Here is a 56628-nt window from a genome sequence, read left to right on the forward strand (position 1 = left end):
AGCCCCGCCCCCTCCTGGTTGGCCGGGCGGGTCTCCAGCCGCACCACATGCGGATGGTCGGGGCGCAGTTCGGCCGAGTCCTCGGCCAGCACGATCCGCTCGGCGGGTCCCACCAGCCCCAGCAGAGCGCTGAGCAGGGTGGTCTTGCCGGTGCCGGTGCCCCCGGACACGAGGAAGGACAAGCGCGCATCGATCATGTCGCGGAGCAGCCGGTGCCCTCCGGGCGGCAGTGTCCCCGCCGCCACCAGTTCCTCCAGGGTGAAGGCCTTCGGCCGTACCACCCGCAGCGACAGGCAGGCCGATCCGACGGCCACCGGTGGGAGCACCGCGTGCAGCCGGGTGCCGTCCGGCATGCGTGCGTCCACCCAGGGCCGGGCGTCGTCCAGCCGCCGCCCGGCCACGGCGGCCAGCCGCTGGGCGAGCCGGCGCACGTCGTCGGGGCCGTCGAAGGCCACCGCGGTCAGCTCCAGGCCGCCGCCCCGGTCCACCCACACCCGGTCGGGGGCGGCCACCAGGACGTCGGTGACGTCCGGGTCGGCGAGCAGCGCCTCCAGTGGCCCGGCGCCGACCAGCTGGGACCTCAGTTCGGCGGCGACGCCGAGCACTTCGGTGTCGCCCAGCAGCCGGCCCTGGGCCCGCAGGGCGGCGGCCACCCGGGCGGGTGTCGGGTCCGCCCCGCTCTCGGCCAGCTGCTGGCGCACCGCATCCAGGAGCAGGGTGCTCATGCCGGCACCCCCTGGGGGGACCCGAGCGCGCGCTGCCAGAAGCCGTCGCAGAACCGGGCCAGGGCGCTGCGCGCCTGCGACCCCGGCGGCTCCCCCTCGGCCACCCGCCCCGGCAGCCCGACCTCGACCGGCACTTCCCCGGCCAGCGGAGCACCCAGCAGGCCCGCGACGGCCTCGGGGTCGAGCCCGCCGGGGCCGCGGCCCCGGACGACCACGCGCACGTCCCGGGCCACCATCCGCACCCCGGCCGCCACCCGGCCCGCGGCGGCCACCGAGCGCAGCTCGCCCGGCACCACCATCAGCACCAGGTCCAGCTGGGCCAGCACCTCGGCCACGGCTTCGTCGACCCGCCGGGGCAGGTCCACCACCACGACCCCGCCGCGGCGGCGGGCGGCGGCCACCACCGAGCGCATCGCGGCGGGCGGCACCACGACCCGGTCCCCGCGGTCCCAGCTGAGCACCCTGAGCTGATGGAGTGCGGGCAGGGACTCCTCCAGCGCCCCGGCGCCGACCCGCCCCCGGGAGGCCGCGAAGTCGGGCCAGCGCAGTCCCTCCGCGGCCTCGCCGCCGAGCAGGACGTCCATTCCTCCGCCGAGCGGGTCGCCGTCGATGAGGATGGTCCGCTCCCCGCTGCGGGCTGCGCGCAGGGCGAGGGCGCAGGCGAGGGTGGAGGCGCCCGCCCCGCCGCTCCCGCCGATCACTCCGACGGTGAGGGCGGGGCGTCCGGCGCCTTCGACGACATCGGCGATGCGGTCGACGAGCCGGTTCTCGGCGTCGGGCAGCCGGAGCACCTCCTGGGCGCCGATCTCCACGGCCTGCTGCCAGACCCGGGGATCGTCCAGGTCGCGTCCGACGAGGAACACCCCGTCCCGGCGGGGCGCGCCGCGCACCCGCCGGGCGGCGTCGTCCCCGACGAGGACGAGCGGAGCGCTCTCCCAGCCGGGCCCGGCGCCGTCGGCCGCGCCCGGTCCGGCGGGGCCGTCGGGCCCTGCCGGATCGGGCACGGCGTGCTGCACGTGCGGTTCGGCGCCCGCGGCGGCGCACAGCCGCAGCAGGTCGTCGAGGAGCAGGGGGTCCTCGGTGATGATCAGCGGCCGTCCACCGCCCGGCGCCGCCCCGGCCGACGGCCTCGTCCCGACCGCACCTGCGGACTCCGGCACTCCGTACGCTTTCGATCGCGCCACGATCTCCGCCTCCTCGCACTGCAAATCCAGCGCCGCGGACTTCGCGGCTGGAATCACCCTGCAGCGATCGCGAAAAACAAGTGGATCTTGATCGAAAACTGTGGACATCCCGCCGGTTGTGGATATCTCCGCCACTCCTCCAGGTGAGTTCCGGAGCGCGGCGGAACCACTACGCAGCGTCACGCGTCTGGGTGGATGAGCAGATCCCGCGCGGCGGGACGGAACGGGGAGGAGGGCCGGAGGAGTGAGCACTCAGGGCCGAGGCAGGGACGCGAACCGCGTCCGGACATGCGACGACCCCCGCCGGGGGGGAGAGCGGGGGTCGTCCCCACGGTCCGACTCGGGGGGGGAGGAGCCAGACCGGGTTAGCACGGTCGCGAACGATCCGTGACTTCCATGGTGTACCCGAGAGGCCTCTCAGGCAAACCCACGCGCCACACCTTACGCCGAATGGTGGGCGCATATGCTCGGGGCGTGGAAAATCAGCCCTTGCCGCACTCCTTGCCTCGTACCGCAGCCTTCTTCGACCTGGACAAGACGGTCATTGCGAAGTCGAGCACTCTGACGTTCAGCAAGTCCTTCTACCAAGGCGGGCTCATCAACCGGCGCGCCGTGCTCCGCACCGCGTACACGCAGTTCATCTTCCTGGCCGGCGGCGCCGACCACGACCAGATGGAACGGATGCGCGAGTACCTGTCCGCCCTCTGCAAGGGGTGGAACGTGCAGCAGGTGCGGGAGATCGTCGCGGAGGCCCTGCACGACCTCATCGACCCGATCATCTACGACGAGGCGGCCTCGCTCATCGAGGACCACCACACGGCGGGCCGGGACGTGGTGATCGTCTCGACCTCCGGAGCCGAAGTCGTCGAGCCCATCGGGGAGATGCTCGGAGCCGACCGGGTCGTCGCCACCCGGATGGTCGTGGGCGAGGACGGCTGCTTCACCGGCGAGATCGAGTACTACGCGTACGGACCCACGAAGGCGGAAGCCGTCCGCGAGCTCGCGCAGTCCGAGGGGTACGACCTGGCGAGGTGCTACGCGTACAGCGACTCGGCCACGGACATCCCGATGCTGGAGGCGGTCGGGCACCCGCACGCCGTCAACCCGGACCGCGCCCTGCGCCGGGAGGCGCTTGCGCGGGAGTGGCCGGTCCTCGTCTTCAACCGTCCGGTGCGGCTCAAGCAGCGGCTGCCCGGCCTGTCGATGCCCGCACGGCCCGCCCTGATCGCCGCGGCCGCGGTGGGCGCAGCGGCCGCCACCGCGGGGCTGGTCTGGTACGCGAGCCGGCGCCGGGCAGGGGCCCCGGCCGCCTCCGCCTGACCGCCCGGTTTGCCCCGAATCGCCGGGCGAAAGTAAAGAAGTGGAGCCAGGGGTTTCGCATATCCCCGGAGCGGAGTAGAAAGAAGTTAACGGCCCGCGAGACCAAAGAACATCCGAGAGGATCATCTTTAATACGCAGTAAGGCCCACGGACCGAAGCACGAACGCCGAGCACCCACGCGACGTCGACCCGTCGATTACGGGCCAGCCGCACCAGGTGACGGGCAAAGTTCCCGACCTGATGGGCAACCTTCGAGGACGCTTGGTAACTGGGCGCGAGTGCCAGCGGCGACACCAGGCAAGACGGTGTCGCCGCAACCCTGCGCCCGTCCGGTTCAGGCCGCGCCGCGCTGCAGGGCCTCGCAGACCGCCGTCGATTCGCGGACGCCCAGCTCGATCGCCCGTCCGCAGTGGGCGATCCACGCGGCCATCCCCTCACCGGTGCCGGAGACGTAGCCCGCGAAGGCCTCCAGGTACGCGGCGCTGCCCTGTTCGGCGTGGCCCACTTCCGCCGGGCAGATCGCCTTGGGGTCCAGGCCGCTGTTGATGAGGACGATCCGCTCGGCCGCCCGCGCCACCAGGCCGTTGAAGGTGCCGAAGGGGCGCAGGGCGAGCAGTTCCCCGTGCACCACCGCCGCCGTGACCAGCGCGGGGGCGGAGCCGCCGGCGATGATCAGGGCGGACAGGCCGTCCAGTCGGCCGGCGACTTCCTGGGCATCCGGCAGCGGCAGGTCCACCAGCGGCTCGTCCACCGGTTCACCCGCCAGGCGCGGGCGGCCCACCACGTCGCCCCCGGCCGTCGAACCCGAGGCCACCAGGTGGAGCCGGGCCAGGACGCGCAGCGGCGACTGGCGCCAGATGCTCAGCAGTTGCCCGGCTTCGGCGGTCAGCCGCAGCGCCGCACCGACCGTCCTCGCCTGCGCCTCGGAGCCGAAGTCGGTCCGGCGGCGCACCTCCTCCAGCGCCCAGTCCGCCCCGGACAGCGCCGCGCTCCCGCGGGCGCCGCGCAGTGCGGCCTCCGAGGTGATCTCCCCGCTGCGGCGGCGCATGACCCGGTGCCCGTAGACCCGGTCCACCGCCATGCGTACGGAATCCACGGACTCGGCGACACCCGGCAGGCCGGACAGTGCGGCCAGCGGGTCAGAAGCGCTACTCATAAGTAGGGAGCCTACGCACTGCGGGCCCATGGCACCGACCCCTCCTTGGAGTGGTCTTCTTCACTCACCCAGGCCACGCATCGCGACGGAGCCACTACGCTTGGTGAACATGAAGATCGCTTTCGTGGGAAAGGGCGGCAGCGGGAAGACCACGCTGTCCTCGCTCTTCATCCGCCACCTCGCCGCCAATGAAGCCCCCGTCATCGCGGTGGACGCCGACATCAACCAGCACCTGGGCGCCGCACTCGGCCTCGGCGAGGAGGAGGCCGCCGGCCTGCCCGCCCTCGGCGCACACCTCCCCCTCATCAAGGAGTACCTGCGGGGGTCCAACCCGCGCATCGCCTCCCCGGACACGATGATCAAGACCACTCCGCCCGGCGCGGGCTCGCGGCTGCTGACGGTCACCGAGGACAACCCGGTGTACGAGGCCTGCGCCCGCACCCTGCTCCTCGACGGGGACCCGGTGCGGCTGATGGCCACCGGCCCCTTCACCGAGGCCGATCTGGGGGTGGCCTGCTACCACTCCAAGGTCGGTGCGGTGGAGCTGTGCCTCAACCACCTGGTCGACGGCCCGGAGGAGTACGTCGTCGTCGACATGACGGCCGGTTCGGACTCCTTCGCCTCCGGCCTGTTCACCCGCTTCGACGTGACCTTCCTGGTCGCGGAGCCGACGCGCAAGGGCGTCTCCGTCTACCGCCAGTACAAGGAGTACGCGCGGGACTTCGGGATCACCCTCAAGGTGGTCGGCAACAAGGTGCAGGGCACGGAGGACATCGAGTTCCTCCAGGACGAGGTGGGCGAGGACCTGCTGGTCACCGTCGGGCACTCGGACTGGGTCCGGGCCATGGAAAAGGGGCGCCCCGCCGCGTTCGAACTGCTGGAGGCCACCAACCGGCTGGCCCTGCAGACCCTCCAGGACGCGGCCGACGACTCCTACGCGCACCGTGACTGGGGCCGGTACACCGAGCAGATGGTGCGCTTCCACCTCAAGAACGCGGAGAGCTGGGGCAACGCGAAGACCGGAGCCGACCTGGCGGACCAGGTCGACCCCGGTTTCGTCCTGCACGAGGAACTGGTGCAGCGGGTGGAGCCGGGCGGGCAGGTCAGTCCTCGTCCGCTCCTTCGGCAGCCGGCTCCTCAGCCTGCTTGACCTCGGACACCGCGGGGGCCGCGGGCTTCGCCGGCGGCCCGGCGGTCAGGAACCTGTCCCAGCCCTGCTTCGGCGCCTCGCCGACGTCGAGGGTGCGCATCCACTCCAGGACCTTGGGGTCCTGGGCGTCCAGCCAGTCGGCCAGCTCGCGGAAGGGGACGCAGCGGACCTCGGGTTTGGTGCACATGCTCTCGATGGACTCCTCGACGGCCCGCATGTACGTGCCGCCGTTCCAGGACTCGAAGTGGTTGCCGATGATCAGCGGCGCGCGGTTGCCCTGGTAGGCCCGGTCGAAGGCCTGGCGCAGGCCGTCGCGCATCTGGTCGCCCCAGAACTCGTGCTGCGCGGGGTCGCCCTGCGAGGTCGTCCCGGACTGGTTGACCATGTAGTTGTAGTCCATGCTCAGCGTGTCGAAGGCGCGCCCCGGCATGGGCACCAGCTGGAGCGGCAGGTCCCAGAGCCCGTCGGTCTTCTTGGGCCAGATCTGCTTGCTGATGCCGCTGGAGTCGTAGCGGAAGCCGAGGTCCTTCGCGGCCAGCATGAAGTTCTTCTGGCCTTCCAGGCAGGGGGTGCGGGCTCCGATGAGCTCCTTGTCGTAGTCGAAGGGCAGCGGCGCCATGTCCTTCAGGCCCGCATTGCTCTTCCAGTTCTTGACGAAGGACTTCGCCTGGCTGATCTCGCTCTTCCACTCCGCCACGGACCAGGTGCCGACGCCCCCGTCGGGGCCGCAGAAGTGCCCGTTGAAGTGGGTGCCGATCTCGTTGCCCTCCAGCCAGGCCGCGCGGACCTGGGTGGCGGTGTCCTTGATCCCCTGGAGGTCGCCGAAGCCGATGTCGGAGCGGCCGGCGGAGTGCTGCGGCGCGGTGTAGAGGGAGCTCTTCTCCTCCGGCAGCATGTAGACGCCGCTGAGGAAGTAGGTCATCCGCGCGTTGTTCTTCCTGCCCACCTCGCGGAAGTGGGAGAACAGCTTCTGGCTGTCCTCGCCGGCCCCGTCCCAGGAGAACACCACGAACTGCGGGGGCTTCTCGCCGGGCTTGAGCTTCCGGGGCTTCTGCACGTTCGGCTGCGGGCCCGTGTAGGCGGTCGAGCCGTCGCCGATGGGCCGGTTCACACTGCCGGGGAGCTCCGGCGCGGCGACGCCCTTCCTGGCACCCCCGGAACCGGGGGACCTGCCGGAGTCCGAGCCGCTGCACCCGGCGGCGCCCAGCACCAGCGCGGTGGCGGCCAGCCCACCGGCGATCTTCTTCGTGGCGGCGATCATCCGCCCCACCTCTCCCTCGCAGTTCCGTCGCAGGACTTCCGCGCCGCAACGTCCCATGCGGTGTGGTGAGACGAAGATGTGACAAGCCGTAAAAAATGCCTATTCACTCCGCAGTGCTAATTCATCGGCCATTTGCCCCCATTCCCCACCACTGATCTTTACTCTCCATTACCATCCGTTTACTGAGTGTTGAGACTCCCGCCGCTTCATCCCTCCCCAGAGGAGACGGGACCTTATGACTGCCACCGCACCTCCCGCCCCTTCCCGGGGAGCCCGGCCCGGGCTCCCCGCCGATCTGCCCGCCGACCTCTCCGCATCCATCGCCGTCTTCCTGATCGCCCTGCCGTTCTCCCTCGGCATCGCCCTGGCCACCGGGGCCCCGCTCCAGGCGGGCCTGGTGGCCGCGGCGGTCGGCGGGATCGTCGCAGGGCGGCTCGGCGGAGCCCCGCTGCAGGTCAGCGGGGCCGCCGCCGGACTCACCGTCGTCACCGCCGAGTTGGTGCAGCGTTACGGCTGGCGCACCACCTGTGCCATCACGGTCCTGGCCGGCTGCTGCCAACTGGGCCTCGCCGCCCTGCACACCGCCCGTTTCGCGCTGGTGGTGAGCCCCGCCATCGTGCACGGCATGCTGGCGGGCATCGGGGTGACGATCGCCCTGGCGCAGCTGCACATCGTGCTGGGCGGCAGCCCGCAGAGCTCCGCACTCGCCAACGTCCGCGGCCTGCCCGCCCAGTTGGCTGACCTGCATCCGACCGCCCTCGGCATCAGCGTGCTGACCCTGGCCGTCCTGTTCACCTGGCCGCATCTGCCGGGGCGGCCGGGGCGCATCGCGCGCAAGGTGCCGGCGGCCCTGGCGGCCGTCGCCGTGGCCACCGCCTTCGCCGCTATGGCCGGGCTGAGCCTGCCCCGGGTGGACCTGCCGTCGTGGCGCAGCCACGTCCTGCCCTCACTCCCCGAGGGTTCGGTGCCGGGACTCGTCGCCGCGGTCCTGACCGTCACCCTGGTCGGCAGCGTGGAGACGCTGCTGTCCGCGGTCGCCACGGACAAGCTCATCGCCTCCGAACGCCCGGCGGACCGGCGTCCGCCGCGCGCTGACCTCAACCGCGAGCTGCGCGGCCAGGGCGCCGCGAACATCGTCTCCGGGGCGCTGGGCGGCCTGCCCGTCGCCGGCGGCGCCGCCCGGAGCGTGGCCAACGTCAAGTCCGGTGCGGTCAGCCGGTGGTCGGTCATCCTGCACGGCGTCTGGATCATGCTGGCGGCAGGCCTGCTCGTCCCGGTCCTCGACCTGATCCCGCTCGCCGCGCTGGCCGCCCTGGTGATGGCGGTCGGGGTGCGGATGGTGAGCGCGACGCACCTGCGGACGGTCACCCGGCACCAGGAGTCCCTGGTCTACGCCGCCACCATCATCGGCGTGGTGCTCGGCGGGGTCCTGGAAGGCGTCGCCGTCGGCATCGCGGTCGCCGTGGCGATGGCCCTGCACCGGCTGGCCCGGACCAGGATCACGATGGAGGAGCGCGAGGGGGTCCACCACATCAGGGTGCGCGGCCAGTTGACCTTCCTGGCGGTCCCGCGGCTGAGCCGGGTGCTGAACCAGATCCCGCACGACGCGCACGCGGTGGTCGAGCTGGACGGATCCTTCATGGACCACGCGGCGTACGAGGCGCTGCAGGACTGGCAGGAGTCGCATCAGGCGCACGGGGGTTCACTGGAGCTCACCGGCCGTTCCGCGGCCCGCGCCCCGGAGCCCGAGCGGGACCGGCGGCCGGGCCAGCGCGGCGCCCACCAGTGCTGCCGCCCCTGGACCCCGTGGCAGAACCACTGCGACCACCGGCCCGCGTGGGACGACGGCGCCGAGGAGGCGGTCGGCGAGGCCGCCGGCGAGGCCGCGGCGGCGCCGGCGGGGACGGCAGCGGGCATCGGGGACGCGCAGGAGGCACCGGCCGCTTCCTCGGCGCCGTCGTCACGCCGGCGCGGAGCCGGCCAGCTGGCGAGCGGCATCAGCGCCTTCCAGCGGGACACCGCCCCGCACGTGCGGGACGAGCTGGCCCGGCTGGCCCGCGAGGGCCAGCGGCCCTCGCAGCTCTTCCTCACCTGTGCGGACTCCCGCCTGGTGACCAGCATGATCACGGCCAGCGGCCCGGGCGACCTGTTCACCGTGCGCAACGTCGGGAACCTGGTCCCGCTGCCAGGGGCCGAGTCCACGGACGACTCCGTCGCCGCGGCCATCGAGTACGCCGTGGACGTGCTCCAGGTCAGCAGCATCACGGTCTGCGGTCACTCGGGCTGCGGGGCGATGCAGGCCTTGCTCACCTCCTCGCCCGCCATGCCCATGACCCCGCTGCGCCGCTGGCTGCGGCACGGGCTGCCCAGCCTGGAGCGGATGGCCAGCCCCCACCACGCCTGGGCGCGGATTGCGGGCCGGCTCCCTGCCGACGCCGTGGAGCAGCTCTGCCTGACCAATGTGGTGCAGCAGCTGGAGCACCTGCGGGCCCACGAAGCGGTGGCCCGCCGGCTCGCCGAGGGCACCCTGGAACTGCACGGGATGTACTTCCACGTGGGCGAGGCACAGGCGTACCTGTTGTCCGAGGGCGAGGACTTCTTCGACTGCCGGGTCTTCGACAGCGTCGGCCAGCACGCATGATCATGGCGCCGGTGAACCGGTAGCCTCCCGTATCCGTGCAACGGTTCGGCCCCTCCCCGCCGCGGTGGCGGGAAGGGGCCGTTCGCGCGCCGTTCGCGTGGCCCGCCCCCGCCCAGACGTGCTATAGGTCTAAACCAATTCTCGGCTACCCCTTGTCACCTGGGCCGCTGACTGATGAGCTATGCCCGGGGACACAACGGACACCCTGGGAAAGGGAGATGTCGTGAGCAATGAGAGCCTGGCCAATCTGCTCAAGGAGGAGCGGCGGTTCGCACCGCCTGCCGATCTGGCCGCCGCTGCCAACGTCACAGAGGCGGCGTACACACGGGCCGACGCGGACCGGCTGGGCTTCTGGGCCGAGCAGGCCCGGCGGCTGACCTGGGAGACCGAGCCCACCGAAACGCTCGACTGGACGAACCCGCCCTTCGCGAAGTGGTTCGCGGACGGCACGCTGAACGTCGCGTACAACTGCGTGGACCGGCACGTCGAGGCCGGCAACGGCGACCGCGTCGCCCTCCACTTCGAGGGCGAGCCCGGCGACAGCCGCTCGATCACCTACGCCGAGCTCAAGGACGAGGTCTCCAGGGCCGCGAACGCCCTGACCGAGCTGGGCGTACAGGCCGGCGACCGCGTCGCCGTCTACCTGCCGATGATCCCCGAGGCGGTCGTCGCGATGCTGGCGTGCGCCCGCGTCGGCGCCGCGCACTCCGTGGTCTTCGGCGGCTTCTCCGCCGACGCCGTCGCCTCCCGCATCCAGGACGCCGACGCCAAGCTGGTCATCACCGCCGACGGCGGCTACCGCCGCGGCAAGCCGAGCGCGCTCAAGCCCGCCATCGACGAGGCCGTCGGCAAGTGCCCGCAGGTCGAGCACGTGCTCGTGGTCCGCCGCACCGGCCAGGACACCGCGTTCACCGAGGGCCGCGACGTCTGGTGGCACGAGATCGTCGGGCGCCAGTCCGCCGAGCACACCCCGCAGGCCTTCGACGCCGAGCACCCGCTGTTCATCCTCTACACCTCGGGGACCACGGGTAAGCCCAAGGGCATCCTGCACACCTCGGGCGGCTACCTGACGCAGGCCGCGTACACCCACCACGCGGTCTTCGACCTGAAGCCGGAGACCGATGTCTACTGGTGCACCGCCGACATCGGCTGGGTGACCGGGCACTCCTACATCGTCTACGGGCCGCTCGCCAACGGCGCCACCCAGGTCATGTACGAGGGCACCCCCGACACCCCGCACCAGGGCCGGTTCTGGGAGGTCGTGCAGAAGTACGGCGTCACCATCCTCTACACGGCACCCACCGCGATCCGCACGTTCATGAAGTGGGGCGACGACATCCCCGCGAAGTTCGACCTCACCAGCCTGCGCGTGCTGGGATCGGTCGGCGAGCCGATCAACCCCGAGGCCTGGATCTGGTACCGCAAGCACATCGGCGGCGACCGCTGCCCGATCGTGGACACCTGGTGGCAGACCGAGACCGGCGCCATGATGATCTCCCCGCTGCCCGGCGTCACCGCCACCAAGCCCGGCTCCGCCCAGCGCGCCCTGCCCGGGATCTGCGCCACCGTCGTGGACGACGAGGCGAACGAGGTCCCCCACGGCGGAGGCGGCTACCTCGTCCTCACCGAGCCGTGGCCCTCCATGCTGCGCACCATCTGGGGCGACGACCAGCGGTTCATCGACACCTACTGGTCGCGCTTCGAGGGCCGGTACTTCGCGGGCGACGGCGCCAAGAAGGACGAGGACGGCGACATCTGGCTCCTCGGCCGCGTCGACGACGTCATGCTCGTCTCCGGCCACAACATCTCCACCACCGAAGTCGAGTCGGCGCTCGTCTCGCACCCCTCGGTCGCCGAGGCGGCCGTGGTCGGCGCCGCCGACGAGACCACCGGCCAGGCCATCGTCGCCTTCGTCATCCTGCGCGGCAGCGCCTCCGAGACCGACACCCTCGTCGCGGAACTCCGCAACCACGTCGGTGCCACGCTCGGCCCGATCGCCAAGCCGAAGCGGATCCTGCCGGTGCAGGAGCTGCCGAAGACCCGCTCGGGCAAGATCATGCGCCGTCTGCTGCGCGACGTGGCCGAGAACCGCGCGGTCGGCGACGTCACCACGCTCGCCGACTCCTCGGTCATGGACCTGATCCAGAGCCGGCTCCCCGCGGCGGGCAGCGAGGACTGATCCCGTCGTCCGTGCACCGGTCCGCCGCACGGACGAGGGCACAGGGGCATCCGGCGCGACGCGCCGGATGCCCTTTTCGCACTTAAAGTGATGATCGCCGGATACGCCCTCGCCCCTCGCGACAGCTGTAAAATACGAAAAACGTCAAGAACGTCCACAGGGTGCGCCGGGAAGTCTGGTCGGCAACTGCATGTGTCATGCCGTCGACCAACCGGAGGTCCCCCGTGGTCCCGCCCACCCCCACCGAACCCCAGCGCCGCACGCTGCTCGGCCGGCTCACCTGGCCGGAACGCCGTTTCGTCGCCGACGCGCTGCGCACCGAGACCGTCGGCGGCGTACTCCTGCTGGCGGCCGCGGTCGCCGCCCTGCTGTGGGCGAACATCCCCGGGATCTCCGGCAGCTACGACAGCGTCCGTTCCTTCCACCTGGGCCCCTCCTCCCTCGGCCTGGACCTCTCGCTCCAGCACTGGGCGGCCGACGGCCTGCTCGCCGTCTTCTTCTTCGTCGCGGGCGTCGAGCTCAAGCGCGAACTCGTCGCGGGCGACCTGCGCGACCCCAAGGCAGCCGCCCTGCCGGTGATCGCCGCCCTCTGCGGCATGGCCGTACCCGCACTGGTCTACGTACTCGTCAACACCGCCGGCGGCGGTTCGATGGACGGCTGGGCGGTGCCGACCGCCACCGACATCGCCTTCGCCCTCGCCGTCCTCGCCGTCATCGGCACCTCGCTGCCCTCCGCGCTGCGCGCCTTCCTGCTGACCCTCGCCGTCGTCGACGACCTCTTCGCGATCATGATCATCGCGGTGTTCTTCACCAGCGACATCAACGTCGCGGCTCTCGGCGGCGCCTTCGCCGGGCTGGTCCTCTTCTGGTTCCTGCTCCGCCGCAACGTCCGCGGCTGGTACGTGTACCTGCCGCTGGCCCTGGTCATCTGGGGCCTGATGTACAACAGCGGGGTCCACGCCACCATCGCCGGCGTGGCCATGGGCCTGATGCTGCGCTGCACCCGCAGGGAGGGCGAGGCGCAGTCCCCCGGGGAGCACATCGAGCACCTGGTGCGGCCCGTGTCCGCGGGTCTGGCCGTGCCCCTCTTCGCCCTCTTCGCCGCGGGGGTCTCCCTCTCCGACGAGGCCATCGCGCAGGTCTTCACCCGGCCCGAGACCCTCGGCGTGGTCCTAGGCCTGGTCGTGGGCAAGACCGTGGGCATCTTCGGCGGCACCTGGCTCGCCGCCCGCTTCACCCGGGCGGAGCTGGGCGAGGACCTCGCCTGGCCCGACGTCTTCGCCGTGGCCACCCTCGCGGGCATCGGCTTCACCGTCTCCCTCCTGATCGGCGAACTGGCCTTCGCCGGCGATCCGGCCCTCACCGACGAGGTGAAGGCCGCCGTCCTGATCGGCTCCCTCATCGCCGCCCTGCTCGCGGCCGTCCTCCTCAAGCTGCGCAACCGCAGGTACAGGGCGCTCACCGATGCGGAGGACCGGGACGAGGACGACGACGGCATCCCGGACATCTACGAGGAGCACGACCCGGAGTACCACCTCCGGATGGCCCGGATCCACGAGGCCCGGGCCGCGGAGCACCGCCGCAGGGCCTCCGCGGCGGCGGACGCCGCGGCCGAAGCGTCGGCCGGGTCCAGCGGCGGCGCCGGTCGTCCGGCATGATCTGACTGACGGCGCAGCCGCCGCCGACGGCGGACGACCGCAGTCGGCAGCCGACGACAGAGGGAGAGAGCGATGAGCGCAGTGGACCAAGGGGCGCAGGGAGCCGAGCGCACACTGGGCCAGCTGGTCGCCTCGGCCACCGCCGAGATGTCCGCCCTGGTGCACGACGAGATCGCCCTCGCCAAGGCGGAGATCCGCCAGGACGTCAAGCGGGCGGGCATCGGCGGCGCCGCGGTCAGCGTCGCAGGAGTGTTCGCCCTCTTCTCGCTGCCGGTGCTGAGCTTCGCCGCGGCGTACGGGATCCACAACCTCGGGCTCGGCCTCGCCTGGTCCTTCCTGATCGTAGGCGTGGCGTTCCTGCTGCTCGCGGGCCTGCTGGCGCTGATCGCGGTGTCCAAGTTCAAGAAGGTGAAGCCGCCGGAGAAGTCCATCGCCTCGGTCAAGCAGACCGCGGCCCTCGTCGGGACCGTCAAGCCGCATCCGCGGCCGGTGAGTGACAAGGCCCTGGGTGTGGCACGCTCGTCCTCATGACAGCGCCCACGCCGGATCCCAGCACTCCCCCCACTGCGGCCTCGGCGGTACGGCTCGACCTCCCCGGCGGCCGCGCGGTCACCCACCGGGACGTGGCGGCCAACGGCGCGCGCTTCCACGTCGCCGAGGTAGGCGACGGGCCGCTGGTCCTCCTCCTGCACGGGTTCCCGCAGTTCTGGTGGACGTGGCGGCACCAGCTGACCGCCCTCGCCGACGCGGGCTACCGGGCCGTCGCGATGGACCTGCGCGGGGTGGGCGGCAGCGACCGCACCCCGCGCGGCTACGACCCGGCCAACCTGGCCCTGGACATCACCGGCGTCGTACGGTCCCTCGGCGAGCCGGACGCCGCCCTGGTCGGGCACGACCTGGGCGGGTACCTGGCGTGGACGGCGGCCGTGATGCGGCCCAAGCTGGTGCGCCGGCTCGTCGTCTCCTCGATGCCGCACCCGCGCCGGTGGCGCTCGGCGATGCTCTCGGACTTCGGCCAGACGCGGGCGAGTTCGCACATCTGGGGCTTCCAGCGGCCGTTCGTCCCCGAGCGGCAGCTCGTCGCCGACGGCGGGGCGATGGTCGGGCAGCTGATCAGGGACTGGTCGGGGCCGCGACTGCCCGAGGACGAGGACCTGGGCGTGTACCAGCGGGCGATGTGCATCCCGTCGACCGCGCACTGCTCGGTGGAGCCGTACCGCTGGATGATGCGCTCCATGGCCCGGCCCGACGGGCTCCAGTTCAACCGGCGGATGAAGCGGCCGGTGCGCGTCCCGACGCTGCACCTGCACGGCTCCCTCGATCCCGTGATGCGTACGCGCAGTGCCGCGGGCTCCGGCGAGTACGTCGAAGCCCCGTACCGCTGGCGGCTGTTCGACGGGCTCGGGCATTTTCCGCACGAGGAGGACCCGGCTGCCTTCTCCACCGAGCTGGTGAACTGGCTGAAGGACCCCGAGCCGGACCGGTGATCAGCCGGCGCCGTCCGCGCACGGGGCAGCGCCTGACGGACCACCAGGTCGCCGCATACGTCCCTATGACAAACATTCAATTGCCCGGCGCATAGGCCAATTGGCCGCCCTGTACGGGGTTACCGACCTTGGGGCCCGGGCACAGCTCGGAGTATGAGCTGGACGCACGACTACGGTGACACCGCACACGAACACCGCCCGGCGGCTTCCGCGGGCACCCACGAGAGGACGGGCCGGCGGCCCGCCCACGACCCCCGACTCGGGATCTCCCGCATCCTGCGGCGCCGGGCCCGCTGGGTCTCGGCGCGCCTGCGCCATCCTCGGACGTAGGCCGCCCCTTCCCCGGACGTACGGGCTCCGCGGCCCGTACGTCACCGGGACCGCGCGGCGCACCCGTCAGGACGGCGCACCGGCCCGGACGCACGGATCAGGACGCACGGATCAGGACGCACGGATCAGAGGGCGCAGCCCTGGCTGTCGACCCGGCGGTCGGCGGTCTTCCCGATCCGGATGTCGTCGCGGATCTCGTCCACGGTGAGGGCGTAGCCGGTGTTCGGGTCGTCCAGGGACTTCGCGAACACGACCCCGTAGACCTTGCCGTCGGGCGTCAGCAGCGGACCGCCCGAGTTGCCCTGGCGGACCGTCGCGTACAGCGAGTAGACGTCCCGGCGCACGGTGCTCCGGTGGTAGATGTCCGGCCCGTTGGCATTGATCCGTCCGCGCACCCGGGCCGCGCGGACGTCGTACGCGCCGTTCTCCGGGAAGCCCGCGACGATCGCGTCGCTGCCGCTCGACGCGTCCTTGTCGGCGAACTGCAGGGGCTCCGCCTTCAGCTTGGGCACGTCCAGGACGGCGATGTCGCGCTCCCAGTCGTAGAGCACGACCTTGCCGTCGTACAGCTTGCCCTCGCCGCCGACCTGCACGGTCGGCTCGCCGACCCCGCCGACCACATGCGCGTTGGTCATCACCTTGCCGGGCGCGAAGACGAAGCCGGTGCCCTCCAGCACCTTGCTGCAACTCGGCGCCGTACCGACGACCTTCACGATCGAGCGTTTGGCCTGGTCGCTGACCGGGCTGGCGGCGAGCGCCGGATCGGGCGCCTTCACCTCGGTGATGGGCTCGTTGGCGAACGGGTTGAACACCGGCGGGAAGCCGCTGCGGGCGAGGGTGGAGCTGAAGTCGGAGAACCAGGTGTTCGACTGGGCGGGCAGCACCCGCGACACGCCGAGCAGCACCTTGGAGTTGCGCACCTCCTTGCCCAGCGTGGGCAGTGAGGTCCAGGCGAGCATCGACCCGATCAGCCAGGCCACCAGGAGCATGGCGATCACATTGACCAGGGCGCCGCCGGTGGCGTCGAGGGCGCGGGCCGGCGACCAGGTGATGTGGCGGCGGAGCCTGCCGCCCAGGTGGGTGGTGAGGGCCTGGCCGATCGATGCGCAGATGATGATCACTACGACGGCGATGACGACGACCGTGGAGGACGCCTGCTCCCCGTTGTCCGTCACCCGGTCCCAGATCAGCGGGATCACGGACACGGCGACGAGGCCGCCGCCGAGGAAGCCGATCACCGACAGGATGCCGACGACGAAGCCCTGGCGGTAGCCGACGATCGCGAACCATACGGCGGCGAGCAGCAACAAGATGTCCAGCACGTTCACGTGGGCCACCGTCTCACGAGCGCCAGTCGAGCGGGACCTGCCGGGAGCGGTCCCATGGCTGCTCCCAGCCCGCGAAGTGCAGCAGCCGGTCGATCACTCCGGCGGTGAATCCCCAGACCAGGGCCGATGCGACCGTGAAGGCAGGGCCGTGGTGGCCACTCGGGTGGATCGCCGTGACCCGGTGCGCGGGGTCCGTGAGATCGGCCACGGGCACCGTGAAGACGCGGGCCGTCTCGGCCGGGTCCATGGCGCCGACCGGGCTCGGGGTCCGCCACCAGCCGAGCACCGGGGTCACCACGAACTCGCTGACCGGGATGTAGAGGCGGGGCAGCACCCCGAAGAGCTGGACGCCCGCGGGGTCCAGCCCGGTCTCCTCCTCGGCCTCGCGCAGCGCGGCGCGCAGCGGGCCGGTGGTCTGCGGGTCGCCGTCCTCGGGGTCGAGGGCGCCGCCGGGGAAGGAGGGCTGGCCGGCGTGCGAGCGGAGGCTGCCGGCCCGCTCCATCAGCAGCAGCTCCGGGCCGCGGGGGCCCTCGCCGAAGAGGATGAGCACGGCGGACTGGCGCCCCCGGCCGTCCTCCGGCGGCAGGAAGCGGCTGAGCTGGGTCGGGCGGACGGTGCGGACCGCCTCCACGACCGGGCCGAGCCACTCGGGCAGGCCCTGCGTGCTGACGGCGGTGCTGCCGCGTGCACCCGCCCGCGGGGCTCCGGGGGCCTGCGCACGGGGCTGCGGGTGCCCGCCGGCCTGCTGCGGGTGCCCGCCGGCCTGCTGCGGATGCCCGCCGGCCTGCTGCGGGTGCCCGCCGGCTCGTTGCGGGTGCCTGCCGGCCTGCTGCTGGCGGGCGCCGACCGGCTGCGGGCGGGCGCCGACCGGTTGCGAGCCGGCGCCGGCCTGCTGCGGGCGGGCGCCGGGCGGGACCGCTTCCTGCCCGTCCGGGTCCCGTCCGTCCGCATGCTGCCGGCCCGCGTCATGCGCGTCCGCGTCGGCCACCGGGCTGTTCTGCGTCGCCCCAGTCATGGGCACCCCTGTCCGTGTTCCCCCGCACCACCAACGCGGCCCGGGTACCGATTCGTTCCTACGGCCGTGCCTGCGGTCCGCCCAGCGGCGCCGCCGGAAGACCCGGGTAGTCGGCCGGCGGGCTCAGCCGCTGGCCGGGCTGACCGCCCTTCTCGTACTTCAGCAGCTTGCGCGCCTTCTCCGGGTCGGTCTCGCCCTCCCCGTACGCCGGGCAGAGCGGGGCGATCGGGCAGGCGCCGCAGGCCGGCTTGCGGGCATGGCAGATGCGGCGGCCGTGGAAGACGACGCGGTGCGAGAGCATCGTCCACTCGCTGCTCGGGAAGATCGCGCAGATCTCCGCCTCGACCTTCTCCGGGTCCTCCTGCGCGGTCCACTTCCAGCGGCGGACCAGCCGGCCGAAGTGGGTGTCCACGGTGATGCCCGGGACCCCGAAGGCGTTGCCGAGGACGACATTGGCCGTCTTGCGGCCGACGCCGGGCAGGCTGACCAGGTCTTCGAGGCGGCCCGGCACCTCCCCGTCGAACCGGTCCCGCAGCGCCTGCGAGAGGCCCAGCAGGGACTTGGACTTCGCCCGGAAGAACCCGGTCGGCCGGATGATCTCCTCCAGGTCCTCGGGGGCCGCCGCGGCCATGTCCTCGGGCGTCGGATAGGCGGCGAACAGGGCCGGGGTGGTCTGGTTCACGCGCAGGTCGGTGGTCTGCGCGGACAGCACGGTCGCCACCAGCAGCTCGAAGGGATTGCGGAAGTCCAGCTCCGGATGGGCGTACGGATAGATATCGGCCAGCTCACGGTTGATGCGGCGGGCCCTTCGCACCATGGCCAGACGGGATTCCTGCTTCGGCACCGTCGCCTTCTTGGCCGAAACTTTACCTTCGGAAGGGGGCGCGGCCTTCCTGGACCTCTTCGCAGGGGCTTGTTCGCCCACGGCTGAATCGAGGGGTGCCGTCACTCCCGCGGACCCCTTGGCCTGTGCTCTCACCGGCTTATTGGACACCCGGCCAGCCTAAGGCCGGCCGGTGACACCCGCCCGGACCTCAGGTAACACCACTCCGATTGGCCTCCTGCCGCACAGCACACCCGTACGTCCGGCATCCTTGTGATTGATCGCACTGTTTTCGCCGTCCGGCAAAATGACGGGGAGCACGGTCCCCTGAGCTGGTCGACATAGGAGAGAGACTCGTGGACGACGTTCTGCGGCGCGCCCCGCTCTTCGCGGCGCTCGATGACGAGCAGGCCGCGGAGCTCCGCGCCTCCATGGGCGAGGTGACCCTCGCACGCGGTGACGCCCTGTTCCACGAGGGCGACCCCGGTGACCGGCTCTACGTGGTCACCGAGGGCAAGGTGAAGCTGCACCGCACCTCCCCCGACGGCCGCGAGAACATGCTCGCCGTCCTCGGCCCCGGCGAGCTGATCGGCGAGCTGTCGCTCTTCGACCCGGGCCCGCGCACCGCCACCGCCACCGCCCTGACCGAGGTCAAGCTCCTCGGGCTCGGGCACGGGGACCTGCAGCCGTGGCTCAACGCCCGGCCCGAGGTCGCGACCGCGCTGCTGCGCGCCGTCGCCCGGCGCCTGCGCAAGACCAACGACCAGATGTCCGACCTGGTCTTCTCCGATGTCCCCGGCCGCGTGGCCCGGGCGCTCCTCGACCTGTCGCGCCGCTTCGGCGTGCAGTCGGAGGAGGGCATCCACGTGGTGCACGACCTGACGCAGGAGGAGCTCGCGCAGCTCGTCGGCGCCTCCCGCGAGACGGTGAACAAGGCCCTGGCCGACTTCGCGGGCCGCGGCTGGCTCCGCCTGGAGGCCCGCGCGGTCATCCTGCTGGACGTGGAGCGGCTGGCGAAGCGCTCCCGCTGACACCCGGTCCGCCGCGAGGGGGTCCTGCCGCAGGTCGGGCAGGACCCCCTCGTGCGTCCGCGCGGCCCCCGGCGGCCGCAGGCCCCGTACGGCCCGCACACGGCTCACCTCCCGGACGGCGGCTCCCCTGCCGTCCGGCGCCGCGGGCGGGGCACAGTAGGGCCCATGGAGCGCAAGGGGCTGGACGCGGACGGGTACATCGAGCGGGAGGGTTCCCTCGGGCGGGTCCAGGGGGAGTTCGCCGGCGTGGTCGCGGCGGCGCGGGAGCGGATCGCGCAGGCGTACGGTGCCCGGCTGCACAGCGCGTACCTGTACGGCTCGGTGCCGCGCGGGAGCGCCCGGCCCGGGCGCTCCGACCTGGACCTCCTGCTCGCCCTGCACCGCGCCCCCACCGGGGAGGACCGTGACGCCGCCGAGGTGCTGGCGGACGGGCTCGACGAGGACTTCGCGCAGATCGACGGGGCCGGCATCCTGCTGTACGGCAAGGAGACGCTGCTGAGCGAGGAGGAGCGGCACGACCTGGGCTGGTTCCTCGCCTGCCTGTGCACCCCGCTGCTCGGCGCCGACCTGGCGGAGCACCTGCCCCGCTACCGGCCGGACAGCCTGCTCGCCCGCGAGAGCAACGGCGACCTGGCCCGCCTGCTCCCCCGGGTGCGCGCCCGGGCCGGCGAGGCCTCGACGCCCCGGGAGTACCGCCGGCTGAACCGGGGGACCGCCCGGCACCTGGTCCGCACCGGGTTCACGCTGGTGATGCCGCTCTGGGGCGGCTGGACCAGCGACCTCGCCGAGTCCGCAGCGGTCTTCGGGCGGTACTACCCGCAGCGCGCCGCACAGATGCGGGCGGCCGCCCGGGTGGCCCTGGACCCGGTCGCCGACCCGGAGGTGCTGCGGGGGTTCACCGAGGACCTCGGACCGTGGCTGGCGGCGGAGTACGAGGCCCGGCACGGCGTGAAGTCACCGCGCGGCGGCCCATGGCGGTGACCCTGCGGGTCAACCCACCCGGGCCGAGGCGGCCTCGATGGCGTCCACGGCCTGCTTGGCCTCCGGCAGGCTCGCGCCGGTGGCCTGGCGGTAGGCCTTGACGGCCCCGACCGTGCGGCCCTCGCGGAGCAGGGCCCGCACCTCCCCGGCCACCGGGTGCTCCGGCTCCTCGATACCGAAGTGCGCCAGCACCAGCCCGAGGCGGCGCTCCAGCCGGGCGGCCCGCTGGTCGAGGGCCTTCATCCGCAGCACGACCGCGGAGGTGATCCAGCCGGCTGTGGCGATCAGGGCGAGCAGCAGGAACAACGTGTTCACTCGGGTCCTCCCGGAATCAGTCCGTGATCTTGAAGGTACTCGAGCTGCGCCCGAACGGACCATTCCGCGGCCGGCCACAAGGAGCGGTCCACGTCCTTGTAGACCTGCGCGACCACGGCCTCGGGGGTGGCGAAGCCGTTCTCCACGGCGGTCTCCACCTGCGCGAGGCGGTGCGCGCGGTGTGCCAGGTAGAACTCGACGGCCCCCTGCGCGTCCTCCAGGACCGGCCCGTGGCCCGGCAGCACCGTGTGCACCCCGTCGTCGACGGTGAGGGAGCGCAGCCGGCGCAGCGAGTCCAGGTAGTCCCCGAGGCGCCCGTCGGGGTGCGCGACGACGGTGGTGCCGCGGCCGAGGATCGTGTCGCCGGTCAGCACGGCCCGGTCGGCGGGCAGGTGGAAGCAGAGCGAGTCGGAGGTGTGGCCGGGGGTCGGCACGACCCGCAGCTCCAGTCCGCCGGTGCGCACCACGTCCCCGGGGGCCAGGCCCTCGTCCCCGAGGCGCAGGGCCGGGTCCAGCGCCCGCACCCGGGTCCCGGTGAGCTCGGCGAAGCGGCCGGCGCCCTCGGCGTGGTCCGGGTGGCCGTGGGTGAGCAGGGTGAGGGCGATCCGCTTGCCCGCCTGCTCGGCGGCGGCGACGACGGCCCTCAGGTGCCCCTCGTCCAGCGGGCCGGGGTCGATGACCACGGCCAGCTCGGAGCCGGGTTCCGAGACGAGCCAGGTGTTGGTGCCGTCCAGGGTCATCGCGGAGGCATTGGGGGCCAGGACGTTGACCGCGCGGGCGGTGGCCGGCCCGGAGGTGACGACCCCGCGGGGCCGGCCGGGCAGTGCGGCGGCGTCGGTCATGCAGGGCCTCCCGGGCGGACGCGCTTGGTGAACTCGTCGTGGCCGGGCCAGCTGAGCACCAGCTCCCCGTCCTTGAGCGTGGCGCGGGCCAGCACCGGCGCGAGGTCCTGCGCCGCGGCGGCGGTCAGGGCCTCGGCGGCGCTGCCGTACGGCTCCAGGGAGCGCAGGGTCGCGATGGTGGGGGGCATCATCAGCAGGTCGCCCCGGTCGTAGCCGTCGGCCGCCTCGGCCGGGCGGATCCAGACCGTCCGGTCCGCTTCGGTGGAGGCGTTGCGGGTGCGCTGGCCCTCGGGGAGCGCGGCCACGAAGAACCAGGTGTCGTAGCGGCGCGGCTCGAACTCCGGGGTGATCCAGCGGGCCCAGGCCCCGAGCAGGTCGGAGCGCAGCCGCAGACCGCGGCGGTCGAGGAACTCGGCGAAGGACAGCTCGCGGGCCACCAGCGCCTGCCGGTCGGCTTCCCAGTCGTCCCCCGTGGTGTCGCCGACGACGGTGTCGGCGCTCTCACCGGCGAGCAGCACGCCCGCCTCCTCGAAGGTCTCGCGGACCGCCCCGCACACGATGGCCTGGGCCACGGCGGGGTCACTGCCGAGCCGCGCGGCCCACTCCTGCCGGGAGGGCCCGGCCCACCCCACCTGGTGCTCCGCGTCGCGGGGGTCGACCCCGCCGCCGGGATAGGCGTACGCGCCTCCGGCGAAGGCCATGGAGGACCGCCTGCGCAGCATGTGCACGGCCGGACCGGCGGAGGTGTCGCGCAGCAGCATCACGGTGGCGGCGCGCCGGGGCTCCACCGGGGTGAGCAAACCGTCCGCGAGCGCGCGGATCCGGTCGGGCCACTCCGGCGGGTACCACTGCCCTCCGGCGGGAGGCTGCTGCTGACCGTGCTGACCATGGGGCATGGCCGGATGCTACGGCCATCCGGCCCGATGTTCGAGGGCCCCCCGGTTCCGCGGGCCGGGAACGCCGACGGGGCCGGGACCGCCGAGGAGGCCGGGACCGCCGGCGGGGTCGGGAAAGCCGACGGGGCCGGGACGGCGCGTGTGCGCCCTCCCGGCCCCGTACCGGGCCGTACGGACCCTCAGGCCCCGGCCACCAGCTCGACCTGGATCTCGACCTCCACGGGGGCGTCCAGCGGCAGGACCGCCACGCCGACCGCGCTGCGGGCGTGCACGCCCTTCTCGCCGAGGACGGCGCCCAGGAGCTCGCTGGCCCCGTTGAGCACGCCCGGCTGGCCGGTGAAGTCGGGGGCCGAGGCCACGAAGCCGACGACCTTCACGATCCGCGCGATCTTGTCGAGGTCGCCGGTCACCGACTTGACGGCGGCCAGCGCGTTCAGCGCACAGGTGGCCGCCAGCTCCTTGGCCTGCTCCGCCGAGACCTCGGCGCCGACCTTGCCGGTGACCGGCAGGCTGCCCTTGACCATCGGAAGCTGCCCCGCGGTGTACACGTAGGCACCGGAGCGCACGGCCGGCTGGTAGGCGGCCAGCGGCGGGACGACCTCGGGGAGGGTCAGGCCGAGTTCGGCCAGCTTCGCCTCGACGACACCGCTCATGCCTTCTCCCGCTTGAGGTAGGCAACGAGCTGCTCGGGGTTGTTCGGGCCGGGCACGACCTGGACGAGCTCCCAGCCGTCCTCGCCCCAGGTGTCCAGGATCTGCTTGGTGGCGTGGACCAGCAGGGGGACCGTCGCGTATTCGAACTTCTTGGTCATGGGAGCGAGGGTAGTACCTCTCGTGCGGGGCTCATGCGCGTCCCGAGAGCCGAGTGGTTAGGCTCGGACGCTGTGAGCAGGCTCCAGGTGGTCAGCGGCAAGGGCGGCACCGGCAAGACCACGGTCGCCGCGGCACTCGCGCTCGCCCTCGCACGCGAGGGCAGGCGGACTCTACTGGTGGAGGTCGAGGGCAGGCAGGGGCTCGCGCAGCTCTTCGGCGCCGAGGCGCTCCCCTACGAGGAGCGGAAGATCGCGGTCGCGCCGGGCGGGGGCGAGGTCTTCGCACTGGCCATCGACGCCGAGCGGGCGCTCCTCGACTACCTCCAGATGTTCTACAAGCTCGGCTCGGCCGGGCGGGCCCTGAAGAAGCTCGGCGCCATCGACTTCGCGACCACCATCGCGCCGGGCCTGCGGGACGTCCTGCTGACCGGCAAGGCGTGCGAGGCGGTGCGGCGCAAGGACAAGGCGGGCCGGTTCGCCTATGACCACGTGATCATGGACGCGCCGCCCACCGGGCGGATCACCCGCTTCCTGAACGTCAACGACGAGGTGGCGGGGCTGGCCCGGTTCGGGCCGATCCACCACCAGGCCCAGGCCGTCATGAAGGTGCTCAAGTCCCCCGAGACGGCCGTCCACCTCGTGACCCTGCTGGAGGAGATGCCCGTCCAGGAGACCGCGGACGGCATCGCCGAGCTCCAGGAGGCCGGGCTTCCGGTGGGCCGGGTCGTGATCAACATGGTCCGCCCGCACCACCTCGACGAGGACACCCTGCGCTCCGCGGGCGAGGGGCACCGCACCGAGCTGGCCAAGGCCCTGTCCCGGGCCGGCCTCGGCGGGGCCCGGCGCGGCGGATTGGCCGAGCGGCTGGTCGGACCGCTGCTGGACCAGGCGGCCGAGCACGCGGGCCGGGTGGAGCTGGAGCGCGCGCAGCGCGCCGTACTGAAGGGGCTTCAGGTGCCGACGTACGAACTCCCCCTGCTCGGCTCAGGGGTGGACCTGGCCGGGCTGTACGCGCTGGCCAAGGACCTGCGCAAGCAGGCGGTGGCGCCGTGAGCGGGGACGGGGGCACCGTGGGCCTGGACGCTCCGCCGTGGCTGGCGGTCGACCGGCTGCTGGACGACCCGCAGAACCGGATCGTCGTGTGCTGCGGGTCGGGCGGGGTCGGCAAGACCACCACGGCCGCGGCCCTGGGGGTCCGGGCGGCCGAACGGGGGCGCAAGGCGGTGGTGCTCACCATCGACCCGGCACGCCGGCTCGCGCAGTCGATGGGGATCGACTCGCTGGACAACACCCCGCGCAAGGTGGCGGGCGTGGGCGCCGACGGCGGTGAACTGCACGCCATGATGCTGGACATGAAGCGGACCTTCGACGAGATCGTCGAGGCGCACGCGGACGGCGAGCGGGCCCGTGCCATCCTGGCCAACCCCTTCTACCAGTCCCTGTCGGCCGGATTCGCGGGCACGCAGGAGTACATGGCGATGGAGAAGCTGGGGCAGCTGCGGGCCCGGGACGACTGGGACCTGATCATCGTCGACACCCCGCCGAGCCGGTCCGCCCTGGACTTCCTGGACGCGCCGAAGCGGCTCGGGTCCTTCCTGGACGGGAAGTTCATCCGGGTGCTGATGGCTCCGGCGAAGGTGGGCGGCCGGGCGGGGATGAAGTTCCTCAATGTCGGCATGTCGATGATGACGGGCACCCTCAGCAAGCTGATGGGCGCTTCGCTGCTGAAGGACGTGCAGACCTTCGTGGCCGCGATGGACACCATGTTCGGCGGCTTCCGCACCCGCGCCGACGCCACCTTCCGGCTCCTCCAGGCTCCCGGTACGGCCTTCCTCGTGGTCGCGGCGCCCGAGCCGGACGCCCTGCGGGAGGCGGCGTACTTCGTGGAGCGGCTGGCCGCCGAGGGGATGCCGCTGGCGGGCCTGGTGCTCAACCGGGTCCACGGGAGCGGCGCCGACCAGCTGTCCGCAGAGCGGGCCTTGGCCGCCGCAGAGAATCTTGAAGAGGGCGGCATTGTCGATCAGGAGTCCGGGAAAGCTGGACTTCGTGACGCGGCCGCGGGCTCTCCCGAGACCGGCTCCCCCAGCGCCGAAGGCCTCACGGCCGACGCGGGCGGCAGCACGCGGGACGAGCTCACACCGGACGGCACCGGGCCGGACGGGACCGGGCCGGACGGGACCGGTGTGGACGGCAGCGGTGTGGACGGCACCGGTGTGGACGAAGTCGCGGTGGATGCCCTCGCGGTCGGCTTGCTGCGCCTGCACGTGGAGCGGATGCAGGTGATCGCGCGTGAACAGCGCACACGCGACCGCTTCACCTCACTGCACCCCGAAGTGGCGGTGGCCGAAGTGGCCGCCCTGCCCGGCGATGTGCACGACCTCGCCGGGCTTCGGGCCATCGGAGAGCGACTCGCGGCCGGGGTGCCGGCCGGAGCGTAGGCGTTCCTACGACAGGGCGCGCGGGTGGTTACCCGACGGCCGCGTACGTCTCGTACGCCTCGTACGGAACGTCTGCCTCCGCATCAGCATCCATGGTGAGGATGCCCGTACTGCGCTCGTACTCCGTGCGGGCGGTTTCGAGCAGCCGTCGCCACGAGGTGACGGTGGGACGCCGGCGCAGCAGCGCACGTCGTTCCCGCTCGGTCATTCCGCCCCACACACCGAACTCGACACGGTTGTCGAGCGCGTCGGCCAGGCACTCGGTCCGCACCGGACATCCGGTGCACACCGCCTTGGCCCTGTTCTGTGCTGCTCCTTGAACGAACAGTTCATCCGGATCGGTAGTGCGGCAGGCTGCCTGCGCACTCCAGTCGGTAACCCAGCCCATCCCGGCGCCGTCCTCTCCCGAATCGAGGCTCCCCCACGGCGGCAGCGGCATATTCACCGCTACCAGTTGAGGACGTTACGGAAGGTGGACACAGCGCAACACCCCCGACGGGCCCAATCTTGAATGGTCCGAACGGACTATGGGTAAGCGGCAGATCACCCGACGGAGTGATCCGGCGACATGCCCGGCCATTCCGGCAATTCGGATGGAATCGGGAGAGCCCCGGCACGGTGCGTCGAGCGCGGACGATCAGATTCGGACAGGAGTCCACCCCCTTCGGGAAGGGTGAAAATCAAGCCGCGGGGTTGATGTCGCACCGCACTGCTGTGACAGTTGGGGACAGCTTAGGCCAAGGCATTCGCGCGTGTCCGGCGAATCAGAACGTAGGCTGCCCTCCATGGGAAAGAAGCGCTCGGGCGGCGGGCTCACGGGGAGCCAGCAGGCCGCCAAGTTCCTCGGGGTGTCCGTTCTCTCCGGAGTTGTGCTGGCCGGCATGGCGATTCCGGCCGCAGGCGCCCTGGGGCTTGCCGCCAAGGGCACGGTCGAGGGATTCGACGAGATCCCGGCCAATCTCAAGACTCCGCCACTGAGTCAGCGGACCACGATTCTGGACGCGGAAGGTGGCGTGATCGCCACGGTCTATTCGCGCGACCGGCAGGTGGTCCCCCTGACGGCGATCTCCCCGTACATGCAGAAGGCGATCGTCGCGATCGAGGACTCCCGCTTCTACGAACACGGCGCGGTCGACCTCAAGGGCATCCTCCGCGCGGTCAACCGCAACGCGCAGGAGGGCGGCGCCGCACAGGGCGCCTCCACCCTCACGCAGCAGTACGTGAAGAACGTGTTCGTCGAAGAGGCCGGTGACGACGAGACCAAGGTCCGCGAGGCCCAGGAGAAGAGCCTCGGCCGCAAGATCCGCGAACTGAAGTACGCGATCCAGGTCGAGGAGGAGCTCGGGAAGAAGAAGATCCTCGAGAACTACCTGAACATCACCTACTTCGGCCAGCAGGCGTACGGCATCGAATCCGCGGCCCAGCGCTACTTCAGCAAGCCGGCCAAGGACCTGGCCCTGGAGGAGTCCGCCCTGCTGGCGGGCGTCGTCCAGTCGCCGAGCCGCTTCGACCCGGTCAACGACGCGACGGAGGCGATGAAGCGGCGCAACATCGTCCTGCAGCGCATGGCCGACATCAAGGACGTCTCCCAGGCGGAGGCCGACGCGGCGAAGGCCAAGCCGGTCACCCTGAAGGTCACCAAGCCCAAGAACGGCTGCATCACCGCGGTCAAGGGCGCCGGCTTCTTCTGCGACTACGTGCGCAACTCGTTCCTGACCGACGCCGTCTTCGGCAAGACGCGCGAGGACCGGGCGAAGGTCTGGAACCAGGGCGGCCTGACCGTGCGGACCACGCTCGACCCGCAGTCGCAGGACGCGGCCAACGAGTCGATCAAGGACCACGTCTACCAGGAGGACTCGATCGCGACGGCCGTGACCATGGTCCAGCCGGGCACCGGCCGGGTCCTGGCGATGGGTCAGTCGAAGCCGTACGGCTTCGGCAAGAACGAGACGCAGATCAACTACTCCGTGGACAAGCGGATGGGCGGCTCGAACTTCGGCTTCCAGGTCGGCTCCACCTTCAAGCCGTTCATCGCGGCCGCGGCCCTCGAACGGGGCATGCCCCCCACGAAGGTCTACGGGGCGCCGAACAAGATGGACTACCCCAGTCCGATCAGCAAGTGCGACGGCACGCAGTGGCTGAACCTGGCGGACAACTCGGGCAAGCTCGCGACGGCCGAGAACGAGACCGAGGACGAGGTCGGCCCGTACGCGCTGAGGACGGCGATGGAGAAGTCCATCAACACGTACTTCGTCGAGATGATCGGCGAGATCGGGCTCTGCCCGGTGACCGAGATGACGCAGAAGCTGGGCGTGGTCCCGGCCGCCGGCACCAAGCTGCCCGAGGCCCCGTCCATCGCGCTCGGCTCCGCCGAACTGTCCCCCCTGACGATGGCCAACGCGTACGCCACCTTCGCCAACCGCGGCGTCTACTGCACCCCGGTCGCCATCGAGTCGATCACCGACTCGCACGGCAAGGCGCTCGCGGTGCCGAAGAGCAAGTGCGACCGCGCCATGACGCAGAACACCGCCGACACCATCAACACCCTGCTGCGCGGAGTGGTCGACTCCGGTACGGGTGAGCGGGCGGGCCTGAGCGACCGCGACAACGCGGGCAAGACCGGTACGACGGACTCCCGCCACAACGCCTGGTTCGTGGGCTACACCCCGAACATCTCGGGCGCAGTGTGGGTCGGCTCCGGCGGTGCGAAGAAGATCTCGATGGAGAACATCGAGATCGGCGGCCGGTCCTACGACAAGGTCTTCGGCGGCGGTCTGCCGGGTCCGATCTGGAAGGACGCGGTCACCGGCGCGCTGTCCGGCCGCGAGGCCCCCGGCTTCACCACGGTGAGCATCCCGGAGCCGTCGGTTCCGGGCGGTCCGGGCGGCCAGAACGGCGGCCGGCCCGCCACGACCCCGAACAGGCCGGCGAAGCCCGGCAAGCCGGGCAACGACGGCAAGCCCGGCGGACGGCCCGGCGGGGCGACGGCCGCCGGGGCCACGGCTGCCGGGGCGACGGGCGGCGGGGCCACGGGCGGCGCCGGCGGCGTCGGCGGTACGGACCCGCAGAACCCGTTCCCGGGGCTGATCGGCGGATTCGGCGACCGGTAGACCGGTAGTACCGGGGCCGGGAGCGGCCACGGTAGGCATGTATGAGGGGAGGGCCCCGGCCGATCGGCCGGGGCCCTCCCCTCATACATGCGTGCCGGCGCGGACTCCGGTCAGGCGAGCTTCTGCTTCACCACGGCGGCGACACGGCCGCCCTCCGCCAGCCCCGCGACCTTCGGGTTCACGATCTTCATGACGGCGCCCATGGCCCGCGGCCCCTCGGCCCCGGCCGCACGCGCCTCCTCAACGGCCTCCGCCACGATCGCGGCGAGCTCCTCGTCGGTGAGCTGCTTGGGGAGGTAGGTGTCGAGGAACTCGCCCTCCGCGGTCTCCCGCGCGGCCTGCTCGGGGCGACCGCCCTGCGCGAACGCCTCCGCGGCCTCGCGGCGCTTCTTCGCCTCCTTGGCGATCACCTTGAGGACTTCCTCGTCGGAGAGGACGCGCGCCTCCTTGCCCGCGACCTCCTCCTTGGTGATGGCGGAGAGGGTCAGGCGCAGTGTGGACGAGTGCAGTTCGTCGCGCGCCCGGATGGCGGTCGTGAGGTCTTCCTGGAGCTTGGCCTTCAGCGTGGTCATGTACCCGAGTCTGCCAGGTAACGGCCTGCTGACGCCCACGCGTTTTCCGCGTCTGCGACGATGGGGCCATGCGTGCGCGTTACGGAGTACCCCTGAAGGCGGCCGCCGGGATCGCGGCGGTCGGGGCAGCGGGAGTGGCCTACGCCGCCGGATTCGAGGCGCGGTCGTTCCGCCTGCGCCGGATCACGGTGCCCGTCCTTCCCCCGGGGATGCGCCCGCTGCGCGTCCTGCAGGTGTCGGACATCCACATGGTCAGCGGGCAGCACAAGAAACGTGCCTGGCTGCAGTCCCTGGCCGGGCTGCGCCCCGACTTCGTGGTGAACACCGGCGACAACCTCTCGGACACCGAGGGCGTACCGGAGGTGCTCGACGCGCTCGGTCCGCTGATGGAGTTCCCGGGGGTGTACGTCTTCGGGTCCAACGACTACTACGGGCCGCGGCTGCGCAACCCCGGGCGCTACCTCCTGGAGAAGACCCAGGGCCGGCACGGGCTGAACGGGAACAAGCCGGTCGTCGGCGCCGTCCACAACCCGTGGGAGGGCATGCGGGACGCCTTCGACGCGGCCGGCTGGCTGAACCTCACCAACACCCGGGCGCGGCTCAAGCTCGACGGGCTGGAGCTGGCCTTCACCGGGCTGGACGACCCGCACATCAAGCGGGACCGGTACGAGCGGGTGGCGGGCGGCCCGGAGGCCGGGGCGGACTTCTCCCTGGCCGTGGTGCACGCCCCGTACCTGCGCACACTGGAGTCGTTCACGGCGGACGGCTACCCGCTGATCCTGGCCGGGCACACTCACGGCGGCCAGCTCTGCATCCCCTTCTACGGCGCCCTGGTCACCAACTGCGACCTCGACACCCGGCGGGTCAAGGGCCTGTCCACCCACGAGGCAGGCGGGCACCGGGCCTACCTGCACGTGTCGGCGGGCTGCGGGACCAACCGCTACACCCCGGTCCGCTTCGCCTGCCCGCCCGAAGCGACGCTCCTCACCCTGACCCCGAAGGTGTAGGCCGCCTCTTCCGGATCCCGGCGCAGCCCGGCCCGGCCGGGCTGCGCCGGGCGCCTCGCCGCGGCGGGCACGGGACCGCTCCGCGAAACCGGATTTCGTCTCCGGCCGGAGGTCCGCTAAAGTAATCGATGTCGCCAGGGCAGCAAGCGCTGCAAGGACGACGATCGGGGTGTAGCGCAGCTTGGCAGCGCGCTTCGTTCGGGACGAAGAGGTCGTGGGTTCAAATCCCGCCACCCCGACTTCGTAAGACCAGGTCAGGGGCCTGATCCACTCAGTGGATCAGGCCCCTGTTTGGCGTTTGCCCCTGTCTTGGGAGCCAACGGGGAGCCGACCCCCGAATCCGGCTCCCCGCATCGAGGCCTGAGTGTCGGTACCTGCCGCTACCGTCGCTGAAGACAGTTCCCTCTCGACCGTGAGTGGTGAGCAAGACATGGCAGACCGAGTGGGCGAGGACGGCACAGATCCTCGCAAGGTGTTCGTGATCCACGGACGAAACGAGCTCGCTCGCAAGGGGCTCTTCGAGTTCCTGCGCGCCATCGGCCTCGATCCAATCGAGTGGTCCGAGGCCATTCAGATGACCGGCAAGGGCTCCCCGTACATCGGCGAGGTCCTCGACACGGCGTTCAGCAGTGCACAAGCAGTGGTCGTCCTGCAGACGCCCGATGACGTCACCTACCTCCACGAGAGTCTGACGTACGCCGGCGATCCCGAGTGCAACCCACAGATGCAGCCCCGGCCGAATGTCCTGTTCGAGGCAGGGATGGCCATGGGCCGCGACGAGAACCGCACCGTGATAGTGGAACTCGGGCAGGTGAAGGTCTTCAGTGACATTCACGGCAGACACGTGATCCGCCTCGACGGCTCCGTGCGCAAGCGGCAGGACCTCGCGATGCGCCTACAGACCGCCGGGTGTGCCGTGCGACTGACCGGTACAGATTGGCACGACGCGGGCGACCTCACCCCTCCTGTCACCCCGGGCGGCGGGCTCCCCTTGGGCCGGAAGCTACCGTCGTCACAGGCAGCGGGTATGCCCCGACTCAGCGCTCGGTACGTCGACAATGGCCCCAAGAAGATGGGGGCCGTACAGATCACCAATCACGGCCCCGGCGACGTCTACGACCTGGACGTACGGGCTGACGCAGGGGAGGAGCTCATCACTCGCAGCCAGGCCGACTTCCCCGTCCCCAAGCTGCCGGCTGGGAAGTCCGTTCGGTTGCTCACCTCTCGCTCCCTGGGGTGGTCCGGAGCAAGCTCGTACTTCAACGTCGTCCTGTCGGGCAAGACCGTCGACGGTGTGCCGATCGAGGTCGAAGAGTTCGTGGATGGGGCGTGACGTGGAGATCCCAATGAGTCTGCCTCTCGACAACGACGGCTTCTTGCGCCGGGAATGCCCGCACTGCGCTGATCAGTTCAAGTGGCACCACGGGCCGGCGAATGCGGAGGCCGAGCAGCAGCCGTCGCCAACTACCTACTACTGCCCTCTGTGCGGGCAGCCAGCGGGACCGGACTCCTGGTGGACGCGGGAACAGATCGACTATGCCGGGGGCCTGATGGCTCCAGTCGCAGCACGGATGGTGGAGCAGGAGCTGAAGGGCACCCTCAAGCAGGCACGCAGCAAGTACGTGAAGGTCGATCTCAGGGGCAGTGTGGATACCCCGGAGACGCCTTCGCCGCTCGTGGAGCCCGACGACATGGTCATCGTGACCTCCCCTTGCCACTCGTACGAGCCGGTGAAGGTCCCCGATGACACGTCGGGCCCGTATCACTGCCTCGTATGCGGTCAAGCCTTCGCCGTCTGATCCCAGACGGTACAACCAGAAGTTACGGTAGGCGTCGGCGCCCCATCCCGCGGTGATCTCGTGCGGTGGGGGCACCGGCATCGCCCACGACCCGACTTAGAAGTCGGCCCTACCCCGTCCGTGATCTACCGGAAGCAGCTGCCCCGGGGCACGGTCCGCACGTAGGCTCGGCGCGAGAGCGCCTGGACGGCGGACTGGGGCAGGGGGACAGCGTGGATCATCTCTTCACCGTCGAAGGGGCCTTGGCCGTACCCATAGCACCGACCGCGCTCGCAGCGGAGGGGCTCCTCGAACGACAGCACCTCCAGGAGTGGGTGATCGCGCACCCTCAGGTTCTCGGAGAGTCGGTGCTCGTGATCACCTCCGAGTTCGATCGGTGGGCCGACACGGACGGGGTGCCGGCGCGCGACCGCTTGGACGTCCTGGGCCTGGATGCCACCGGGCGGCTCGTGGTGGTCGAGCTGAAGCGGGGTACCGCCGACCGCGACGTCCACCTCCAGGCGATCACCTATGCCGCCCTGGTGTCCCGGTTCGACCTCGACACACTGGCCCAAGCGCACCGCGACTTCCGGAAGGTGCGGGGCGAGAGCCTCGAACTCGACACGTGCCGCCAGCGCCTCCTGGACCACGTGGACGGGGACTGGAGCCCTGAACTGCTCCAGCGCCCCAGGCAGGTGATCATCGCCGGCGACTTCCCCAAGCAGGTCACCCACACCGTGGTGTGGCTGTCGGAGATGAACCTCGACATCGACCTCATCCAGGTGGGCCTGTGGAAGGTGAAGGACGAGCTCGTCGCCAGCTTCACCAAGGTCTATCCCACCCCGGAGGTGGAGGAGTTCACTCTCGCTCCGGCCAGGATCGAGGCCAAGGCCGCGGCCCAGAAGCTGGAGGAACGTTCGCGGGCCCAGAACGCCGTGCACGTTATCGTCGGCGCCGGGCTGATCCCGGATGGGGCCCTGCTCCGGCTGACGCCGAGGCACGGAGTGACCGAAGGCATCCGCGAGGACATCCTGGCCTGGGTCGGTGAGGACAGCAGCCGAGCGAGTGTCACGTGGAACAACAACACTGCCAAGCCGCTGACGTGGAAGAGCGACGGCAAGCCGTACACCCCGACCGGACTGGCCAACCACATCTTCACCAGCGTGACCGGCCGCAAAGCCGACGGCATACAGGGCACCACCTGGTGGGACATCGACACCGCCCACGTCCCGGACACCGTCGACCCCGACGAATGGGCAGCACTGGCCGGCACCAACCTCGCTGGCCTGGCCAAGCAGTTCAACGGCACCAGCAAGGACTGGACGGGCCTGCACACCCTCCTGAACGCCGTCCCCGCCGGACGGTGGACGACCTACGGGGACGTGGCGGCCGTGATCAGCAGCCACGCCGTCCCGGTCGGCACCCACCTGGCAACCTGCGGCCAGTGCCCCAATGCCTGGCGGGTCCTCAACGCGGCGGGCCGCGTCAGCCCCGGCTTCCGCTGGAGCGACCCCACCCGCACAGACTCCCCCGCCGACATCCTGGCGGCCGAGGGCGTCCGTTTCGATGCAGGGGCAGCGGATCCGACTGCGCGCCTGTCCGTGGAAGCCCTGAAGACCCTCCCCGGCGACTGACCTCGAACTGCCGTAGAGGCCGGCCGGGAACCAGCCCCCGGAAAGCCCACCGCACAGCTTGTGCCCACCGGATCGCTGACGGTACGACGATCACATGCACCGTTGGACACCGCTCAACGATCGCCAACTTGCCCTCCTCACACGCATCGGGGAGGGAAGCGACCCGGTCACGTCAGAATTCCCGGAGCTCGCCCTTACTGCGCGTGCCCTGAAGGAACGGGGCCTCATCGCCATGCCGAAGGAGGGCGGACGGTGGCAGGCGGAGATCTCCGATGCTGGGCGCTTCTACCTCCAGCACGGCCATCACCCGGACCGGCCTGCACCCGCACCTCGAAGGTCCCGCACGACAGCGGCCGCCACCACGGCGACCCAGGAGCCTGAGCCTCCCGAGCCCAAGAACCCAGCCGAACCGAAACCTCGTGTTCAGCGTGCGCCCAAGGTTCCACAGCCCTCCCCCGCCGATATCGGGGCGGCCTTGATCGCGGAAGTGCAGCAGGCTGGGCGTTTCCTGCGCATCCCGGATCCGGGTGAGGCGGAGCGGGCCCGGTACCGACGGGCCTTCGATGCGGCAAGGCAGTATCCCCCGGCCGGATACCACCTGAAGTACACCGGGCGGGCCAAGGGAGACATCAGCTTCGGGCTGCTCCGGTTGAACGGCGAGGACGACACCGAGTGGAACCGCATCAGGCTCGCACGCAGCAGGACGCTGACCGACGTCGACGATGTGATCGCGGCGGTCGAGAAGGACCACAGCGCCTTCGAAGTCTCGGAGGAGGTACTCCCCCGGGTTCTGTCTCTGCTCCGGCTGTTCGCCGAGCGCGCCTTCGCCCTCCATGGCGAGATCACTGTCTCCAGGAAGCGCAAGCAGCCGAGGCCACTGCTCACCGTCCATGGCATCACGTGCGAGATCAGCTTCCGTGAGCGACAGAGGCAGGTCCCGTACGTACCCAAGCAGCCGGGCCGGCGCACCTATGACTGGCAGCGGGTGACGCCGGCGCACCGGTTCGAGCCTTCCGGGGAGCTCGAGTTGCGCCTGGGCATCAAAAGGGAGTGGGCCGACGCCAACGAGAGGCCGCTGGAAGACCAGATCGATGAGGTCTTCAAGGTACTGAAGACACGTGGGCAGGAGCAGGAGCGGGCCAGGCTGAAGTACGAGGCGGAGCAGCGCCGCCTGCGGGAGGAGCGCGACGCGGAACAGCATCGGCTGCAGGAGGAGCGTGCGAGGCAGGAGGCCGACCGCCAACGGGTGGAAGCGGAGAAGCAGCAGCGGACACAGGAGAAGTGGGAGACCGCGGTCAACGTGGCTTCGATCAAGGCGGTCGACGCGGCGCGGGCCGAGCAGTTCGGGACGGCTCTGGACCAGTGGCGAGCGGTCGGCGAGATCCGGGCGTTCTGCGACGTACTGGACGAGGCTGCTTCCCAGGCGGATGACCCTGCAGAGGCAGAGAGCCTTCGGGAGTGGTCGGCCTGGGGACGGTCAGAGGCAGCCCGGCTCGATCCCATCCTGAGCCGCAAGGGGCTACGCGGGCGGAACTTCCACGCGGAGCCGACGGGTGACCAGCTTCGTCCGTTCCTAGACGGCTGGCACCCGCACCGTCCCAAGAAGGAGAAGCCGCCGTCGCCGCCCGCTCCGGCCCAGCCCGAGGCACGGCCGGAGTCGGAGCGCTCACGCGCGTTCAGCGACGAACGTCTGGACCAAGGCTGGAGATATGGACGCCCAGGTCGCGCTCAATGGTGGAGGCGATGACACCGTGGCCCCGGTCGCGGAGCGCCTTCACGGCCCGCTCGACCAGTTCCCCGAGTCGCAGCACCTCCGACCTCAGGGCCACCAGTTCGTCGTGGCGCTCTGCCTTCTCCTGTCCGCACCACTCCCGCACCGTGTGCAGGGCTTCCTTCTCCGCGTCCAGCCTTCGGTCGTCCCGACGCTGGTGGCCGTACCAGGAAGATCGGTCGCGCTCCTCTTTTATGGCTCGCTGCCGCCGGTCGACCTCGGGCAGGATCTCCTCGGCCAGCCGCTGGGCGACCTGGCGTGCTATCCGCTCGGTGATCGGCCAGCCCACAAGGGAGGAGCCTTTGCGGTCCTCGTGGACCATGGGGTCATCACGTAGTCGGGCAGCCTCCATGCCGACGAGGGGCGCGGTCTCGTCGAGATGCCCGAGCTCCAAGACGCCCGCGTCGGCCACCGCCTTCCGCAGACGTAGCCGGCCCTTGGGCCGGACGAAGCCCAGGATCATCCGGGCCGCCTCGAATTCAGCGCTCCCCCGCACTGCCCTCGATGCCTCGGCCAGGGCCAGTTCCGCCGAGTCGTCCGCCCGGAAGAGTTCGACGTCAGGCCAGAGGGCGACCAGGCAGCTGGGGCTCACCCACTCCTGCAGGCCGGCTGCGTCACCTTCCAGGAACCGCACGTGGACGCTCCCGGACCTGCCTGAGCCGCCCACCCTGACGATCTCCACCGGGCGGAGTGCACCGCCCAGTTCCTTGGGCCTTGGTCGATAGGCCCAATGCTCCCCGATCTCCATTCCTCCATTGAGCCAGGTCACCGGCGGCGCCGGATGCCGAACGCCGGATCGGGTGCCTGTCCGGTTTCCGCCGTTCGATCGGAAGCGGTCTGGGAGAAGATCGTTGTCAGCGTTCTACCGAAGGGGACTACCGCACATGACCGACCACCAGGACCGGACCTGCGGGCGACCTACCCGCTCGGGGAGTCCGTGCAAGATCCGGATATCGGGTTCGGACGTGGCGTGCGGCACGCACGCCACGGAGCAGGACAAAGCCGTGGCCGAGGCACATCGGCGCGGGTGGAGCGAGGGCTACAGGTCGGGCAGCGAGAGCAGCACGAGCTTCTCCAAGCCCCGGGTCGAACGGCTGGAACATCGCGTCAAGGAACTTGAGGAGCAACTGGACGCCACGAGGCGCGTCTACCAGGTCGACGGCCACCAGGTCGTAGAGGTCGGCAGGTACAGCTACCGCTGGCGTGGGAGCGAGCCGCTCGAAGTCGGCGATCGGGTGCTGCTGCCAGAGAACTACGTGAGCCGTATGAAGGACGGCCCGGGCCCTACCGCAGGCGTGGTGAGCAAGCTCGGCACCACCTACCGTGGCCAGCTGTCCGACATCGTCAGGCGCGCTCCGGCGACGGGCAAGTAGATCGGGATTCGGCTTCGACTGTAGAGGCCCTCGCCGATGGGCAGACCCGGCCTCCATCGGGAGGGCCGGGCCTGCATATTCGCAGCGGTAGACCTGTCAGCGACTACACGTCGTTCACAGAAGCCGGTCGAGAGCAGCGACAGGGGATCTCGGGCCCATCTCACGGCGGGCGGCGAGCGCTGTCTCCCACTGTTGGGTGAGGCCGGCCATGAGGCGCCGCCGCATGCCGGGCGTGACGTGGGCGTAGCGGGCGGAGACCGAGCCGTCGATGTGGCCCATGCGCTCGTCCATGAGGACCTTCTCCGTGCCGAGGTCCTCCATGTGGGTGCGGTGGGAATGGCGCAGGCCGTGCGGGGTGAGGCCCCTGGCGATGGCCGTCCAGCAAGCGTCGGCGCGACCCTGGGCGTTGCGACCCCGGACCGGTATGCCCGGGAACGGGTCTCCGAGGAGCGGAACGGGACGGGACTCCTGCGGCGCCTTCTTCGGGTACCAGCCCGTCGTCGCCGGGTGGAAGAGCCAGGTGGCGAAGCCGTTGCGGCGCCAGTGGGCGGCGTGTTCCGTGGGTGCGCCGCCGCGTACGAAGCCCAGCTCGGTGATGGCGAGTTCGACCCGGGTGCGAGTGGCCTCGCGCACGCGGTCGGGGTGGTTCAGGACGTTGGACACCGTGCCCGTGGAGACGCCAGCGCGGCGGGCTACGTCGACCAGCTTCGCGCCCTGGTGTCCTCCGGTACGGGCGGTGCCCTGGCCTTGGAAGACGTACGTCCTGCCATGGCACGGGCACGGCTTGGGCTTGGTACGGGCGACGTGGTCGGCCACGAGGGCCGAGAGCCAGTCGGGGGCGTCGATGGTGCGGTAGCTGTCGTCCTTGGGCGGGCAGCGGACCATCACACCCGAGTCGAGCTCGTACAGCTGCCACTCGACTCGGACCGAGCCCCGCCGGGCGAACTCGGTTTCCAGGCCGACGACTTCGCCCCAGCGCATGCCGGTGTACGCCTTGAGGATCACCGCGACGAACTCGTCGTCCCGGCCGGACAGCAGGGCAGCCCGCTCCGCGATCAGGAGGGCGCCGAGCGCGTCCGTGACGACCTTCTCCGGACCGCGGTCGGCGGAGCGGCCGGCCCGCTTGCCCCTCCCCCGGCGCTTGGCGGCGGGGTTCGCGTCGATGAGCCCCTCGTCCACGGCGTCGGCGAGGATGAGGTGGAGCGTGGCCCGCCAGGTCTTGACGCTGGAGGCGGCATAGGAGGCACGTTCCTTCTTCTCCCACAGCGCGACGTCGGTACGGAGAATGCCGGCGAGGGCCTTGTCCTCGAAGTCGGGGAGCAGGTGCTCCTCGATGTGGCGGCGGTAGTTCTGCATGGTGGACGCGGCCAGGTCCTGGGCGTCGTACCAGCGGCTCGCGTACTCGCCGAACGTCTCCTGGCCCAGTGACGGGTCACGTACGTCGCCGCGCCGGAAGCCGATCTCCGCCTCGTCGGCGGCCCGCTTGGCCTCTCTCTTGGTGGCGAACTTGATGGTCGCTCCGGTCGAGTCGACGACCGTGTTGTGCTTTCCGGGCGCCGTCTTGTAACGACCGCGCCAGTAGTTGCTGCGCTTCTCCGCGAAGCCCACTGTTTCCTCCCCTCTTGGTTGCTCGTCAGCTACGCGGTGGTGTCGAAGTCGTCCTGGCGCGCACGGCGGGGTCGACGGGCGCGGAGGCGGGCGGATGGGGCTGCCGTGCGCGACGGCACCGTACGGACGGAGGGTGCGACTGGTTCGGGTGCGATCGCCGGCCGCACTTCGTACAGGCGGATGATCTCCGCGAGGTGTTCAGCGGTGAAGCGGTACGAACGTCCGACCCGGGTGAACGGGATGCGTCCCCGGCTGGCCCGGTCCTTGACCCACCAGGCGGAACAGCCGAGGGCATCGGCTATCTCCTCGGGGCGGAACAGTCGGGGGAGGGCGGAGGAGTCGGAGCAGGCTGCGGCCATGGGCGATTGACGCAAGAAGGATCCTCATCAGGTACGGCGGAGTAGGCCGAGGGTTCGACCGCGGTTCTGGAGTGGGCAAATGGCCTGTGCGGAGTGGCCGGCGGCGACACTGGCACGCCGCAGGCCGGGCTCGTGCGGCTACGCGGCGGGCTGGAGCAGCACGAGCGGGGAGACGCCGAGGGCGGCGGCGATCGCGACGAGGTCGTCGACGTCGCAGCGGCGGCGTCGGCGTTCGATGCGGGAAATCGTCGTGACGGTCATGGGGTGGCCCAGCGCGGTGGCACGGGCTGCCAGCTGGCGCTGGGCGACACCGCGGGCGGTGCGGGCTCGCTCGATGGCACGGGCGACCCGATTCCCGGCCGGACCGATTTCCAGAGGTGTTGGGGGCATGCATATTTTGTAACTTGGGATCCCCGGTTTGGGTAACCGGGGATCTGCTGCTACATTCCGCCGCTTTGTTGTCAGGTTCCCTACCCTGCCGCCGAAAAATTGCGAAACATAGCAGCGGATCCCCGGTTGACCAAATAATGGCCCGTCAGGTCCGTCGACTGGAGAGCAGCCCGCAGGCTGCACCCTTCCAACCTGCACAGATGGAGTACCAGGAGGTAACGGCGAGGGTGCGCGGAGACATTGCCGAAGCGTCGCGACTTGCCCTATTCGTCCCGCCGATTTCCCGAGCTATTTGGTCAACCGGGGATTCGGGTCTACCGTTTTTACACACCCACAGGGACATGTTCGCCGTGAGCTGTTTGCTTTCTCGGCGGAATGCTGGACTTGCGCGAACCAATGTGGCTGTCTTGTCCATGCACCCCGAACGCTGATCCCGGGGGACACGGCAAGCCCCGGCACTCCAAGGCCAGGCAGCGAAGCTGCCAGCACCGCACGCCCGCAGGCCGCAGCCGTCACACCGCACCCTCCCCTCCCCCACCCGAAGCGGGCTACCCCCTGCCCGCCCACACCAAGGAGCCGCCACCCGATGAGTCATGACGCCCGCGCATGGGTGTGGGACCACAGCCGCAGCAAGGGCACCGCCCGCATGATCCTCGTGCTGATCGCCGACCGATGCGTCGATGGCCGCTGCATCGCGTACGCCTCGGTCCCCGCCCTCATGAAGCGGGCCAACGCCTCCCGCAGCGCCGTGCGGGGCGCCCTCGACAAACTGATCGCCAGCGGCGAGCTGGTGTGGATCGAGGATCGCAAGGGCCCTCGTGGCGAGAGGTACTACCACCTCCCCGATGCGGCCCAGTTCCTCGCCGAACAGGCCACAGCGAGGGGCCGGAATCCGGCCCCCGCCGGGCCGGAATCCGGCTCGTCAAAGCCGTTTGGAGGGGGGCCTGAAACCGACCCCGGGGACCGGAATCCGACCCCCGGGGGGATCGGAATCCAACCCGGAAGGGGACCGGAATCCAGCCCCCAGAACAGTAGAGAACCAAAGATGAACGGTAGTAAGAGCAGCAGCTCTCCGCTCATCCCCGCCGCCCAGTGGCACATCGACGACACCACCGAGACGTGGCTGCGGCAACAGGGCCACCTCGACCGGCTCGGCGAGCACGCCCTGCGAGCGGCTGACGAGAAGTGGCGCAACTACCGGGCGGTCTGGGGACCGCGCAACGCCGCTGCCTGGTCCGCCGACTGGCGCGAGTGGATCACCCGCGAACACACTCCCGCTCCTGGCCGCCCGCACCTGCGCTCCCTGCCAGGCGGCGCCTCCTCCGGTCCTGCGACCGGAAGGACCCGCGCCGAACAGCACACCAGCGCCCTGCTCGACGCCCTCACTGAGCTCGAAGCCCACAACACCCCTACCGGAACGGAATAACTACCCTGGACCTCCGAGAGATCGCCCTCCTGCTCGCCTACGTCGGACGCCTAGACACCCGCACCGCCCACACGGACAGCGGCACTGCACGTGACGAGATCGCCCAGTGGCACGAGATCCTGGCCGACGTTCCCTTCACCGCCCACGGCTGGGACGTCCGCGAAGCGGTAACGGCACACTCCCGCACCTCCGGATTTCGGATCCTGCCGGTGGACATCGCCCGCAAGTGGGCCGCCTACCGCCGCGACCGCCTGGAGCGGCACACCGATCCCCTCCCGGTCGCCGACCCGGACGACGTGACCGCATACCTATCCGAACTGCGCGGAAACCGGCGCGCCGTCGCGGTCGGTGAGACAGCACCGTCCACCCTCCACGAGCTCACCGCCGGCCCGCACCCCGACGTCGAGGCCCGCCTGCGCTCCGTCGGATCCGTAATCCCCCCAGCGGTACGCGCCCAGCTCTCGCCCTACCGGTCCGGTCGTGCGGGCCGCGAAGCCACCACCGCCACGACTCCCACCCGGCAGTCGGCCCCGCCACGCCCGTCCACCGGCGTGGCGGGCGGCATCGCCACTCCCCCTTCGGGTCCCGCTCGCTCCAGCAGACGCTGAGCCGCCCCCACGAGTGCCGGTCCGGCCTCTGGGTCGGCCACCCACCGTGCTCCTGGTCTCGCCGCAACGGCCTCGCCCGCCTCCGGCGCCGCCTCCCCACCTCATCGCCATCACCACACCGCCCGCCCGCGCCCCGGCATGGCGCGGGCGGGTCTCCGGAGACCCCTGCATGACACCACTCGCCCTGCCCGCACTCGGGCACTGGAACGCCACGTCCCTCACTCTCGTCGCCCTCGCACTGACCTGCTCCGCGCTGCTGATCAGGCGGCTCGCACAGCAACGCACACGCCGAAACGTCGGCATCCGCAAGCCTGCGTCGCCCGCCGTCACCATCGCCGCGCTGGCCGCGGTCGGCTGTACCGCCTACAGCGCCGACACCAGCTGGCGGTTCGCCGCCGACTACCTGGACATGAGCGGCACGGCCGAACGCGCCGCCATGTTCGCCGCCGCGGAGTTCGCGCTGTTCGCCACGGCGCTACTGGCCCGGCAGAACCTCCACGGGCCCAAGCAGGCACCCGGCTTGCCGGGCACCCTGACCTGGGTGATCACCACCGTGCAGGTGATCCCCGCGTACGCCGAGTCCGGCCTGGTCGGCGGCACCGTGCGAGCCTTCGTGGGCCCGGTCCTGGCCGCACTGCTCTGGCATCAGGCCATGGGCATCGAGCTACGCCTCCACAAGCCGGAAGCCGCCTCCCACAGCATCCTCGCCCGGGCCGGCCGCGAGATGCGCGAACGCCTGCTCTCCCGCCTGGGCATCGCCGAACGCGATCGCGACGCGGCACAGATCACCCGCGACCGCGCCACCCGAAAGGCCGTCGCCCTGGCCGCGCGCCTCGCCGAACGCACCCCGAAGCAGCGCAGCGGGTGGCGCGGCCGCCGCATCGCACGACGGTTGTCACGGGCCGTCGCCCAAGCCGCGGTAGGCATCGACGATCGCCAGCTCCGCGACCTGCTCCAGCAGCTCGCGGCCCGCCGCCACGCAGTAGCGCTGGCGACCATCGAGCTGCCCTCGCCATGGACCGAGTCCAGCTCTGACCGGAACGTCGCACCCTCCGCCGAGCCGAGGCGTTCGCCCAGCCGATCGGGCACCGACAACAGCACGGAAGAGGAGGAAGCCCGGGAACACCCCGATCCCAACACTCACCCCGAAGGCTCGCCGCCTACATCTGTGCAGCCCCACCTGCCCCTGCACGAAACGATCCCTGCCCCCGACGGCATGGAGCCGTCCACTGAGAAGGGCGGTCCTACTACGCAACGCTACGGTCGCCCTCCCGGCGCCGAAATGGACGAGTTGCTCGTCATCGGCCGCCAGGCCATAGCAGTGCACGGAAAGCCCACTCGAGCTGTCTTGCGGGACGCCGTGCACGCTGCCGGGCTCCCCATCGCCGAGCACCGGCTCACCGAGCTCAGGGCACTGCTGCTCATGGAACAGGGCAGCGGTACCAGCGCTACCAGCGACTGACCGGATCTCCGGTCAGTCGCGAAACACCGGAACGGGGACTACGGATCAGCGGCTCCAGCTGGTCCGTAGTCGTTCTACTCGCCCGACCGCGCAAGCAGTGGCCCGGCCCGCCTTCCCTCCTCCCGAACGCCGCGAGGCGAGGCCGCCGCCAAACTGCTCGCCCACCTCACCCAATCCACCTCCACACAAGGAGCTTCTTCCATCCACGATCAGCCCGCCATAGCCACCCACCACGCACAGCAGCAATCAGCCCCCACCCCAGCCACCGACCGGGGAGCCAGTAGTACCCCGAGTCCGACTCACGGCCGGTCTTCGGGGATCTCCGCCCCGGGGGTGGCGGAGACGGCCCAGCGCCAGGGGGCGCCGGACCGTGAGGTCGGGTCCGAGGGCGGCCCCGACCAGGGCACGCTCCACGCTGTCCAGCGCGACATCCTCCACGCCGAACGCAACGCCGAGCTCACCGCCGGCGGAGAGCCGACGGTTAAGAGCGCCCAGCCCACGATCCGCCGCTTCACCGGCAACAAGCGCGGCGACCGAGTCGGCCCGCTGCGCTTCACCGACGACGAACGCCCCCGCCTTCAGGAGGCCGCCGCCGAGCACGGCTACAAGGGCGAATCAGGCTTCGCCGCCGACATCGTCCTCGCCTTCATCAACGGCCGGTTCACCGCCAACCTGCCACTGTCCGAGGACCGCCGCCGCACGCACGTCTTCCGTGCCCAGGTCCTGCGCCAGTGCAACCGCATCGGCGTCAACATCAACCAGATCGCCCGCGCCCTGAACAGCGACCGCACCCCGCCCGACATACGCCAGCGCCTCGACGAACTCCACGACCTCCTCGTCCTGATCGCCGAGACCCTGCGCGAACCCGCCAACCCGCAGGAGGTGCGACAGCCGTGATAGCTGCCATCAAGCCCTCCGGCGCCAACACCCGCGGACTGCTCGCCTACCTCTACGGCCCCGGCCGACACGACGAGCACACCGACCCGCACATCGTGGCCGGCTTCGCCATGCTCGCCATGCCCGACCCCGGCCGCGACGAGAACGCCACCCTCACCCAGCTCGCCCGCTACCTCGACGAACCCGTAAGCCTCCGAAACAGCGAGTTCGGTAAGAAGATCACCGACCACGTCTGGCACTGCCCCGTCCGCGCAGCCCCCGAGGACCGCCACCTCTCCGACGCCGAGTGGGGCGAGATCGCGCAGCGCATCGTCGCCGCGGCTGGCATCGCCCCCGAAGGTGACGACCTGGCCTGCCGCTGGATCGCCGTACGCCACGCCGACGACCACATCCACATCCTCGCCACCACCGTCCGCGAGGACGGCCGCCGCCCCAAGCTCCACGACAGCGGTATCCGCGTCGGCGACGCCTGCCGGCACATCGAGAAGGGCTACGGCCTGCGCCGCCTGAAGAAGGGGGACCGCACCGGCACCCGCGCCCCCAGCCAGGCCGAGATGCACAAGGCTCAGCGGCTCGGCTGGGAACAGACGAGCCGCGAATGGCTCCAGGACCGCATCCGCGCCGCCATCCCCCACGCCCGCACCGCCGAGGAACTCCTCGCCTACCTCGAAGCCGACGGCATCGCGGTGAAGGCCCGGCGCGGCCCCTCCGGAGACCTCCTCGGCTACGCCGCAGGCCGCCCCGGTGACCTCAACAAGGACGGCGAACAGGCCTTCCACCCCGGCGGGAAGATCGCCCCCGACCTCACCCTCCCGAAACTCCGGGACCGCCTCGAAGCCGGCCAGCCCGAAGAACACCCCACCGCCCGCCGCAACCAGCCCGCCACAGCCTGGCACCAGGCCACCGAAGCCCTCGATACCTTCCGCACCGACCTCACCGACGACACCCACGCCCAGGCCCACATCACTGCCCTCGGCGAACTCCTTGAAGCCACCGCCCAGAACGTCCCCACCCACCTACGCGCCGAACTCCAGGCGCCATCGAAGGCATTCGCACGCACCCAGCGCTCCCAGATCCGGGCGGAAGACCGCGCCGCCCACGCCATCCGCCATGCGGCCCGCGACATCGTCCACACCGCCACCGGCCCCGACGGCAGCGCCCTCGCAGCCCTCATCGCAGCCCTCCTGTGGGCTGGGATCATCGCCGGCCGCTGGCACGAGGCCAAGGGCCACGCCCACCAGGCCGACGCCGCCCGCCAAGCCCTCCACCACCTGCAGGCAGCCGCCGAGCAAGCCCTCAAACCGACGCTCGTCGTACTCGAACAGCGTCAGCCGAGGGAGGAAGCCCGCCGGACCCTCGCTCGCGACGTACGCGCCGCTGTCCCCGACCAGGCCGACCGCATCCTGATCGACCCCAGCTGGCCCGCCCTCGCCGCCCTCCTGGCCGACGCGGAGGCCCGAGGCCACCAACCCCACCAACTCCTGAAGGAAGCCGCAGCCCAGCGAGAACTCGGCACAGCCCGCCAACCCGCCCGCGTCCTGATCACCCGACTTCAGCACACCGGTCGCAACCCCAGCCCCAGCCCCCGCGCCGAAGCCGCCCGCCGACGCACAACGGCATCGTGGATCGGCCAGCCGGGACACGGCACGCAGCCGCCCGCCGTGCCCGCGACCCCGCCGAACCGTCCCCGACGCTGAGCTCCAAGCGCCCTGCTCGGAGCACCGTTCTCCACCCTCCGCCAGCCGGGGCTCTCCATACAGGACAGCCGACCAGCCAACGTGGTGGACCGCTACCAGGGCGATAGCCGGGACGAGGCGCACATGCGAAGCCGCTCGTGCGCGCACGACGACAGGGCAGACAGATATAGCCGACAATCCCCGGTCAGCCAAACCGGGGGTTCTCCAGACCATGGATACACCTACCCACCCCCTCCTTAGGGAGCACCTCCATGCCCGCAGTCACCCCTCGCCCTCACGTCATGGCCCTGCTGTTCGACACAGACTTCAAGCGCCCGGCGGATTCCCTCGTCTTCCGCCACCTCGACGGACGCCTCTTCACCGAGGAGGAGCAGGCCATCGTCCACAACGCCACCATCGAAGAACTCCAGGCCGCAGGCGTCCACGTCGACAACCCCGAAGCCCAAGCGGAGGCAGAGGCAGCCGCGACCACACTGGCAGAGCTCCTGCTCGAGTACGCCGTCAAGCACCACCGAACCCTCGCCGCCCTCATGACCGATGAAGACCTCATCGAGTACGACCGTTTGGGCGTCATCGTCGCTGCGGGAGCCGACAGGTTCCTCCCGCACGACTGAGCACAGGGGCAGGACGCCCAAACAGGGGCCTCGGACGGCGGCTGGGAGAACCTCCCGGCCGCCGTCCGCACTGCTCAGTGCAGCCCGAGCATGTTGCGGCATCGGCGCCTGCGCCCCAGGCATCTCCTCGCGACCGCACTTGTCCGACAAGCGCACTGTGCCTCCGGTGTTCCATCCGGCGGTAGCCGAGGTACGGAAGAGAGATTCGGGAAGGACGAGGGAGGAGCCGTCCTGCTGCTGGCACTGTTCGAGGAGTGCGGTCGATGGGCAGGCTGGCGTCGTTGAGGGGGGCGACGAGCTAGCCGTCAGCCCTCCGTACCTACGCCTCCCGCAAGCCAGCAACACCAACACCATCGATAGCCACGGTCGCAGCCGTCGGGAGCGGCTTCACAGTGCGCTCCGGCGGTTCGCGGAGTCACAGCCAACCAGAGTGAGCACCCGATCGGCTTTGACTGAACCCCAGTAGTCGAGCGACCAACGCGCGCAAGTCTTGTCATTGGGCGAAAGGGAACAGGCTCTTCCCCTGCTGCCCCATCCTCCGCGGTTACGGTGCCGCCCATGCGCGAGGTCGAATACAAGAGCCACGGCGTCCCACTCGAGGACTACCAGCTCACGCGACGTGACCACCAATGGCAGAAGGAGCTGGAGGGGATCTGCGACCTTGCCAGTCGACGCGTCGATGAACACATGGCCGAGGTGCGAGCGAACCCCGAAATGGCGGAGCGCCAGCGGGAGCACCTGAAGGAGGTCTGCAGGCTGATGCTGTCCTTCAAGACACCGGAATACATGATCATGCGGTGGCGGGTTCGGCTCTACTGCGGGCACATCGCCGAGACCTCGCGTCACAGCGAGAACGCCAAACCCAGCCGCAAGATTCGCTGCCCGGAATGCGGGAAGAATCCCTCGACGATCGTGGCCTTCGAGCCTCTAGGACTCGCCAGCGAACCACCCACCCCATCGAAGGCAGAGCTGCCTGCGCCGGCAAGACGCACTCGGGCTGATCTAGAACGCCGCGTGGCTGCGCTGGAGAAGGAGAATCAACTCCTGCGGACGGAACGAGGTAGGGGCTGACAGGCCTCCGGTCACCCGATAACGGCGTCGAGGTGCTGTTGCACCGGCTCGAAGATTCCGTACGGGACGTAGCGCGGGATCTCCGCGAGGGTTGCCCAGGCGACCTCGGCTATCTCGTCAGCGTCCGCAACGTGCGCCGTTCCTCCCACCACCGCGCACGCTGTGTATGACATCAGCCGACCGGTGACGGGGTGGACTTGCCCCGTTTCACCAGCCTCGACCTTGCCTGCCGGGAACTGCCAGGAGAGTCGTCCCTCCGCCACGCGGCGTCGCACCAGCAGCACCTGCCCCTCGTGGACGACCACGGCAGCGGCAACGGCTTGTTGCTGGACTTCGTCCGGGGAGAGGACTGGTCGCTGCTCACTCACCCTGGCTCCGTAGGTGGGACAAGACGTCGGTGAGCTCTAGGTCGTATCGGTCCTTGTCTCCTTCCCAGCGCGACATCACCGCCACCGCGGCCTCGGCCATGTCTGCTGGTAGACCCGCCGCGCGGAGGGTCTCAGCGATGTCCTCCATCTCCGGTGCCCACCGCCAGGCTCGTGCGGCCACGCTGGGCAAGTATCCGGGGTCAGCGAGGATGTTGGACGCCATCACCTGCGCTTCGGCTGTGAGCTCGTCGCCGACGCCATGAACATCTGCCAGCGCGTGGGCCACGCCAGCGAGGGTTCGGGCGGCCTTCTGGTAGCTGGCGAACGCCATCTTCAGTGCGGAGGCGGAGCCGACGCCGACGCTCGCGCGGCGGACGTGCAACGCGGTGTCCTTGAACACAGGCTGCACCGTGTCCACGGCCTCGGCTTCGCCGGCGAGGTAGAGGCGAGCAGTCCGCTGGCCACCGGGCGGCGGTCCAAAGATCGCCCCGTCGAGGACCGTGGCGCCCGGCCTGATCTCCTCCGCGATTCGCTGCATGCGCTGGGGGTTGATCGCGTTGGCGTCTACGTACACGCCGGCGAAGGCGTAGCCGGCGACGGTGGTCGCCACGTCTTCGGCGGCCTGCGGCGGACAGATCGACAGGACGATCTCGCTGCGTTCCAGCGCCTCGCCCAGCGAGTCACACGCGGTGGCCCCGGCTTCCTTCGCGCGCCGGTGGGTGGCGTCGCTGCGGCCTTCCGGCACCCACAGCACCTCGTGGCCTGCCTTGACGGCCTGGGCGGCGACGGCCGCGCCCATGGCGCCGGGGTGCAAGAGGGTCACGGTCGTCACTGGCCGCCTCCTGGCGGGAGCTGAGCGGGAATGCGTTCCTGATGAGCAATGATCACCTCACGAAGGCCGATCGCGGCAGGTGATCCGGCCCCAGGGTGCAGCGCGAGCTGACGGCTGAAGTGGCCGATGCGGCGGTCGACGCTCTCGGTGCGGCGTCGAGCACTGACCCCGAGGACAGCGTGGATCTGCGTCGCGGCCCCGTCGATATCCCCTCGGCCCAGCCGAGCCATCGCGAGGTCCATGCGGGCCAGGGACATCTCGCCGAGGCGCTGCTGCTCCGGCGGTGCGGACTGGAACATCTCCACCGCTTCGTCGGCGCGGGCCTCGGCGTCGCTGAGGTGCTGGGTGCCGGCCAGCCACAGGTGCGTGCTGCTGGAGTAGAACAGCTGTTTCTCGACAGGGAAGGCCATCATCCCACCGGGCAGTTCGTCGCCTTCGACGAGACGCTCACGCAAGCGGTCGGCGGCACTCAGGGAGGCCAGGGCATCGCTGCCCCGGTTGAGCTGGCCGTAGGCGCGTGCCTTGATGCTCTCCAGCCGGATCTGCGCCGTGCCGGATTCGGGGGTGAACGCGCTTCCGGAGTCGGCGAGGCGTACGGCATCTACCGGACGTCCGTCCCAGTACGCGATGAGTGCCTGGAGGCCGCGTACCCAGGAGCGCAGTCCGTTGTGGCCGGCGAGCTCGCCGAACAGGAAGGCGGTGCGTGCCTGTGTCTCGGCCGCGTCGTAGCGGCCCAGGTCAAAGCTGGCGTTCGCCAGTACGCCGCACAGGACACCGGCGCCCACGTAGAGGTCGGAGGTGTACCGCGGTGGCTGACGACCTTCGAGGAGTTCGAACGCGCGGTCGCGCAGGGCGCGAACCTCGCGGAACAGGGGCCCGACGGGCCGGTTGGGGTACGTAATGACGAGGCGGCGGATGTCAGCTTCCAGCTGCTCCAGCGTGTGCGGTCCCACGTTGCTGCTCTCTGCCCTGGCCGCGAACTGCGCCGACTCATTCGCCGCCGCCATGACCACGTCTTCAAGGCCGTACTCGGATGGATCCACTGCGTTGCGGTCGTCAGCCGCTAGGTGGTGAGGCGAGGCCACCGGCTTGGGCTCCGCAGGTCCGAGGAGTCGGGCGGCCGGGATGCCCGGGAACATGAACTCGAGGACGCGGCGGGCGACGGTCTGCGGGGTCCGGACCTCACCGTGCGCGTACCGGAAGAACTGCCGCTTCTCGATCGTCGCGGTCGCGATCGAGGGTGGCCCCTCCAGCTCGGCTAACTGCTTGGCCGCCTGCTCGTAGCGCCGCTTGAAGACCTGATAGTCCTGCCAGCCCCGCTGGTTGATCAGGGTCTGGAAGAGGGTCGGTCCTGATGGCTCCACAGCCGCTCCCTCATGCCGGGGTCCTTGTCCGGTCTCCACGCTAGACATCAACAGCCGTCGATCGCAGATCTGTTGTCCAGAAATTCCAGACGGACAGCGAATAGACATCGGTTAGGCACGAAAGGGCGGCGTTCGGCGTTGCTCAGGGCCTCGTTCAGGCGGGAGCCGCCGGGAACACTTCGTCTTCGCCCCGGCAAGACGGCGGCCCTGCGAGGCCGAGTATCCGCCGTGGTTACGCAAGTCAGGCAGCCCAGGAGGCCCGCTCATGGCAGCGCACCACCAGCTCGCGTTCACCGTCGCTCACTCGCCAGCCGCCGCGCAGGAGGCACGACACCGCGTCGTCGCCGGCATCCGTTCCTGGGGCATACGGCTCGACGAGGAGGCACTGGACGGAATCGAGCTGGCGGCCGGCGAACTGATCACCAACGCCGTGCGCCACACCAGGTCGGGGCCTGTCACCGTCAGCGTCTACCAGGAGGGGCCGGTGCTCATGGTCGAGGTGCACGACGCCGCAAAGGTCCTGCCGCGGCCCGAGCCCTTGAGCGAGTGCGCCGAGTCCGGGCGCGGTCTGCATCTTGTATCAGTGATCGCCGACCGTCACGGTGCCGATCTGACGGCGACGGGCAAGCGCTGCTGGGCGGAGTTCAATCTGCCCAGCAGCGTGGGTGATCAAAGGGCGGATCAGGGCAGCCGTCGTGATCGGCGTCTCCCCTCTGGCCATGCTCGCGAAATGGCTGATCGGGCGGCAACGAGGGTTCGCGTACCGGTAGCGGGCTCGCCATCGCACACCCGAACGAGGGCCCGGCGTCGGACCGTATCTCGAGCCGCGAGCAGGCCCGTTGCGGGCCGACCCATCGACTGAATAACGCCGATCCGAAGGCAAGTTGGGGGCCTAGACTCGTGGGCTTCCCTGCGGCACCGACCGGTCACAGTCGGCCCGGGGATAAGCAGTCCCCGAGCCTCTCCCTGGCCGGGCCCACGAATCAGCATCTGTACCAAGTGGAGGTTTCGCTATGCCCAAGAAGGTCACGAAGGAAAAGGTCCTCGTCTACATCGTGCGCGACGGGCGCCTGCTGGTGTTCCGCCACACCGACTACTCCTACGAGGAGGTCGGCATCCAGGTCCCCGCGGGCAGCATCCGCCCCGGTGAGACCCCGGACGCCGCCGCCCTGCGCGAGGCCCGCGAGGAGACCGGACTGTCGGACTTCAAGCTCGTCCGCAAGCTCGGCGAGACCGAGTACGACATCAGCCCGTACCGCTTCGAGATCCAGCACCGGCACGTCTTCCACCTGGAGCTCACCGAGCCGACCCCGGAGCGGTGGATGAGCCAGGAGGACCACGACGGCGAGCAGGAGCCGACTCACTTCGAGTGCTTCTGGATCCCGCTGGAGGCCGCGCACATTCTCCAGTCCGGCCAGGGCGCCCTGCTGGGGCGTTTGTCCGACTAGCCATTCATCCGGTCACGGCAGCATAGGAGGGGGCAGCCGATGAACCTCAGCACAGAACAGCGCCACACGATCGACGGGCTCTACCGGAGCCTGGACGCCGATGACACCGGCACCGCGGTGTCGGTCATCGTCAAGACGCGCGGCGAGACGTGCGACATCGACTGCCTCTACTGCTACGAGAAGCGCAAGGAGGCCCCGGGGGGTGCCAGGGTCAGCGCCGACCAGATCAGGCGCCTGGCCAGCATCTTCAAGGGCCGCAAGCTCGCCGTCGAACTCCACGGCGGCGAGCCCCTGACGGCCGGGCGAGAGCACATCGGCGAGATCCTGGCGGAGCTGTCCGGCCTGCCGCAGGTCGTCCGCGTCAGCCTGCAGACCAACGGTGTCCTGCTCGACGCCGACTGGCTCGACATGTTCGACACCCTCTGCCCGGACCTCCGGATCGGCATCTCCCTCGACGGTGATGCCCAGGGCAACGCCTGGCGCGTCGGCTACGACGGCAAGCCCGTGTATCCGCGCGTCGCCGCTGCCCTGAACCTGCTCGCGGAGCGGGGCCGGAGCGTCGGTGTGATCGCCGCGGTGACCCCGGCGGTGCTGGACCGCGCCGAAGAGGTGCTGGACCACCTCGCCGGCTTCGGTTCGGTCAACGCGATCAGCTTCGTACCCTGCTTCGACTCCACGATCCGCCGCTCCACGGCCCTGCCGAGCAGGCGCAAGTCGGCCAGCCGACTGCTTCAGCAGGCTGCCGTGAACGCAGCCGATGGCCCGGCCTGGGCCATCCATCCCGACGAGTACACCCAGTTCGTCCTCGCCGCCACCGCTCACTGGATCACCGCCGGACACTTCGCCCGCATCAAGCTGGAACCGGCCGTCTCCACGATCCGGCGATTACGGGGGCTGACGACAGGGTTCTGCCACTTCTCCGACCTCAAGTGCGACCACGTCTTCACCCTCTACCCCGATGGCCGCCTCGGGAGCTGCGACGAACTTCCTTGGCCCCAGGCCCGCCTCACCCAGCTGGAGTCCACGGCCGACGAGCACGAGGTGGCCCGCGCCCAGCAGAACTCTCTCCTCCTGGACCAGGGCAAAGCCCTGATGGACAAGTGCACGACCTGCGACTACCGCACCACCTGCGGCGGAGGATGCATCGCCACCCGCTGGCGCCAGGACCCGTCCGCCGATCACGACGCGTACTGCGACTACCGCATGCGGATGATCGACGGCGTCGCCGCACTGCTTGCCCAGCCCGGTCATCCCGCCGGCGCCTGGTGCCAGAGCCTGCGGTGGCGCCCGCGCACCCCGAACAGCATGCGCGACGCGAACGCCTTCCTGACCAGCTGGGACACTCCCGACCTCGTCGGCAGCGAAGTCAGGCTGCACACCAGTGAGCACGGCAACATCAACACCATGGGCCTCGCCGGTATACACGAGGCCGACGATCTGACCCCAGGCCACCCGATGTGGCGGGCGGCCATCGAACCCGGCGTCTGGCCGTTGGTCGACACAGTCACCCGAGCCTGGGGGCTCGTCACGTACGACAGCTGCCAGGGCCACCAGTACACCGGCGCGGACCTGGCCCCAACAGGTCTACGCATCGGGCTCCTCCCCCGCGACCGCCAGGAGTACGCCCGCGCTGCTGCGGCGCTGTGCCGGGCCGCCACCTTCGCAAGCGCCCTCCTGCCCGCGGGCATCGAGGTCAACATCGGCCGCTCGGAGCTCACCTGCGAGAGCACGGGCACCACCACCCCGGTCCTCGACCTGAGCCTGGACCCCGGCGCCGGTCAGGGGTGGGACGGCTACTTCGCCCGCCTGAACGAGGCCACCGCTGTGTTGGCCGCAGCCCTCGACGCCGAGCGCCCCAAGGCCGAATCCGTGTGCGCCTGCCCGCTGCCGGTGTCGCCGCAAGCCCCCGAGGAGGTGCTGCGATGAAGCCCGGCGACGCGGTCACCATCCACCAGCTCCTGGGACGCATCGCCTACTTCCACACCTTGTTCATCGAACCCGCCCTCACCTCCAGCAAGCAGCCCCGAGCGGGCGAGGCCTGCTGCTACCACAAGGACACCTCGGGATTCGGACAGCCAAACATCGGTACCGTGCTGGCCAGTACCGCTTGGGCAGTCCTCGACGAGATCGCGACCACCCTCGGCAAGCACCTTCGCCTCTGCCCGGACTCCGACCACCGGTGCTGCGCGGCCTGCCGCATCGCAGCCTCCGGCGCCGGCATCGCCCAGGCATGGGCAGTCACCGAACACCACTCGTACGGCCTGCCGCTACCCGCGGACCCTCTCCTGCGGGCCTGCCGTATCGCGGCCGCATCCCGTCTCGCCCTCGTCTTCGCCCAGCAGCACAGGACCTCGTGCCGCGCCCTGGCCCAGGCCGAGACACCTGGTGCTGGCCTGCTGCCCGACAGCGCCACCTTGCCGTTGACCGGAGAACTCCTCGCCCTGTGGCAGGACCCGCTGGCCGCCACCCGCAGCCCGGTCGTCAGCTGGCTCAACCACTGCACGGACCTGAACGACATCCACCACGTGCTCCAGCAAGGGGGAACCACGAAGTGATCCACATAGCCGAGACCGTCGGCGTCGGAAGCATCGAGAACTTCCTCAGCGACGCTGAGCGTGCCCGCCTCGCCGACCTGATGAACGACGTCCTGACCAGCGGCGGCACCAGCCGCTTCGGTGACGAGCGCCGGACCTCCATCCACGAAATCCCCGGCCACAGCCCCGACGAGGCCATGGCCGTCTACGAGCCGGCCGGACGCGTCGAGATCCCCTCGATCCCCGAAGTCGCCGAGAAGCTCCTGGGTGACGCCTTCGAACGCGCTCGCCCGGCCCTCTCCCGCGTCATGCCCTCGATCACCCTCTGCCGCCCGTGGACGTACGTCGAGTACGGCGTGGGCCAGCACATCACCAGCCACCTCGACGGCATCGCCCCCGACCCGCTCGCCTGGCCCCGCCAGATCGCCGGCATCAGCGTCGTGATCACCCAGGCCGACGCCGGAGGCGACTTCTACGTCGAGACCGCCTCCAACGACCGGCTGTGGAACGGCAAGGCCCCCGATGCCGCCTCGAACGGCTACGCGGAGGGCATGTGGCTGGCCCACGACGGAGCCGACAACTCCGCGACCTGGTTCCAGCAGATGCCCCGCACCCGCTGGAGCGTCGCCCCGACCCCCGGAACGGCCCTGCTGTACGGCTCCCAGCTCGCGCACGGGACCCTCCCGGTCACCGCCGGCCGGGTCGCCAAGTTCATCAGCTGGCTCATCGCCGAGCCCACCGCGGCCGGGTGAGCGCGTGCTCCTGGCCTTGGAAGGCATAGCCGGCGCCGGAAAGAGCACCCTGCGCGACCGGCTCCTGGCCACCGCCCACGCCGAGGACATCCCCTTCAGCCACATCGGCCAGTTCTCCTGGCTCTCCCACTCGGCCACTCGCACGTTGATCCACCTGCGGGCCGGGCACGGGGGCGACGAGCGGGAGGCCATCGAGGCCGCCGCCCAGGACCTGGCTCTGCACTCCCGCTTCAACATCGCCGTCGCCCTCACCGAGGGCCCGGTCCTCGCCGACCGGCTCACCCTCTCCACCGCCTGCCTGCTCGCCCTGCTCCACCGGCAGCCCGCCGACGCGTACGTCGAGCGCCTCGCCGAGCAGACCCAGGCCCGTCCGCAGCTGACCGTTCTGCTGACCACCGCGCCCGACATCTGCCACGACCGCATCACTCGACGTGCGACAGAGCGCCGCTTCACCGAACAGCCCGAGGCCGCCGCCCGGCTGGCCGACCTCTACAACGAGGCCGCCGACGCCTGGACCAATGCCACCGGCCTGCCAGTGCTGAAGCACCCCTGCACGACCCATGCCGACCTCGAAGCCTTGGTTGATGCCTGCATGGAGGACCTCCGCTCGGCCGACAGCCCGACGGCTCCGAACAAGGAAGCGAGCCGATGAACCTGCACCCGATGCATCCCGCAGCCTGGGTCCTCGATCAGCTCCGCACGGACGGCTGGCACATCAGCGACCTCCTCGCGTTCACGCGGGCCAGCACCCTGGTCAGAGCAAGCCGCTTCGGCCAGGAGGACGTCGTAGTCAAAGCGGGATTCGGCAGCAACCACGTCCTGGCCGAGCTTGACCCAAGCGAGAGGCTCGCCGCGTACGGCTTCTACTGGTACGCGCAGATGACGGAGACCGAACGCGCCCTCACCCGCGAAGACTTTCGCCACGAGGCGGAGCTGACCGCCGCCGCCGGAGGAACCGATCACATCGTCCCGCTGCTGGAACAGGGCAGCTCGGAGCGGTTCGACTGGTACACCATGCCGCACTGCGACGGCGGGAACTTCCGGGCCTTCATGGCCACGTCCAAGGACACCGCCAAGGGCCTCAGCATCCTCGCCGACGTCGCCGGTGGCCTGGGCAACCTGCACCAGCGTGGAATCGTCCACCGCGACGTCTACCAGGAGAACATCCTCATCGACCAAGGTCGGGGCCTGATCACCGACCTCGGAGCCGCCCGCCGCCTGTCCACCCCCCGCGGGCCTGAACACCGCGGCCCCGAGGTCCACTGGCCGCCGGAGTACCTCACCGGCTACCACGAGGCCACTCCGGCAGCCGATGTCTTCAGCCTCGCCGTCCTCGTCTACCGCTACCTGTGCGCGGACATCCCCCGCCTGGCCGCCCACACCAACCTGCCCCTCATCCCGGAGCCCCTGCGCAGCGTCGTGACCGCCGCGCTCTCCGAAGACGCGGACCACCGGCCCGCCATGAACGACCTGGGCACCGCGCTCCGCACCGCGGCCGACCTGCACCAGCGCTGACCAACACGAGGGAGCCCCTCATGCCCAGGGCGAGATCTCCGCCCCGTCTCCGGCACCACAGCGCGCAGCAAGCGGAACAAGCCGAAGCCAACGAGACCGAAAGGCGGAACACCCCATGAACCAGGACCGCATCGCCGACTTCCTCGCCAACGTCGAGGACCTGCGCGGCGAGGACGAGACCGTCCGTACCACCGCCCACACCTCCAGCGTCTCGGCCGAGGGATGGCCGGCGGCCGAGGCGGAGACCACCACCGCCTGAACACCCACAGCCGCCCGGCGCTCTGAGCGCCGCCGGTGAACACACCTGGGGCCGGGCTACCAGCAGGTGCGGCCCGGCCCCAGGCCCACCACCGAACAGGAGAGCCGCCTCGTGGACACCCTCGCCGACCTCTTCGACCTCCCGCCGATCGACCGCCTGCACCACGAGCGGACGCAGCGCATCCACGCGCTCATCCGCCCCGGAGCCCAGCCGCCGCAGCCATACACCAGCACGGCGGCTGACTACTGCCTGGCCCACCACTCCCTCGAAGGAGCTGAAGCCGCCGCCCGCGCCGGCGATGCCGCTACCTTCGACTGGTACGTCGCCCACCTCGACGCGGGGGCCGCCACCAACTCCGTCCCCACAGCGGTCGGCGCCCGCGTGGTCGTCGAGCCCACACTCGCCGACCTGCCTCGGTCCGCGATCTCCGAGACCCCCTACTACGTCCTGGGCCCCGGTTCCGAGCCCGCCCAGCCCCACCTGCGCAGCCTCGCGGCAGACGCGTACGCCAGCGCCGCGCGGGCGGGCTTCGGCGATCTGCTCGCCGCGCACGCCGTCGTCCTGTGCCTTCTGCGGACGAAGAACCTCGGCGAGACCCTCGACAGCTG

55 protein-coding genes and 1 tRNA gene (2 of these 56 cut by a window edge) are annotated in these 56628 nt (G+C 70.7%); 35 read left to right on the forward strand and 21 right to left on the reverse strand.

The window, feature by feature from the left end:
• Together ACLJTM_RS11430 and ssd are read right to left on the reverse strand one after the other, a co-directional pair.
• Positions 1–725, reverse strand: the 5' portion of a protein-coding gene (locus ACLJTM_RS11430; RefSeq protein ID WP_411103401.1) for a TadA family conjugal transfer-associated ATPase. 424 nt of this gene lie to the left of the window's left edge; 725 of the gene's 1149 nt are visible here — the first part of the coding sequence; the start codon lies at positions 723–725; the stop codon falls past the left edge of the window.
• On the reverse strand, positions 722–1885 hold the full coding sequence (ssd, locus tag ACLJTM_RS11435) for a septum site-determining protein Ssd (protein WP_411103781.1): 1164 nt from the start codon (positions 1883–1885) through the stop codon (positions 722–724). Before ssd ends, ACLJTM_RS11430 begins: the two co-directional genes overlap by 4 nt.
• Positions 1886–2359: 474 nt before the next feature.
• Here ssd and ACLJTM_RS11440 point away from each other — a divergent pair, with 474 nt between their 5' ends.
• Positions 2360–3229, forward strand: coding sequence for an HAD family hydrolase (locus tag ACLJTM_RS11440; RefSeq protein WP_411103402.1), 870 nt, complete (start codon positions 2360–2362; stop codon positions 3227–3229).
• A gap of 334 nt (positions 3230–3563) precedes the next feature.
• Here ACLJTM_RS11440 and ACLJTM_RS11445 read toward each other — a convergent pair whose 3' ends face one another.
• Positions 3564–4385, reverse strand: coding sequence for an oxidoreductase (locus ACLJTM_RS11445; protein ID WP_411103403.1), 822 nt, complete (start codon positions 4383–4385; stop codon positions 3564–3566).
• Positions 4386–4494: 109 nt separating this feature from the next.
• Between ACLJTM_RS11445 and ACLJTM_RS11450 the strand changes: the two genes are divergently transcribed.
• The gene (locus tag ACLJTM_RS11450) at positions 4495–5535 is read left to right on the forward strand and encodes an ATP-binding protein (RefSeq protein WP_411103404.1); all 1041 of its coding nucleotides are present in this window, start codon (positions 4495–4497) and stop codon (positions 5533–5535) included.
• On the opposite strand, the gene ACLJTM_RS11455 is transcribed toward ACLJTM_RS11450, so the two are convergent.
• Positions 5489–6793: a hypothetical protein gene (locus ACLJTM_RS11455; RefSeq protein WP_411103782.1), complete on the reverse strand. Its 1305-nt coding sequence runs from the start codon at positions 6791–6793 to the stop codon at positions 5489–5491. The genes ACLJTM_RS11450 and ACLJTM_RS11455 overlap by 47 nt on opposite strands.
• A 238-nt stretch (positions 6794–7031) precedes the next feature.
• Here ACLJTM_RS11455 and ACLJTM_RS11460 point away from each other — a divergent pair, with 238 nt between their 5' ends.
• From ACLJTM_RS11460 to ACLJTM_RS11480, 5 genes are all read left to right on the forward strand, one after another.
• Positions 7032–9437 (forward strand): SulP family inorganic anion transporter, encoded by a 2406-nt coding sequence (locus ACLJTM_RS11460; RefSeq protein ID WP_411103405.1) that lies wholly within the window; start codon positions 7032–7034, stop codon positions 9435–9437.
• A 181-nt stretch (positions 9438–9618) separates the two neighbouring features.
• Positions 9619–11616, forward strand: a complete 1998-nt coding sequence (acs, locus tag ACLJTM_RS11465) for an acetate--CoA ligase (RefSeq protein WP_411103406.1) — start codon at positions 9619–9621, stop codon at positions 11614–11616.
• Between the two features lie 197 nt (positions 11617–11813).
• Entirely contained in the window at positions 11814–13274 is a 1461-nt protein-coding gene (gene nhaA / locus ACLJTM_RS11470; RefSeq protein WP_411103407.1) for a Na+/H+ antiporter NhaA, read from the forward strand.
• Positions 13275–13346: 72 nt separating this feature from the next.
• Complete coding sequence (locus ACLJTM_RS11475; protein WP_411103408.1) at positions 13347–13805, forward strand: phage holin family protein; 459 nt, start codon at positions 13347–13349, stop codon at positions 13803–13805.
• Positions 13802–14761, forward strand: coding sequence for an alpha/beta fold hydrolase (locus ACLJTM_RS11480; protein WP_411103409.1), 960 nt, complete (start codon positions 13802–13804; stop codon positions 14759–14761). Before ACLJTM_RS11475 ends, ACLJTM_RS11480 begins: the two co-directional genes overlap by 4 nt.
• 455 nt (positions 14762–15216) lie before the next feature.
• On the opposite strand, the gene ACLJTM_RS11485 is transcribed toward ACLJTM_RS11480, so the two are convergent.
• From ACLJTM_RS11485 to nth, 3 genes are all read right to left on the reverse strand, one after another.
• A complete protein-coding gene (locus tag ACLJTM_RS11485; RefSeq protein ID WP_411103410.1) occupies positions 15217–16419 on the reverse strand; it encodes a MarP family serine protease in 1203 nt (400 codons plus the stop codon).
• Positions 16420–16432: 13 nt separating this feature from the next.
• Entirely contained in the window at positions 16433–17074 is a 642-nt protein-coding gene (locus tag ACLJTM_RS11490) for an NUDIX hydrolase (protein ID WP_411103783.1), read from the reverse strand.
• A gap of 418 nt (positions 17075–17492) precedes the next feature.
• Complete coding sequence (gene nth, locus ACLJTM_RS11495) at positions 17493–18278, reverse strand: endonuclease III (RefSeq protein ID WP_411103411.1); 786 nt, start codon at positions 18276–18278, stop codon at positions 17493–17495.
• A gap of 335 nt (positions 18279–18613) precedes the next feature.
• Between nth and ACLJTM_RS11500 the strand changes: the two genes are divergently transcribed.
• Together ACLJTM_RS11500 and ACLJTM_RS11505 are read left to right on the forward strand one after the other, a co-directional pair.
• Positions 18614–19288, forward strand: a complete 675-nt coding sequence (locus ACLJTM_RS11500) for a Crp/Fnr family transcriptional regulator (RefSeq protein WP_003981529.1) — start codon at positions 18614–18616, stop codon at positions 19286–19288.
• 165 nt (positions 19289–19453) lie between these two features.
• Entirely contained in the window at positions 19454–20269 is an 816-nt protein-coding gene (locus ACLJTM_RS11505) for a nucleotidyltransferase (protein ID WP_411103412.1), read from the forward strand.
• Between the two features lie 9 nt (positions 20270–20278).
• On the opposite strand, the gene ACLJTM_RS11510 is transcribed toward ACLJTM_RS11505, so the two are convergent.
• From ACLJTM_RS11510 to ACLJTM_RS11530, 5 genes are all read right to left on the reverse strand, one after another.
• Positions 20279–20584: a hypothetical protein gene (locus tag ACLJTM_RS11510; RefSeq protein WP_411103413.1), complete on the reverse strand. Its 306-nt coding sequence runs from the start codon at positions 20582–20584 to the stop codon at positions 20279–20281.
• Positions 20581–21426, reverse strand: a complete 846-nt coding sequence (locus ACLJTM_RS11515) for an MBL fold metallo-hydrolase (RefSeq protein WP_411103414.1) — start codon at positions 21424–21426, stop codon at positions 20581–20583. Before ACLJTM_RS11515 ends, ACLJTM_RS11510 begins: the two co-directional genes overlap by 4 nt.
• Positions 21423–22322 (reverse strand): NUDIX hydrolase, encoded by a 900-nt coding sequence (locus ACLJTM_RS11520; protein WP_411103415.1) that lies wholly within the window; start codon positions 22320–22322, stop codon positions 21423–21425. The genes ACLJTM_RS11515 and ACLJTM_RS11520 overlap by 4 nt, the downstream gene beginning before the upstream one ends.
• A gap of 179 nt (positions 22323–22501) precedes the next feature.
• Positions 22502–22975, reverse strand: a complete 474-nt coding sequence (locus tag ACLJTM_RS11525) for a RidA family protein (protein WP_411103416.1) — start codon at positions 22973–22975, stop codon at positions 22502–22504.
• Positions 22972–23133, reverse strand: coding sequence for a DUF4177 domain-containing protein (locus ACLJTM_RS11530; protein WP_007264966.1), 162 nt, complete (start codon positions 23131–23133; stop codon positions 22972–22974). Before ACLJTM_RS11530 ends, ACLJTM_RS11525 begins: the two co-directional genes overlap by 4 nt.
• A gap of 72 nt (positions 23134–23205) precedes the next feature.
• On the opposite strand from ACLJTM_RS11530, the gene ACLJTM_RS11535 reads away from it, so the two are divergent.
• Entirely contained in the window at positions 23206–24186 is a 981-nt protein-coding gene (locus ACLJTM_RS11535) for an ArsA family ATPase (protein WP_411103417.1), read from the forward strand.
• Entirely contained in the window at positions 24183–25571 is a 1389-nt protein-coding gene (locus tag ACLJTM_RS11540; protein WP_411103418.1) for an ArsA family ATPase, read from the forward strand. The genes ACLJTM_RS11535 and ACLJTM_RS11540 overlap by 4 nt, the downstream gene beginning before the upstream one ends.
• A 28-nt stretch (positions 25572–25599) precedes the next feature.
• Here ACLJTM_RS11540 and ACLJTM_RS11545 read toward each other — a convergent pair whose 3' ends face one another.
• Complete coding sequence (locus ACLJTM_RS11545; RefSeq protein WP_411103784.1) at positions 25600–25959, reverse strand: WhiB family transcriptional regulator; 360 nt, start codon at positions 25957–25959, stop codon at positions 25600–25602.
• 397 nt (positions 25960–26356) lie between these two features.
• Here ACLJTM_RS11545 and ACLJTM_RS11550 point away from each other — a divergent pair, with 397 nt between their 5' ends.
• A complete protein-coding gene (locus tag ACLJTM_RS11550) occupies positions 26357–28681 on the forward strand; it encodes a transglycosylase domain-containing protein (RefSeq protein ID WP_411103419.1) in 2325 nt (774 codons plus the stop codon).
• 110 nt (positions 28682–28791) lie between these two features.
• Here the strand turns inward: ACLJTM_RS11550 and ACLJTM_RS11555 are convergent, their stop codons facing one another.
• The gene (locus ACLJTM_RS11555; RefSeq protein WP_411103420.1) at positions 28792–29253 is read right to left on the reverse strand and encodes a GatB/YqeY domain-containing protein; all 462 of its coding nucleotides are present in this window, start codon (positions 29251–29253) and stop codon (positions 28792–28794) included.
• A 68-nt stretch (positions 29254–29321) separates the two neighbouring features.
• On the opposite strand from ACLJTM_RS11555, the gene ACLJTM_RS11560 reads away from it, so the two are divergent.
• The 6 genes from ACLJTM_RS11560 to ACLJTM_RS11585 all read left to right on the forward strand — a co-directional run bounded on the left by ACLJTM_RS11560 (position 29322) and on the right by ACLJTM_RS11585 (position 35419).
• Positions 29322–30260: a metallophosphoesterase gene (locus ACLJTM_RS11560; RefSeq protein ID WP_411103421.1), complete on the forward strand. Its 939-nt coding sequence runs from the start codon at positions 29322–29324 to the stop codon at positions 30258–30260.
• A 165-nt stretch (positions 30261–30425) separates the two neighbouring features.
• Positions 30426–30499 (forward strand) — tRNA-Pro (locus ACLJTM_RS11565).
• A gap of 233 nt (positions 30500–30732) precedes the next feature.
• A complete protein-coding gene (locus ACLJTM_RS11570) occupies positions 30733–31593 on the forward strand; it encodes a TIR domain-containing protein (RefSeq protein WP_411103422.1) in 861 nt (286 codons plus the stop codon).
• 13 nt (positions 31594–31606) lie between these two features.
• Positions 31607–32059, forward strand: a complete 453-nt coding sequence (locus ACLJTM_RS11575; RefSeq protein WP_411103423.1) for a hypothetical protein — start codon at positions 31607–31609, stop codon at positions 32057–32059.
• Positions 32060–32271: 212 nt separating this feature from the next.
• Positions 32272–33672, forward strand: coding sequence for an MGMT family protein (locus ACLJTM_RS11580; protein WP_267721184.1), 1401 nt, complete (start codon positions 32272–32274; stop codon positions 33670–33672).
• 94 nt (positions 33673–33766) lie between these two features.
• Entirely contained in the window at positions 33767–35419 is a 1653-nt protein-coding gene (locus tag ACLJTM_RS11585) for a PE-PGRS family protein (RefSeq protein WP_411103424.1), read from the forward strand.
• Here the strand turns inward: ACLJTM_RS11585 and ACLJTM_RS11590 are convergent.
• Complete coding sequence (locus tag ACLJTM_RS11590) at positions 35349–36191, reverse strand: PE-PGRS family protein (protein ID WP_411103425.1); 843 nt, start codon at positions 36189–36191, stop codon at positions 35349–35351. The genes ACLJTM_RS11585 and ACLJTM_RS11590 overlap by 71 nt on opposite strands.
• Before the next feature lie 136 nt (positions 36192–36327).
• On the opposite strand from ACLJTM_RS11590, the gene ACLJTM_RS11595 reads away from it, so the two are divergent.
• On the forward strand, positions 36328–36816 hold the full coding sequence (locus ACLJTM_RS11595; RefSeq protein WP_411103426.1) for a hypothetical protein: 489 nt from the start codon (positions 36328–36330) through the stop codon (positions 36814–36816).
• A gap of 114 nt (positions 36817–36930) precedes the next feature.
• Here the strand turns inward: ACLJTM_RS11595 and ACLJTM_RS11600 are convergent, their stop codons facing one another.
• The 3 genes from ACLJTM_RS11600 to ACLJTM_RS11610 all read right to left on the reverse strand — a co-directional run bounded on the left by ACLJTM_RS11600 (position 36931) and on the right by ACLJTM_RS11610 (position 39173).
• A complete protein-coding gene (locus ACLJTM_RS11600; RefSeq protein ID WP_411103427.1) occupies positions 36931–38424 on the reverse strand; it encodes a LacI family DNA-binding transcriptional regulator in 1494 nt (497 codons plus the stop codon).
• 29 nt (positions 38425–38453) lie between these two features.
• Entirely contained in the window at positions 38454–38783 is a 330-nt protein-coding gene (locus ACLJTM_RS11605) for a helix-turn-helix domain-containing protein (RefSeq protein WP_243331338.1), read from the reverse strand.
• Between the two features lie 138 nt (positions 38784–38921).
• A complete protein-coding gene (locus ACLJTM_RS11610; protein WP_202200479.1) occupies positions 38922–39173 on the reverse strand; it encodes a helix-turn-helix domain-containing protein in 252 nt (83 codons plus the stop codon).
• 586 nt (positions 39174–39759) lie between these two features.
• Between ACLJTM_RS11610 and ACLJTM_RS11615 the strand changes: the two genes are divergently transcribed.
• From ACLJTM_RS11615 to ACLJTM_RS11645, 7 genes are all read left to right on the forward strand, one after another.
• Positions 39760–40599, forward strand: a complete 840-nt coding sequence (locus tag ACLJTM_RS11615; protein WP_411103428.1) for a helix-turn-helix domain-containing protein — start codon at positions 39760–39762, stop codon at positions 40597–40599.
• 209 nt (positions 40600–40808) lie between these two features.
• Entirely contained in the window at positions 40809–41207 is a 399-nt protein-coding gene (locus tag ACLJTM_RS11620) for a hypothetical protein (protein ID WP_411103429.1), read from the forward strand.
• Positions 41208–41376: 169 nt separating this feature from the next.
• On the forward strand, positions 41377–42669 hold the full coding sequence (locus tag ACLJTM_RS11625; protein WP_411103430.1) for a hypothetical protein: 1293 nt from the start codon (positions 41377–41379) through the stop codon (positions 42667–42669).
• A 333-nt stretch (positions 42670–43002) separates the two neighbouring features.
• Positions 43003–43566 (forward strand): plasmid mobilization relaxosome protein MobC, encoded by a 564-nt coding sequence (gene mobC, locus ACLJTM_RS11630; protein WP_411103431.1) that lies wholly within the window; start codon positions 43003–43005, stop codon positions 43564–43566.
• On the forward strand, positions 43563–45263 hold the full coding sequence (locus ACLJTM_RS11635) for a relaxase/mobilization nuclease domain-containing protein (protein WP_411103432.1): 1701 nt from the start codon (positions 43563–43565) through the stop codon (positions 45261–45263). Before mobC ends, ACLJTM_RS11635 begins: the two co-directional genes overlap by 4 nt.
• 251 nt (positions 45264–45514) lie before the next feature.
• The gene (locus ACLJTM_RS11640; protein WP_319192142.1) at positions 45515–45877 is read left to right on the forward strand and encodes a hypothetical protein; all 363 of its coding nucleotides are present in this window, start codon (positions 45515–45517) and stop codon (positions 45875–45877) included.
• Positions 45878–46435: 558 nt separating this feature from the next.
• The gene (locus tag ACLJTM_RS11645) at positions 46436–46948 is read left to right on the forward strand and encodes a hypothetical protein (RefSeq protein WP_411103433.1); all 513 of its coding nucleotides are present in this window, start codon (positions 46436–46438) and stop codon (positions 46946–46948) included.
• A gap of 11 nt (positions 46949–46959) precedes the next feature.
• Here the strand turns inward: ACLJTM_RS11645 and ACLJTM_RS11650 are convergent, their stop codons facing one another.
• Genes ACLJTM_RS11650 through ACLJTM_RS11660 form a run of 3 tightly spaced genes read right to left on the reverse strand, consistent with a single transcriptional unit; the run spans position 46960 to position 49512 of the window.
• A complete protein-coding gene (locus tag ACLJTM_RS11650; RefSeq protein ID WP_411103434.1) occupies positions 46960–47316 on the reverse strand; it encodes an NUDIX hydrolase in 357 nt (118 codons plus the stop codon).
• Positions 47309–48148, reverse strand: a complete 840-nt coding sequence (locus ACLJTM_RS11655) for a DUF1932 domain-containing protein (protein ID WP_411103435.1) — start codon at positions 48146–48148, stop codon at positions 47309–47311. Before ACLJTM_RS11655 ends, ACLJTM_RS11650 begins: the two co-directional genes overlap by 8 nt.
• Entirely contained in the window at positions 48145–49512 is a 1368-nt protein-coding gene (locus ACLJTM_RS11660; protein WP_411103436.1) for a hypothetical protein, read from the reverse strand. Before ACLJTM_RS11660 ends, ACLJTM_RS11655 begins: the two co-directional genes overlap by 4 nt.
• A 265-nt stretch (positions 49513–49777) precedes the next feature.
• On the opposite strand from ACLJTM_RS11660, the gene ACLJTM_RS11665 reads away from it, so the two are divergent.
• The 9 genes from ACLJTM_RS11665 to ACLJTM_RS11705 form a co-directional block, all read left to right on the forward strand.
• The gene (locus ACLJTM_RS11665; RefSeq protein WP_411103437.1) at positions 49778–50374 is read left to right on the forward strand and encodes an ATP-binding protein; all 597 of its coding nucleotides are present in this window, start codon (positions 49778–49780) and stop codon (positions 50372–50374) included.
• Between the two features lie 151 nt (positions 50375–50525).
• Positions 50526–50960, forward strand: a complete 435-nt coding sequence (locus tag ACLJTM_RS11670) for an NUDIX hydrolase (protein WP_267721170.1) — start codon at positions 50526–50528, stop codon at positions 50958–50960.
• 39 nt (positions 50961–50999) lie between these two features.
• A complete protein-coding gene (locus ACLJTM_RS11675; RefSeq protein WP_267721169.1) occupies positions 51000–52886 on the forward strand; it encodes a radical SAM/SPASM domain-containing protein in 1887 nt (628 codons plus the stop codon).
• Positions 52883–53515: a hypothetical protein gene (locus tag ACLJTM_RS11680; RefSeq protein WP_411103438.1), complete on the forward strand. Its 633-nt coding sequence runs from the start codon at positions 52883–52885 to the stop codon at positions 53513–53515. Before ACLJTM_RS11675 ends, ACLJTM_RS11680 begins: the two co-directional genes overlap by 4 nt.
• Complete coding sequence (locus ACLJTM_RS11685; RefSeq protein WP_267721167.1) at positions 53512–54246, forward strand: hypothetical protein; 735 nt, start codon at positions 53512–53514, stop codon at positions 54244–54246. The genes ACLJTM_RS11680 and ACLJTM_RS11685 overlap by 4 nt, the downstream gene beginning before the upstream one ends.
• A 4-nt stretch (positions 54247–54250) precedes the next feature.
• Positions 54251–54898 carry a hypothetical protein gene (locus tag ACLJTM_RS11690; protein ID WP_411103439.1) on the forward strand — a complete coding sequence of 216 codons (648 nt, stop codon included), beginning with the start codon at positions 54251–54253 and terminating at the stop codon, positions 54896–54898.
• Positions 54895–55761 carry a protein kinase domain-containing protein gene (locus tag ACLJTM_RS11695; protein ID WP_411103440.1) on the forward strand — a complete coding sequence of 289 codons (867 nt, stop codon included), beginning with the start codon at positions 54895–54897 and terminating at the stop codon, positions 55759–55761. Before ACLJTM_RS11690 ends, ACLJTM_RS11695 begins: the two co-directional genes overlap by 4 nt.
• Positions 55762–55876: 115 nt before the next feature.
• Positions 55877–56020: a hypothetical protein gene (locus tag ACLJTM_RS11700; RefSeq protein ID WP_167347301.1), complete on the forward strand. Its 144-nt coding sequence runs from the start codon at positions 55877–55879 to the stop codon at positions 56018–56020.
• A gap of 111 nt (positions 56021–56131) precedes the next feature.
• Positions 56132–56628, forward strand: the 5' portion of a protein-coding gene (locus ACLJTM_RS11705) for an aKG-HExxH-type peptide beta-hydroxylase (RefSeq protein WP_411103441.1). 415 nt of this gene lie beyond the right edge of the window; only the first 497 of its 912 coding nucleotides appear in the window; it begins with the start codon at positions 56132–56134; its stop codon lies beyond the right edge, outside the window.

The organism is Streptomyces sp. cmx-4-9, assembly GCF_046548835.1.
In the GTDB taxonomy this organism is placed as follows: Bacteria; Actinomycetota; Actinomycetes; order Streptomycetales; family Streptomycetaceae; genus Streptomyces.

Coding starts and splice junctions, on each gene's coding strand:
- ACLJTM_RS11440 (WP_411103402.1), top strand. CDS start 2,360: ATGGTGGGCGCATATGCTCGGGGCGTGGAAAATCAGCCCTTGCCGCAC.
- ACLJTM_RS11445 (WP_411103403.1), bottom strand. CDS start 4,385: ATGAGTAGCGCTTCTGACCCGCTGGCCGCACTGTCCGGCCTGCCGGGT.
- ACLJTM_RS11450 (WP_411103404.1), top strand. CDS start 4,495: ATGAAGATCGCTTTCGTGGGAAAGGGCGGCAGCGGGAAGACCACGCTG.
- ACLJTM_RS11460 (WP_411103405.1), top strand. CDS start 7,032: ATGACTGCCACCGCACCTCCCGCCCCTTCCCGGGGAGCCCGGCCCGGG.
- acs (WP_411103406.1), top strand. CDS start 9,619: ATGCCCGGGGACACAACGGACACCCTGGGAAAGGGAGATGTCGTGAGC.
- nhaA (WP_411103407.1), top strand. CDS start 11,814: ATGCCGTCGACCAACCGGAGGTCCCCCGTGGTCCCGCCCACCCCCACC.
- ACLJTM_RS11475 (WP_411103408.1), top strand. CDS start 13,347: ATGAGCGCAGTGGACCAAGGGGCGCAGGGAGCCGAGCGCACACTGGGC.
- ACLJTM_RS11480 (WP_411103409.1), top strand. CDS start 13,802: ATGACAGCGCCCACGCCGGATCCCAGCACTCCCCCCACTGCGGCCTCG.
- ACLJTM_RS11505 (WP_411103412.1), top strand. CDS start 19,454: ATGGAGCGCAAGGGGCTGGACGCGGACGGGTACATCGAGCGGGAGGGT.
- ACLJTM_RS11515 (WP_411103414.1), bottom strand. CDS start 21,426: ATGACCGACGCCGCCGCACTGCCCGGCCGGCCCCGCGGGGTCGTCACC.
- ACLJTM_RS11520 (WP_411103415.1), bottom strand. CDS start 22,322: ATGCCCCATGGTCAGCACGGTCAGCAGCAGCCTCCCGCCGGAGGGCAG.
- ACLJTM_RS11525 (WP_411103416.1), bottom strand. CDS start 22,975: ATGAGCGGTGTCGTCGAGGCGAAGCTGGCCGAACTCGGCCTGACCCTC.
- ACLJTM_RS11530 (WP_007264966.1), bottom strand. CDS start 23,133: ATGACCAAGAAGTTCGAATACGCGACGGTCCCCCTGCTGGTCCACGCC.
- ACLJTM_RS11545 (WP_411103784.1), bottom strand. CDS start 25,959: ATGGGCTGGGTTACCGACTGGAGTGCGCAGGCAGCCTGCCGCACTACC.
- ACLJTM_RS11550 (WP_411103419.1), top strand. CDS start 26,357: ATGGGAAAGAAGCGCTCGGGCGGCGGGCTCACGGGGAGCCAGCAGGCC.
- ACLJTM_RS11555 (WP_411103420.1), bottom strand. CDS start 29,253: ATGACCACGCTGAAGGCCAAGCTCCAGGAAGACCTCACGACCGCCATC.
- ACLJTM_RS11560 (WP_411103421.1), top strand. CDS start 29,322: ATGCGTGCGCGTTACGGAGTACCCCTGAAGGCGGCCGCCGGGATCGCG.
- ACLJTM_RS11575 (WP_411103423.1), top strand. CDS start 31,607: ATGAGTCTGCCTCTCGACAACGACGGCTTCTTGCGCCGGGAATGCCCG.
- ACLJTM_RS11585 (WP_411103424.1), top strand. CDS start 33,767: ATGCACCGTTGGACACCGCTCAACGATCGCCAACTTGCCCTCCTCACA.
- ACLJTM_RS11590 (WP_411103425.1), bottom strand. CDS start 36,191: ATGGAGATCGGGGAGCATTGGGCCTATCGACCAAGGCCCAAGGAACTG.
- ACLJTM_RS11595 (WP_411103426.1), top strand. CDS start 36,328: ATGACCGACCACCAGGACCGGACCTGCGGGCGACCTACCCGCTCGGGG.
- ACLJTM_RS11605 (WP_243331338.1), bottom strand. CDS start 38,783: ATGGCCGCAGCCTGCTCCGACTCCTCCGCCCTCCCCCGACTGTTCCGC.
- ACLJTM_RS11610 (WP_202200479.1), bottom strand. CDS start 39,173: ATGCCCCCAACACCTCTGGAAATCGGTCCGGCCGGGAATCGGGTCGCC.
- ACLJTM_RS11615 (WP_411103428.1), top strand. CDS start 39,760: ATGAGTCATGACGCCCGCGCATGGGTGTGGGACCACAGCCGCAGCAAG.
- ACLJTM_RS11625 (WP_411103430.1), top strand. CDS start 41,377: ATGACACCACTCGCCCTGCCCGCACTCGGGCACTGGAACGCCACGTCC.
- ACLJTM_RS11640 (WP_319192142.1), top strand. CDS start 45,515: ATGCCCGCAGTCACCCCTCGCCCTCACGTCATGGCCCTGCTGTTCGAC.
- ACLJTM_RS11645 (WP_411103433.1), top strand. CDS start 46,436: ATGCGCGAGGTCGAATACAAGAGCCACGGCGTCCCACTCGAGGACTAC.
- ACLJTM_RS11665 (WP_411103437.1), top strand. CDS start 49,778: ATGGCAGCGCACCACCAGCTCGCGTTCACCGTCGCTCACTCGCCAGCC.
- ACLJTM_RS11670 (WP_267721170.1), top strand. CDS start 50,526: ATGCCCAAGAAGGTCACGAAGGAAAAGGTCCTCGTCTACATCGTGCGC.
- ACLJTM_RS11675 (WP_267721169.1), top strand. CDS start 51,000: ATGAACCTCAGCACAGAACAGCGCCACACGATCGACGGGCTCTACCGG.
- ACLJTM_RS11680 (WP_411103438.1), top strand. CDS start 52,883: ATGAAGCCCGGCGACGCGGTCACCATCCACCAGCTCCTGGGACGCATC.
- ACLJTM_RS11695 (WP_411103440.1), top strand. CDS start 54,895: ATGAACCTGCACCCGATGCATCCCGCAGCCTGGGTCCTCGATCAGCTC.
- ACLJTM_RS11700 (WP_167347301.1), top strand. CDS start 55,877: ATGAACCAGGACCGCATCGCCGACTTCCTCGCCAACGTCGAGGACCTG.